The following is a 51,677-nucleotide window of genomic DNA, read 5'->3' as shown; positions in this document are numbered from 1 at the left end:
GCCGCACCGAATCCGACAGACCTTTCCGGTCGTTCCGTCGACACAGCTGCCCGCCAGCTCCAGGCAGCTAACCGCCCATGAAGGTCCACAAGGATGAAGTCACTGGCGAAGGTGGTGCCCATCAAATCCGTACCGTGGCTGGGCACCCGACGTGTGGGGCTATTCCGCGCACGGAACCTTCCCTCCAATAGGTGCAGGGAAATGCAGAGCCGCGCTGTCGAGTTTTGTAACGCGCTGTCGAGTCGGCCGCTGCCATCGATTGGCTTCCTATCAGAACGATAGTTCGCCACTCACTGCTTTAGAATCAGCCCAAGCAAAAGGAGGAGTCGTGGGCAACGTAGTGATGTACGCCTCGGCGTCGGTGGATGGCTTCATTGCGGACGAAAACGACCAGCCCGGGCCGCTGTTCGACTGGCTCGTGAGCGGTGATGTGCCATTAGATGAGAGTGGCCTCTTGAAAGTCTCTCAGGCGTCATATGATTACGTCCGGTCATATTGGGATCAGATCGGGGTAACCGTTGTCGGGCGCCAGGTCTTCGACCAGACGGACGGCTGGGACGGGATCCCTCCAAGCGGGATCGACCATGTTGTCGTGGTGACCCACAGGCCGGCACCTGTGGGCTGGGACTCCGCGGCGCCATTCCACTTCGTTAATGGCATCGAGGCCGCTGTGGTCAAGGCGCAGGAACTCGCAGGCAATCGACTTGTCGAGGTCTCCGCCGGTGACGTGGGTGGCCAGATGCTCGCCGCTGGTCTCATCGATGAGGTGCGCATGGACATTGCGCCGGTGGTGTTCGGTTCTGGCAAGCGCTTTTTCGGTGCGGTCGCCGCGCAGCACCTGCTGAAAGATCCAGACGTGGTGATTCAGGGAAACCGCGTGCTTCACCTGCGTTTTCAGGTGCGCTGAGTGAGCCAGTTGGTGTTAGGGACTCCTGCGTTCACCTTGTACATCTTGTACACAGAAGTACACTAGGGGCACAGCTAGTCATAGGAGCGGCCGTGATCAATCAGCGAACAACGCAGAACCCCTTTCGTCCCACCGCAGGGGCCGAGCCGCCACAGCTCATTGGCCGAGCTGGACTGTTGGACGAGTTCTCCTACGGTCTACACATCCGATCCGGCGCCCCGGGCCTGCTCACCATTTTCACCGGAGCCCGCGGCATAGGCAAGACCGTCATGCTCGGGGAGGCCGAAGATATCGCGCGCACCCAGGGTTGGTTTGTGGTCTCGGAGACGGCCACGACTGGTTTCTTGGGTCGAATTGGTGAAGCCATGCGCTCGGCCTCTGAAGAGCTCGGGGTGGGGCCCGCAAGCCGGCGGATTACGGGCATCGGAGCTGCGGGATTCTCAATCACTTCTCAGTTGCCTCCGGCGCAGCAGTTGGGGTGGCGGCAACTCGGAGAACAACTGCTGCACCTGCTGGAGGAGAAACGCACCGGGTTGGTCATCACCCTGGATGAGATTCATGGTGCCAACCGAGACGAGCTTGCGCAGTTGGCCGCCTTCGTGCAGCACTTCATCCGTGATGGGCTCCCCATCGCCCTGCTGTTTGCGGGTCTGCCGGCCGCAGTCTCTGATCTGCTCAATGAGGGAGTCGCAACATTCCTGCGCCGAGCCGATCGAATTGATTTGCACGCCGCCGCTGTCCGCGAGGTTGCAGATTCCTACCTGGAAACGTTCGCAAGTCTTGAGCATCCAATTCCTCGGGAGTTTCTACGGAAAGCAGCCAAATCCACAGGGGGGTACCCCTTCCTGATCCAGCTGGTGGGATACCACTTGTGGCAGATGGCCGAGGCGAAAGGTCGCCCCCTGGAAGAGGTAGACGTAGATCTCGCATTGGCCGCCGCGCACCGGAGGAACACTCGTGTGGTGCTTGCTGCGGCATTGGCTACGGCGTCACCCAAGGATCTCGACTTCCTGCGCGCGATGTCCGAAGATGAGGGCCCGTCGAACACTGCGGACATCGGGCGACGCCTCGGGGATGCCAGGAACACGGTCGGTAACTATCGGGCCCGACTTATCGATGCGGGGCTCGTGCAGCCGGCGGGACGAGGACTCCTCGAGTTTGCCGTCCCCGGCCTCCGGGAGTTTGTCTCCGGAATGTGACGGAGAATGGTGACAGGCGCTGACCCCGATGGCCGCGTCATCTCGACCTTTCCACCTCTGAAGAATTACGGTGGCACATGAGTACTTCAACGTTTCGGCAAACCGTCATTCTCCTTGCCATCTTGCTGTCGCTCGCGTCATGTGCCACCGCCCCTGACGCGAAGCTGCCTCCCGAAGAACACAGTAGCCCACGGGACTCTCAGGCGGCCATCGTGGCCGAAGACCTGAATGTCCCTTGGTCGATCACGTTCTACGGCCAGACGCCGCTCGTGAGTGAGCGCGATTCGGCCCGCATCATTGAGCTCGACAATCAGGGAGCTGCGCGTGTGGTGGCCGTAATTGGTGACGTCAAACCGTCGGGTGAGGGCGGGTTGCTGGGTCTTGCAGTGCACGATGATTACCTTTACGCCTATTTCACCACCAGGGGCGACAACCGGATCGAGCGGTACCCACTGTCGGGAGCGGCAGGCGCGGTGGGTCTCGGGGTGCCCGAGACCGTGCTGGCCGGGATCCCCGTGGCGAGCAATCACAATGGTGGCCGAATCGGGTTCGGTCCAGACGGGATGCTGTACGCGACCGTTGGTGACGCGGGCAACCCACGGTCGGCCCAGAGCTTCGCATCGCTCTCAGGGAAGATCTTGCGCATGACGCCGGACGGTGACATTCCAACAGACAACCCCTTCGAAGGCTCATATGTATTCAGTCTCGGCCACCGCAACCCTCAAGGTCTCGTGTGGGACGACGAGGGCACGATGTACGCCTCAGAGTTTGGGCAAAACGACTGGGACGAGCTCAACATCATTGAAGCGGGGGCAAACTACGGTTGGCCCACGGTCGAGGGAATGGCGGGCGAGGCCGGGTTTGTCGATCCGGTTCAGCAGTGGCGGCCCGCCGACGCCAGCCCGAGCGGCATGGTGATTTCGGCGGGCAGTATCTGGATCGCGAACCTACGGGGCGAGCGGCTCCGAGAGATCCCGCTCGACGACCTCACCGCTTCGACCGAACACTGGGTGGCCGAGTACGGCCGGCTACGCGACGCAGCCCTAGCCCCGGACGGTGCGCTGTGGGTGCTCACCAACAACACCGATGGGCGCGGTAGCCCCGGCACGAACGACGACCGCATCCTCAGTTTTGTGCCGAGCCGATGAATCGCGACGCCAGTAACTTGCGACCGCATTGGCCGTTTTGTTCAAGACCCAGACGCCGGCGCCTCGTACAGTGAAGACATGACACTCAAACTCGGATTCATCGGCATCGTCACCAAAGACATGGCCGCCTCGCTCGCCTTCTACCGCACCCTCGGAGTGCCGATCGCGGAGGGCCTCGACGATGCGCCGCACGTCGACGTGCAGCTCGGCGACGGCACGACGCTCGCCTGGGACACGGTCGAAACGATTCGCGGGTTCGACGCCGGCTACGTTTCGCCGACCGGCGGTCACCACATTGCGTTGGCGTTCGACAAGGGAAGTGCGGCGGCCGTCGACGCGGCGTTCGCCGAGCTCACGGCCGCGGGCTATACGGCCCACGTCGAGCCCTGGGACGCGCTCTGGGGTCAGCGCTACGCCACGCTGCTCGACCCCGACGGCAACTCGATCGATCTCTTCGCCGAGCTCGACCAGAACTGACCGGGCGTTGCGCCGACCAGTCGCCGAAACTCACGTGAGAGATGCGCCTGGTCGGCGTAACCGGCAGCACCCGCCGCTTCGATCGGACTCACCCCTGTCGCCAGCAGCTGTTGCGCTCGGGATGCGCGATTGATGCGCACCAGCGTGAGGTAGGGGTACCCGAAATGCGCCAGCAGTCGGCGCCGAAACGTGCGCTCAGACCAGCCCAACTGTGTGGCCACCTCGCCAGGGGGAGTGGCGCGGATCGCGTGTCGCCGCACGAGGGGAATCCACCGTGAATCCAGGCTCAGATCCGGAGCAAGCGCCGTGGCGAGATCTGGCCCCGACGGCCCAGAATCTCGAGCCCGCATTAGCGCCGCGCGCGTGTGCCGGGTCGCATCGCGGCCCACGACTTCGGCCAGTGCCACGACCTGATCGCTGATCTCGTGCAGGTCGAGGCCGAGCACACCGTGCGCGGTGCCGGGCAGCAGCCTCAGCCCGAGTGACCCGCCCGCGTCGTCGGCCAGGGTCTCAATGTGTGTGGTAGAGGGGCCCGACACGAAGACCTCATCGCCTCGCAGGATGACGTCCACGCAGCCGTCGGCTGGAATCGTCGCACCCAGGGATCCGCTCGATCGCCACAGGATCAGCCCTCCTGCAAGGGCTGATTCCGTGTACACCTTGCCATTATCCCAACTGCCGCGCCGCGACACGTCGCGCGGCGCGCATCTCACCGACCTTCACGGTGACGACGCCCGCCAGGATCAGCCCGGCCCCGAGCCACTGCGTACCCGTGGGCACGATTGCGAGCAGCACGATCGTCCACACGATGCCAAACAACGGCTCGGAGTACCCGGTAAAGCTCGCGACGGTGGCGCCGAGCTTGCGCGAGGCCGAGACCCCGAGCACGTACGCGAGCACGGTCGAGATCAACGCCATGCCGGCGACCACGAGCGCGGGGGAGAGTTCGTGCCCCGCAATCACCGGGTGCACGCTCGTCACAGTGAAGGGCAGGATACCGAGCGCGCTCACGATGCCCAGGCTGACCGCGGCGACCGCGAGCCCGAGCCCCACAAACGGGAGCGGCGGGATACCGTGATCGGAAGCCGCCCCGGCCGCGTAGTATGCGGCGTTGCCGACCGCGGCGATCAGGGCAAATGCGATGCCCAGGGGGTGCAGGGCGCCACCCGCGGCGAGGCCCGAGATCGTGACGAGCCCGAGCACGGCGACTGCGGCCCCCACGAGGGTGAGCGGAGGCGGCGAGACTCGGCTCCGGGCCCAGAGCCAGAGCATGAGCAGCACCGGGCCCATAAATTCGATGAGCAGGGCGAGGCTGGGGGCGATGAACTGCACCGCGAAAAAGAACGCGAGCTGACAGGCGACGACCGCGAGCAGCCCAAACATCAGAATCGGCTGCCAGGCGCGCAGCACCTGGCGCCACTGACCGCGCAGCGCGAGCACCGTGGGTGCCGCGAGCACAAGGGCCGCGACGCAGATGCGGGCCGTGGCCGCCGCACCCGCCGACCAGCCGGCCGAGATGAGAGAGCTCGCGAAGATCCCCGAGAGCGCAAAGGTAGCCGCCGATCCCACCGCAAGAAGAAACCCCGAAATGGTCGCCTGCCGCACCGCGCTCGTCATCGCTGTCGCTCCTTCACCCGGGCGGCTGCCGTAAACGCCCGCAGCTGCGAGCGTAGCGCGTTTGCTCACCGCCCCGAGGGGCTTGCCCGATACGCTGGGAGCATGAGTGAAGACACGAGCGCGCTGGAGCTCTCTGAGACCGCCCGTATCGCGCGCGATTTGATCCGGATCGACACCTCAAACCGTGGCGGGGGTGATGCGAACCCCGAGCGGCCGGCCGCCGATTACGTGGCGGCCTATCTACAGGAGCTGGGGCTCGAACCGCAGATCTTCGAGTCTGCCCCCGGACGCGCGAGCGTCGTGGCGCGAGTCGTGGGCGAAGACCGCGAGCTGCCCGCGCTCGTGCTGCACGGCCACCTCGATGTCGTGCCCGCAGACCCCGCGGGCTGGAGCGTTGATCCGTTCGCCGGCGTCATTAAGGACGGCATGCTGTGGGGCCGCGGCGCCGTCGACATGAAGGACATGGACGCCATGATCCTGACCGCGATGGCTGAGATTCTGCGCGCGGGCGGCACACCACGCCGCGACGTTATTCTGGCGTTCTTTGCTGATGAGGAGAACGGCGGCGAGTACGGCGCAAGCTACCTCGTCGATAACCACCCCGAGCTGTTTGCGGGCGCAGGTACCGCGATTAGTGAGGTCGGCGGGTACTCCATCGACGTTGAGGGCCAGCGCGCCTACCTCATTCAGACGGGGGAGAAGGCCCTCGACTGGATCAGGCTGCGAGCCCGCGGCACAGCCGCGCACGGCTCTCGAGTGTGGCACGACAACGCGGTGACGCGCCTCGCCGAGGCCATTGCAGCGCTCGGACGCCACGAATGGCCGCTCGCGCTATGCGACACGACCCGAGATCTGATCGACGAGCTTGCGCGCATTCTGGGCGAGGACCCGCGCACCGTTGACCCCGAGACGCTCGTGCTGCGACTCGGCAAGGGCGGCGGGTTCATCCAGGCGAGCCTGCGCAACACGAGCAACCCGACGGTGCTCGACGCGGGATACAAGCACAACGTGATTCCCGACACGGCGGAGGCCCTCGTCGATGTGCGGTCGCTGCCGGGCGAGCAGAGCGGAATCCTCGAGCGGGTGCAGCGCATCGTCGGCGACGACATCGAGATCGAGATCGTCCACTCCGATGTGGGCCTCGAAGTGCCATTCTCGGGCGAGCTCATCGAAGCGATGACGGCGAGCCTCACGCGCCACGATCCCGAGGCCCGCGTGCTGCCGTACCTGCTCTCGGGAGGCACCGACAACAAGTCGCTGTCGCGGCTTGGCATCACGGGCTACGGCTTCGCCCCGCTGCGTCTCCCCGCCGATCTCGACTTTCCCGGGATGTTCCACGGGGTCGACGAGCGCGTGCCACTCGACGCGCTCGACTTCGGTCACCGCGTGCTCGTAGATCTGCTGCGCAGCTACTAACGATCGGCCCACCCACGCCGCAGCTGTCACTCGGCACACTGCGCGGGTGGGCTATTCTGGTGCGCGGCCGCAATGCCCGCGGAAGGCGCACACCGCGTCCTGAAAGGAAACCATGGGAATATTCGAGGCGATCCTGCTCGGAATTATTCAGGGACTCACCGAGTTCCTGCCCGTCTCCTCGAGCGCACACCTGCGCATATCGAGTGAGCTGATGGGCATCGGCGACGCCGGGGCCGCGTTTACCGCGATCACCCAGCTCGGCACCGAGGCCGCGGTGGTGGTCTTCTTCTGGCGCGATATCACCCGAATTATTGGGCGTTGGTACCAGTCGCTCATGGGCAAACTTCCGCGCAAGGATCCCGATGCCCTCATGGGCTGGTGGATCATCATCGGCACGGTGCCGATCGTTGTGCTCGGACTCGTGTTCCAGGACCAGATCGAGACGACGCTGCGCTCACTTTGGTTTACAGCGATCACCCTCATCGTGTTTGGCCTGCTGCTTGGGCTTGCCGACCGTGTCGGCCGCAAGCAGCGTGACATCAAGGACATGACGTGGAAGCGCGGCCTTGCATACGGCTTCGCGCAGGCCCTCGCACTGATCCCCGGTGTCTCGCGTTCGGGCGGCACCATCACCGCCGGCCTGCTGATGGGATACACCCGCGAGGCTGCGGCACGCTACTCATTCCTGCTGGCAATCCCGGCCGTGTTTGGCTCGGGTTTCTACCAGCTGGTGAAGGCGATCAAGGCGCCTGTGAGCCCCACCCCCATGGGCCTCACCGCCCTCGCAACGGTCGTCGCGTTCCTCATCGCGCTCGTCGTCATTGGCCTCTTCATGAAGTACATCTCGAAGCGCAGCTTCATGCCGTTCGTGGTGTACCGCGTGCTACTTGGAATTGTCATTATCGTGTTGCTCGTCACCGGTGTGCTCACCGCTGATGGCGGCACGGCCATCGCTCAGACCGCAGGAGGAGCACAGTGAGAACCTGGACCCCGCCCGTAATCCCCGCACTGCCCGGCGAGGGCACCGTGCCCAAGCTGTTTAACACCGCGACGGGGCGGCTGGAACACCCCGCCATGTCTGACGATAAGGCGCTGCTGTACGTGTGCGGCATCACCCCGTACGACGCGACCCACCTGGGCCACGCCTTCACCTACTTGGCGTTCGACATCATGCAGCGGGCCTGGCGCGACGCCGGTATTGAGACCGTGTATGCCCAGAACATCACCGACATCGATGATCCGCTGCTCGAGCGAGCTAACGCGACGGGCGTCGACTGGCGCCACCTCGCTGACGATCAGATCGGCCTGTTCCGGTCTGACATGCACCGCATGGGCATGATTCCGCCCGAGCACTACATCGCAGTCACCGAGCATATTGACGAGATCGCCCAGGCGGTCTTGGAGCTCCGCGAACGCGGCCTCGCCTACACGGTGCCCACCGAGGATGCGCTGCACGCCGGCAGCGAGGACTTGTACTTCGACTCGGCCGCTGCCGAGCGCGACTCGCAGTGGCGTCTCGGCGACGTGGCACCCTACGACCGCGCCCTGATGCTCGAGCTCAGCGCGGAGCGCGGCGGCGACCCCGAGCGCGCGGGCAAGCGTGGCCCGCTCGATCCGCTGCTGTGGCGGGTTGCCCGCGCGGGCGAGCCCAGCTGGGAGAGCCCCGTGGGCATCGGCCGCCCCGGCTGGCACATCGAATGCTCGGTCATCGCGACCGCTGCGCTCGGGGGCGTATTCACGGTGCAGGGCGGCGGCAGCGACCTCATCTTCCCGCACCACGAGTTCACGGCCGCCCACGCGACCGCGCTCACGGGCACCCCGCTCGCGCACGCCTATTGCCACGCCGGACTCGTGGGCTACCACGGCCACAAGATGTCGAAATCGCGCGGCAACCTGGTGTTCGTGTCGAAGCTGCTCGACGGGGGCGCATGCCCCTCGGCGATTCGGCTCGGCCTGCTCGCGCACCACTACCGCTCGGAGTGGGAGTGGCACGACGGCGACCTCGAGACCGCTACGCGGCGCCTCGAAGCCTGGCGCGCCGGGCTTGAGCGCACGGGCAGCGATCCTGCCAGTGCCGAGACGGTACTGCAGCAGCTGCGAGCCGCCCTCGCAAACGACCTCGACACGACCGTGATGCTCGCGACCCTCGACGCAGCTCTCGACCGCGGCGTCGACGACCCCGCCCTCATCAAGGACGCGGTGCTCGCCCTGCTGGGCGTCGAGCTCTAGGGAGCCTCGGACGCCGCCGGGCCCTGATCTTGATCCGGATCCTGGCCCACATCCTGGCCCAGATTGAGATCGCGCGGATGCGGCGGCCCGGGGAGTGTCTCCCCGGGCGCAGCACCCAGCAGCTTCTCGAACTCGAGGGCGATCGCGTCACCCGTGGTGCCCGCCGCGAGCGCCTCATCGCGGGCGCGCTCGAGCGTACGAATGTACTGCGACATCTCGTCGTCGCCCTCGGCGATGCGGTTGATGTTCGACTCCCACTCGTTTGACTGCTCGAGCAGAGCGCCGCGGGGGATCACCACGTCGAGCAGCTCCTCGAGCTTGTCGAGGAGCGCGAGCGTCGCCTTGGGCGAGGGCGCGGAATGCACGTAGTGCGGCACCTGCGCCCACAGTGACAGCGTGGGCACGTCGGCCGCCGCGAGCGCGAGCTCGATGACCGTGGAAATGCCGATGGGGCCCTCGTAGTCGCTCTCCTCGGCGCCCGCGGTCTCCCGCAGCGCGGCGTTTTCGGAGGTGATCGTCGTCGCGATCTGGCGCGAGTGCGGGGCCTCGGCATACAGCGAGCCGATGAGAATGACGGTATCGATGGCCCAGGTGTCGACGAGGTCGACGATTTCGTCGGCGAAATCCTGCCAGTGATGAGCTGGCTCGTACCCCGCGAGTAGGTAAAGCTCGGTTACGGGGGAGCCGTCGATGCGGCTCACGCGCTCGGGCTGCACCGGCTGGTGCCCCTGCTCGGCGGGGTCGGCCTGTTCGGCCTGTTCGGTGCTCGGCGGTTCGGGCGTTGGCTGCTCGTTCGCTGGCCGGGCCACGGGCCCAAACAGGCGAGTATCGGGCCAGTCGAGCGAGCGAACGCCGTTCGCATCGCGGGTGAGCTTGGGGCGATGGGCCTGGAAATCGATGAATCCCGACGCGCCGATGGTGTGCAGCGGCTCAGCACCCAGGAGCAGCGACAGGTGCTGCAGCGTGTCAGTGGCGGCCTCACCTGCATCTCCCCAGCCCTGAAAAGCGGCCAGCAGCACGCGCGGGGTGGGGCGGGGGGAATCAGGCACTCGAGGCTCCTTGACAGTTAAACGGGTCGACCCTCACAGCAGCGAGCGGGCCCTAACCAGGATATCGGCTTGAGATCGGTAGACTGGTGCGGATGAGCCAGACACGTATTGACAACGCACCCGCCGCGGTGCTGTGGGACATGGACGGCACCCTGATTGACTCCGAGCCGCTCTGGCTTGACGTCGAGGTCGCGATGCTGAGCCGCTTCAACATCGAACTCACCGACGAAGTGCGCGATCAGCTGATCGGGTCGGGGCTGCGTGCCGCCGCCCAGCTCTTCCAAGGCTTGGGCGTCGAGATGAGCGTCGACGAGATTCTTGACGAGTGGACGCGCGGCGTGATTGCAGGCCTGCAGGAGCTCGGCCCCGAGTGGCGCCCCGGCGCCCTCGAGCTCCTCGCGGATCTGCGTGAGCAAGGTGTGCCCAGCGCGCTCGTCACGATGTCGGTGCGCCCTATCGCCGATGCAGTGCTCGCGTTGCTCCCCGAGGAGACGTTCGTTGCCGTTGTTGCGGGCGACGAGGTGACCCATGAGAAGCCCCATCCCGAGCCCTACCTGCGGGGCGCCGCCGCCGTGGGCGTTCCGATTGAGGCCTGCGTAGCGCTCGAGGACTCGCGCCCCGGCGTCACCTCGGCGCGCGCCTCGGGCGCCGTCGCAATCGGCATCCCGAATCTGCTCGGCCTCGAGGATTCCCCGGCGCACGAGATCTGGCCGACGCTCTCTGGCCACACCACCCATACACTTGCGGAGCGCTTTCGCGCGATCCGCGCCACCCACCCGTACGATGCCGGCGACCTCGCCGGGACTGGAGTAACCGCGTGAGCGATTCGACCCTCAACGCCCCTGACACCGCGACCACCGATGCGGAGACCACCGACGCCGCCCCCGCGCTGCGCGGCCCCCTCGGCTTCGGTGACCGCGTGCAGCTGACCGGCCCCAAGGGGCGGCTCAACACCATTACGCTCGTGCCCAGTGGGGAGTTCCACAGTCACAAGGGCATGATCAAGCACGAGGAGATCGTCGGCCTGCCCGATGCCTCGGTGGTCGTGAACAACACGGGCGAAGAGTACCTCGCCATGCGCCCCCTGCTGTCGGACTTCGTCATGTCGATGCCGCGCGGCGCGGCCATCGTCTACCCGAAGGATGCGGCGCAGATTCTGTCGCTGGCAGACATCTTCCCCGGCGCTCGCGTCGTTGAGGCCGGCGTCGGCTCGGGGGCGCTCTCGCTGCACCTGCTCCGCGGCATCGGCGCAACGGGCCGACTCTTCTCCTTTGAGCGCCGCGAGGAATTTGCGGATGTCGCACGCGCGAATGCCGCGGCTTTCACCGGCGCCGCTCCAGAGAACTGGACCGTGACGGTGGGCGACCTCCAAGAGACGCTGCCCAGCTCGTGCGAGGCAGGCAGCATCGACCGCGTTGTGCTCGACATGCTCGCCCCCTGGGAGTGCGTGGATGTTGCCGCCGATGCGCTTGCCCCCGGCGGCGTGCTGATCTGTTACGTCGCAACCGTGACCCAGCTGTCGCGCACCGCCGAGGAGATCCGCCGCAGCGGCCTCTTCACCCATCCGCAATCCTCCGAGACCATGGTGCGTGGATGGCACGTCGAGGGCCTCGCCGTGCGCCCCGATCACCGGATGGTCGCCCACACCGGCTTCCTCATTACTGCGCGCAGGCTCGCGCCGGACACGAAGCTCCCGTCGCTCAAGCGTCGTGCCTCAAAGTCCGAGTTCTCGGACGCCGATATGGGCACCTGGCTGCCCGATCTGGCGGGCGACGAGGCGGCCGCAGAGCACACTTGGACTCCCGAGGCCGTCGGCCAGTGGTCCAAGAGCGACAAGATTCTGCGCAAGAAGGCGCGTGAGGCTACCAAACTTGCCGAGCAGCGGGGTGCCCTACCCAGCGAGCCCGACGCGCAAGCCTAAACAGCGCGCGCGTCAAATTCATCAGGCTCGGTTCGATAGGATGGCCGAGTTCCCACAGGTTTCCCCGAGAGGTGCCCATGCTTCGTCGAGTTCTTCCCGCCACTGCAGTCTCAGCGCTGCTCATCGCCGGGATCACCGGCTGCAGCGCGCAGCAGGCCGCTGCCGACTGCACGCCCCTGATGCAGCCGGGCGCGCTGAGTGACAGTGTGGAGGTCGGGGGCGGTTTTCAGGCCGACCCCGCCATTTCGGTGCCCGACGACGTGGTGATCAACACCTCGCAGCGCACTGTGGTCGACGAGGCCGCCGACCGCCAGGTCGTTGCCGTCGAGCAGTCGCTGGTGGGCGTCAACATGGCATTCTTCGATGCAGCGACGGGCGATCAGGTCTACCAGAGCCCCGCGTTCGGCACGTCCGATTCGCCCGAGTTTCTGCTCATCGATGAGGAGCAGCCGAACCCGCTGAGCGAGTCGGTGCGCTGCCTCGCGGCGGGCGATCGCGCCGTGCTCGCGCTCGGCCCCGCCGAAAGTGCCCAGCTCGCGACGCAGCTCGGCGGCAAGGGTGAGACCGGTGTCATCGGTGTCATTGATGTTGAGTCGGTCAGCCCGCTCGCGGTGCAGGGCAAGGTTAAGGGCCTGCCCAACGGCTACCCCGCAGTGGTCACGAACGACGAGGGTCGCCCGGGCGTCGTGCTGCCCCCGCGTGATGCACCGGCGGGCACCACTGCCGCCGTGCGCATCCAGGGCGAGGGCGCCACGGTGACCGAGGCGAACAACATCATCGCGCAGGTGCTCGAGGTGGGCTGGGACGGCACCGAGCGCACGAACTCCTGGAACACCGGCCTGATGGGTCTCGGCAACGAGGACCAGATCGAACAGTCGGGCTTCACCTACCGCACCGCGTTGACCGGGCAGCAGGTGGGCTCGCAGGTTGTCGTTGTCGAGAACGTAAAGGGCGGTACGCCCCGCGTGCTCGTCATTGACATTCTCGGCGTGAACTAGGCCCGAAACGTGTCGGCTCGTTCGCGGGTTCCGAGCGAGCAGCGGCTGTTCAGCCTCGTACTCGCTCTCGTCGTGAGCCCCAAGGGGGCGACCAAGCGAGACCTGCTGCGCTCGGTCTACGGCTACTCGGACCGCTACGAGGTCGGGGGCGAGAACACCGCGCTCGATCGGCAGTTCGAGCGCGACAAGGAGCAGCTGCGCGCTCTCGGCATCCAGGTGGAGACGCGAGATTCGCCGCTCGAGCCGGGTAATAATCAACTCACGCGGTACCGGATCTCCAAGGATCGGCTCCAGTTTCCCGCCGATCTGCGCTTCGATGCCGACGAGCTGACGCTGCTGCGGCTCGCTGCCATCGCTTGGAGCGACGGCAGCATGAGCGAGGGATCGCGTCACGCAGTGCTCAAGCTTGAGGCGCTCGGCTCGGGCCTCGACGTGCAGCACCTGGGCGTCGCCCCAAAGCTCGGGCCCATTGAGCCCGGGGCGGGCGACCTGCAGCGCGCGATCGATGACGGCCGGGTGGTCACGTTCGCGTACACGAACCCGGATCGGGACACTCCGCACCCGCGACGCGTCGCCCCGCTCGCGCTGCACCGAGCCCAGGGCCGCTGGCATTTGATGGGCTGGGATCTGGACCGCGACGCGGGCCGCGTGTTTCTACTCGCTCGCATCTCGGGCGCGGTGCGCACCGAACGCGCGACCATCCCGGCTGAGCTGCGCGAGCGCGCTCCGGATCTCGCTGGCGCACTCGTCACCCAGCTGGGCGAGCTCGCCGCACAGCAGAAAGCGGTGTTGCGCGTGCGATCCGGATCGGTCGCCGAGGCCCGGTTCACGCCGTACTCCGATGCCCCCGGTAGCGAGGCAGCGCCCGCGGGCGACGTGAGCGTCGAACTGCCGTACCTGGACGCCCACGTATTGGCGGCTCAGCTCGTCGAGTTTGGCCCTGACGTTGCTGTCGTGTCGCCCCCTGAGCTACGCGAGCTCGTCATGTCGGCGCTACGCGCGATCGCGGCGGGGCACGCCCCCGACGCGCACGATCCGATTGACGATGATGGGGGAGACGCATGAGCGCACACGCACGCCCAGCCGCACGCCCGAAGGCGAGCTCGGCCGACCGAGTCGTCATGCTGCTCTCACTCGTGGGGTACCTGCGCGAACGCGATGCGGTGCCCGTTGCCGAGCTGGCGGAACGCTTCGCGACCACCCCCGAGGAGGTGCGCGAGCTGATCGGGTTTCTCGGTACGGCGGGCGTGCCGGGTGACACGCAGCGCTACCAGCACGAGGATCTCTTCGACATCGACTGGGATGCGCTCGAGCTGCGCGATGAGGCGCGCCTCACCCAGATGATCGCCGTCGATGCGGCGCCGCGGTTTGCCCCGGCGGAAACCGCGGCGCTGCTCGCTGGGCTGCACGCATTCACTCCGCTGCTTCCCGCCGCGGATGCGGTGCGCGCCGAGGCCCTGGCCAACAAGCTCGCGAACGCGCTCGGCGGCCCGACGCCCGCGCTGTCGCTCGAACAGGATGCCGCCGACTCGCGCGTCGCGGTGCTCGTCGATGCACTCCGCGACGGGCGCGAAGCACGGTTCGGCTATCGCGACGCCGCGGGGGTGGCAACCGAGCGCCGGGTGCGGCCGTTGGGGCTCACCCAGGACGGCGACGCCTGGTATCTGCGTGCCCACTGCTTCGACCGCCAGGCCGAGCGCAGCTTTCGCGTGGCACAGATCACCGAATTGAGGCTCGGCGCAATGAACGCTGCCGAGTCAACCGCCGAAGCAACTGCGGAGGCACCCACCGACGTGCGGGCCCCGCAGCCGGGTGGGTACTCCGAACTGATTGCCACGGTGCCCGCGACGAGCCTTCCCGCACTGGCGGGGTTTGCGCCGCGCGTGCTGGAGGAATCCAGCCCGGGATATCTGCGCGTCGCCATCGACGCGTGGCACGGCGCATTGGCGCTGCAGCTCATGCGCGTTGCCCCCGGACGCATCGTCATTGAATCGCCTCCGCAAGCTCGCGCCGACGTGTACGACTGGGCGAGCCGCGCGCTCGCAGCGTACGACGCGTGAGTGACTCGACCCGCGTGCGCGCCTGGCACGTCCACAGCGGACGCTGAGATACACTGAGCCAATGGCAAAACAGGCGCGCCAGGGGCGCAATTCCGAGGGGCGCATGAGCCTCGGGCAGCACCTTGTTGAACTTCGCAAACGCCTGATGTATGCGGCGATCGCCATCGCGGTCGGGCTCGTGGCGGGCTGGTTCCTGTCGCCCATGGTTTGGGAGATCCTGCGCAAGCCCATCGAGTCGCTCGGTGAGCAGGGCCGAGAAGCAATGATCACCTATGGTGACATCACCGGCGCGTTCGATACCAAGGTACAGATCTCGCTCTTCATCGCGGTGCTGCTCGCGTCGCCGGTGTGGCTATACCAAATCTGGGCGTTCCTTGCGCCCGGTCTGACCCGACGCGAGAAGCTCTACGGTGTCGGATTTCTGGGTGCAGCCGTGCCCCTTTTCCTTGGGGGTGCCTACGCGGGCTGGATGGTGCTGCCCAACATCGTGCGTCTGATGGCGAGCTTCCAGCCAGATCAGGACGCATTCTTCCTCAACGCGCGCAGCTACCTCGATTTCGCGATCAAGCTGCTCCTCGCGGTCGGCATCGGGTTCGTCATGCCGGTGCTACTGGTGCTGCTGAACTTCATTGGAGTCGTGCGCGGGCAGTCCATTCTGAAGAGCTGGCGCGTGGCCATTCTGCTCATCATCTTGTTCGCGGGCATCGCCACGCCCGCGGCCGACCTGATGAGCATGTTCCTGCTCGCCGCGCCCATGGTGGTGCTGTACTTCCTTGCGGCGGGAGTGGCCGTTCTACACGACCGGAGGGTCGACAAGCGAACAGCGAAGGAATTCGCCGAGTACGGCCTCGACGAATTCAATGACAACTCACGCACCGAGGGCGCAGCGTGAGCGAGGTCGCGCCCGTGACGCGCGAGCTGCCGCCGGCCGAATCGGCACTCGAACAGTTTGAACGACGACTGCCCTACGGACTTGACCCGTTTCAACGGGAGGCATGCGCCAGGCTCGAAGAGGGCCGCAGCGTCCTCGTCGCCGCCCCCACGGGATCCGGCAAGACGACGATCGCGGAGTTCGCAGTGTTTCTCGCGCGCCGTGAGCGCGATGCCCGCATTATCTACACCGCCCCCATCAAGGCACTGTCGAACCAGAAGTTTCACGAGCTGTGCGCTCAGTACGGCGAGGACGAGGTGGGGCTACTTACGGGCGACGTGAATGTGCGCGGCGACGCCCCGATCGTCGTGATGACGACCGAGGTGCTGCGCAACATGATTTATGCCGAGGGCGTCGAGACGCCCCCGGCCGGTGAGCAGTCGCACGCGCGCGCCGGTAGGCTCGCTGATCTCGATTTCGTGGTACTCGACGAGGTTCACTTCCTTGGCGACAAGTTTCGCGGCGCAGTGTGGGAGGAGATCATTCTCCACCTGCCCCGCCACGTGCGGCTCGTCGGGCTGTCTGCCACCGTGTCCAACGCCGAGGAGTTTGGTGACTGGATGCACGCGGTGCGCGGCGGCACCGATGTGATCCTGTCGGAGCACCGCCCGGTGCCGCTCTACCAGCACGTGCTCACGAGCAAGCAGCTCGCGCCGCTGTTCGTCGGCCGCGACGGGGAGATCGCCGCACGCGGCCGCATCAACCCGGAGCTGCGCGAACTCGAGGGCTCGGGCGGTCGCGGGCGTGGGCGCGGCGGCCGGGGCGACCGTTCGCGCGGCCGGGCTCCAGTGCGGCGCACGCGCCGAATCTCGCGCGCCGACATTGCTCGTGCGCTCGACGAGACGAGCCTGCTGCCCGCCATCGTGTTTATTTTCAGCCGCAATGGGTGTGACCAGGCCGTGCGCCAGTGCCTGTTTGAGGGCATCTCGCTCACGACCCGAGAAGAGCGTGCCGAGATCCGGGCCCGCGCGAGCGAGGCCGTGCGCGACATGAGCGAGGAAGAGCGGCGCGTGCTCGGCGTGCGCGAGTGGCTCGCGGGGCTGGAGCGAGGCGTCGCGGCCCACCACGCGGGGCTGCTCCCTACCTTCAAATCCGTCGTCGAAGAGCTGTTTCAGCGACGCCTCGTCAAGCTCGTGTTTGCGACCGAGACGCTCGCCCTCGGCATCAACATGCCGGCGCGCGCCGTGGTGATCGAACGGCTCGATAAGTTCAACGGCGTCGACCGGGTGCCGCTCACCTCGGGGGAGTACACGCAGCTCACCGGCCGGGCAGGCCGCCGGGGCATCGACGTCGAGGGCCACTCCGTGGTCGTGTGGAGCGACGGGATCGAGCTGGAGGAGCTCGCTCAGCTTGCCGGCGCTCGCTCGTTCCCCGTGCGCTCCAGCTTCCGCCCCACCCCCAACATGGCCGTGAACCTGCTCGAACGCATGAGCGCCGATCGCGTGCGCGAAACCCTCGAGCTCTCGTTCGCACAGTTTCAAACCGACCGCGCGGTGGTCGGCGAAGCACGCGAGCTGCGGGCGATGCAGGACTCGCTCAGAGGGTACGATGAGGCAGTGGCACGCGCGACTGGTGCTGACCTGCAGCGCTGGGAGGACCGGGCCCGCAAGATGCGGCGCAAGCTCGAACGGGGCCGGCGCCAGATCGCGGCCCGCACGGGCACGATCTCGCGCACGTTCGACCGCGTGGTCTCGATGCTCACCGAACTCGGCTACCTGCAGGGCACCCTGGCTGATCCCGAGGTCACCCACTGGGGCCAATTGCTGCGCCGGATCTACGGCGACCGCGACCTGCTCGTGGCCGAGGCGCTGCGGGAGGAGGCGTTCGCCGGCCTCGACGCTCAGGGCCTCGCCGCCATGTGTTGCGTGCTGAGCTACGAGCCCCGTCGCGATGATGAGGGTGAAAACAGGCTCCCGGGCGGTGCCGTGTTCGCCCGTGCGTTCGATCGTGTCATCGACATTTGGGCGCGCCTCGACGACCTTGCCGACGGGCACCGTCTGCCGCGCACCGAGATGCCGCACGCCGGCCTCGCCGCGACCATGCACGGCTGGTCCAGCGGAGAAGCGATCGAGAACCTGCTCGAGTCGGCAGGAATCGGCGCGGGCGACTTCGTGCGCTGGGCCAAGCAAACGATCGACCTGCTCGATCAGATCGCCCAGGCGTGCGAAAACGCGGTGGGAGACGATTACGATCGGCTCACCGCGCTGGGCACGACGGCCCGGGCCGCAAAGCGGTCGATCCGGCGCGGCATCGTGGAATCCTCGAGCGGCGCGTGACTGGCAACGTACGCAGGCCACTGCCCTGGTGGCTGGCCTGGCCAGCCGCGGTCGCGGGCGGCCTGCTGCTCGACGCCGCAACCCCGAGCCTCGCCTGGTGGTGGGCCGCGTTTCCCGCCGTCGCGTTGGTGCTCGCGGCGCTGTGGCGGCAGCGAGGGTGGGCATCCGTAGGGCTTGGTGCCGCGGCAGGTGCCGGGTTCTGGTTGCCGCAGATCTCGTGGCTCACCTTGTACCTCGGCCCCGTGCCGTGGCTCGCGCTGAGCATCCTCATGATCGCCTGGTACGCCCTGTTCGGTCTGTGCGCGGCGTTCGTCACCCGCAGACTCCCGGGCATCACGTGGCTCGCGTTCGCGGTCGCAGGGCTGTGGGTCGCGCGCGAACAGCTGCAGGGACTCGTGCCCTACGGTGGGTTTGCGTGGGGCAGGCTCGCGCACACGCAGGCGGACGGCCCGCTGCTGCAGTCGGTCTCGTGGCTGGGATTCGCCGGGCTCTCGGGGCTCGTGGCGCTCGTCAGCGCAGTGTGCGTGGCGGCGTGGTTCGCGCGCCCCTCACGTCAGCGGCTCGTGACCTGCTGTGCCAGCGCGCTCGCGCTGGCGCTGGTCGCGGCGCTCGTGCCGCCGGCACCGGTGGCCCGTGAGGGCGAGCTGCGAGTCGCGGCGGTGCAGGGGAACTCGAAGTCCGCGATCTTTGATGATCGCGAGTCGGGGGCGGTGCTGGCAGGCCACATCGAGGCGACCGACGCGCTCCTCACCGACCTCGAGGAGCGTGGCGAACGCGTCGACGTGATCGTCTGGCCCGAGAACAGTGCCGAGTTTGCGCTGTCCGACAACGTACTGGGGAGCCAGCGCGTAGCGCGGCTGTCCCAGCGGGCGCAGGCGCCCATCGTAGTCGGGTCGATTCTGCGCGATCCGGGCGACATCTTCACGAATAGCACCCTGGTGTGGGGCCCCGAGGGGCCTCTTACCGAGCGCTACGACAAGCGGTACCCCGTGCCCTTTGCTGAGTACATGCCCAACCGTGAATTCTTCCGCGCGCTCGTGCCCGATCTCGTCGACCTCGTCCAACTGGACTACACGCCCGGGCAACGACCCGCGGCGTTCGACGTCGATACGGCCGCGGGCGTCACTCGCGCCGGGCTCGCCATTTGCTTCGACATTATTTTTGACCAGCAGGCCGTGGCGATGATGGGTGACGGCGCAGAGATCATCTTTGCGCAGACCAACAACGCAGATTTTGGTCGCACCGACGAAAGTGCCCAGCAGTTGGCCATCGCCCGGCTGCGGGGCGTCGAAACGGGGCGCGCGCTCGTCAACATCTCCACGGTGGGCACGAGTGCGATCGTGCTGCCCGACGGCTCGGACGCGGCGACCATCACACCGTACACCGCGGGTGCTATGGTCGCGACGGTCCCGCTCACCCAGGGAAGTACGCCCGCCACTGAGCTGGGCGCCTGGATCGCGGCGCTGTGGTGTGTGGCGGGCGCTGCCGGGCTCGTGCGGGCGATGCTTGCGGGCCGGATCACGCGGCGAAATTAGCCCAACCGGCACGCCACACGGTGCGCAAGGCTGCTCGGGATAGTGCTCGCTGTGTACGCTAGCTGAGGAGCCACGAATAGGCGCGCATGAGTGATGCGCGCAGATCACCGCGCAGGCGCGACGATCTGCGCCAGCGAACGAGGACAGCTCGGGGAGCAGACATGAGCACTGATACTGAAGCGGTTATGAAACAGTCAGAGCAAGTGATACCCGCCGCAGAGCTGAACGGCCCCGAGATGCCAGCCAGTGCCGCGCCAGTGCCGCGCAAGGTGAAGCCGTGGGTGCGTGTGCTCGTGGGGTTGGCAACGATCCTCACCGCCTGGCAGGTGTTCGCCTCATTCCTGTGGATCGCACCCTACTCGCCGCTGCGCGAGGTCGTTCCCGGCAACATGCTCACCTCGTACATGATTCCGTTCTTCGGGCAGTCATGGAGTGTGTTTGCCCCCGAGCCCATCAACGGCGACTACCACTTCAACGTGCGCGCGGTGATCGAGGAAGACGGGCAAGACATTGAAACCGGGTGGGTGAGTACCACCGACGTCGAGCTTTCCATGATCCAGTACAACCTCTTTCCGCCGCGCGCTGGTATCCAGTCGTCTGAGGTCGCGTCGAACTTTAAGGGCGCCTACGATTCGCTCGGCGAGAGCCAGCGCAACACGGTCGCACAGGCATTCACCGGCGAGACCTGGGAGGCGGACCTCTACAACGCGCTGTTGCAGGGGTCGGTGGCCGGCGATGGATCGGATCTGCTGGGCGACGAGGCCGATGAGACCGCAGTGGCTGAGCAGCTCGCGCAGGAGCGCCTGTCTACCCTGTACGCCACCCAGGTCGCACGTGCGATTTGGGGCGATGGGGTGAAGCAGGTGCAGTTTCGTGTGAGCCGGCAGAACATCGTTCCGTTTGCCGAGCGCCACAACCCCGACGCCGAGCGCCCCGCCCCCATGATGACCGAGTCTGGTTGGCGCGGTCTGCTCGTGGAGCCGGGCCAGAATGATGAGAACTTTGGGCGCACCTTCCGCGCGCAGTTCGAGAGGATCACCCAGTGAGCGACTCCAGAACTCCCGTAGCGCGCCTGGCTGCGTTTATTGGCCTGACCATCGTGTCAGTGTGGAACTCCATCCTCGATACCATCGGTGCCGTGGTCGAGTGGTGTGACAACTGGCTGTTTGGGGGCAAGAAGGTCCTCTACGGCCTCGCCGTGACCCGCATGGTCTTCGGCCTCGCCATGCTGGGGCTGATGCTCTCGAACTTCGGGACCAGGCTCTACACCTTTGGTTCCGGCTCCGCCTGGAACGGCGAACTGACAGCGCCCATCAGCGACTTCCCGAACATCTGGCTATTCAGCCTGTTCAACCGGGTCGCGGGCAACGATTTCTGGTTCACGGTCTGCTACATCGCCCTGATCGGTCTCGCGGTGTTGTTCATCCTCGGCTGGCGATTCCGGATCGTGCTGCCGCTGTTCTTTATCGGCTGGGTGAGTTTCATCGAGATGAACGACATGGTCGGCGATCAAAGCGACAACATGCAGCGCATCGCCATGATCCTCATGTTCTTCGCCGATCCGGCCGCGCGCTGGTCCCTCGACGCCCGCCGACGCGCGAAGCGCGGGGAGTGGTTCCCCGATGGCTCGGCAACCAAGCAGCTGGGCACGGCGCTGCACAACCTCGCGCTCATCGCGCTTGTCGCGCAGGTCTCCTTCGTTTACGTCTCGGGAGGCCTGTACAAGGCGCAGGGCGCGCCGTGGGCGGGCGGCTGGGCCGTCTACGATCCGCTGCAGACCATGCGCTTTGGTAACTGGCCGGTTCTTTCGGATCTACTCACCACGTGGGGGCCGATGGTCACCATCGCCGCATGGGGTTCGATCCTGATTCAAATCGGCTTCCCGCTCATGCTGCTCACGCGCCCGACCCGGCTCATCGCGCTGGCCGGAATCCTGAGCTTCCACATTGCGATTGGCGTCGTGATGGGGCTGCCGTGGTTCTCGCTCACCATGATCGCGATTGACGCGATCTTCATTCGCGACCGTTCGTGGCAGCGGATCGCCGAAGGCACCCAGCAACGCTGGCGGGACGCCAAGGGGCGCCCACCAGTCGTCCCCGCCGCAAAGGTTGCCGACGTGGAAGTGGCGAACGCCTCGTAGTTAGAGGAGGCGCGGCATTATTTCTTGGTGCCGCGCCGCGCCCGGAGCAACTGCAGCCGCTCATCGAGGAGTTCTTCGAGCTCCTCGATGCTGCGTCGCTCGACGAGCATGTCCCACGGTGTGCGCTGAGACGAGGCCTTGTCCTCGAACTCGGTGCGCGCCGTGCGGCCCGCTTCGTCGTCGAGGAAACCGAGTTCTCCGGTCTTCTGTTCGTACCATTCTGCGGGGGGCTCAGCGTCTGCATCGAACAGTACGGTAAACCTCTCCCCGCGCTCGGTGAGATACTCCACGCCTCGCCGGGGGGAGAGCTTGACGCCCTCTTCGCCCTGCAAGCTTGTCGCGCCTATACGTGTTCCTCGGAGCGTACGATCGGCCATGTTGGACCTCCTCGCCACGTGCACACATTGTGTCCACTGCCATTTGTTGCAGCGTACCGGGATCACAGGCGAAGCGGTAGGCCCATGTGTGACGGCGTACCTGCATGGACGTTCCAGTAGGGTTGTCGTGACGTGAACCAAACGAATTGAGGAGTTCTGGTGACACAGATTCTTGAAGCTGGCAGCCTCGCTGGCAAGCGCGCCCTGGTAACCGGGTCTTCCCGTGGCGTGGGCGCCGACACCGTACGCTACTTTGCTGAGGCGGGGGCCGACGTAGTCGTGAACTTCCGCAACAAGGCCCCGCGTGCTGAAAAGCTCGCGGCGCAGCTGCGTGAACTTGGCGTGCAGGCCCTTGTGCAGGGCGCTGACCTGACCGACCCCGAGTCGGTAGCTGGCATGATGGACGCGGTGCGCGAGGCCTTCGGCGGCCTGGACGTGCTCGTGCTGAACGCCTCGGGTGGCATGGAGAGCGGCATGGCTGAGGACTACGCCCTCAAGCTCAACCGCGATGCCCAGCTCTCGGTGCTTGACGCGGCGCTGCCGCTCATGGGCGAGGGATCCCGCGTGGTGTTTGTGACGAGTCACCAGGCGCACTTCATCAACACGACGCCCACAATGCCCGAGTACGAGCCCGTGGCACGCTCCAAGCGTGCGGGTGAGGACGCGCTGCGCGAGCGCATCGCTGGCCTGGCTGAGCGCGGCATCGAGTTCGTGGTGGTGTCGGGCGACATGATCGAGGGCACGGTCACCGCGACACTGCTGAACCGCATGAACCCGGGCGCGCTCGAGGATCGTCGCGAGCAGGCCGGTCGACTCTACAACGTGGCCGAGTTCGCCGCCGAGGTTGCGCTCGCTGCGGTCGAGCCCGTCCCCGCAGATCACACGCGCCTCGTGGGCGACGTGTCGAGCTTCGGCGCAGCCGAGTAGCGTCACACCTGGCTGTCACTTCTGGCGCGTTCCCGTTTCGGGGACGCGCCAGAAGTGTTTCCGGCGTGTAAAGGTTCTTGGCGCCGTTCGGTGAACTGTCGTGAGAAATGTAGATTATTCGGTGAGGAAGTATTCAGGCGCCGCAAATGAGCGACGGTGTGGGCTAGGGCGTCAACTGACCGAATTTTCTGGTGATAGTGTGGCACTCCCGCTGACGTGCCTCGCCGCGACACCGACGTCCTGAGCGCCGCGCCAGCCCCAATGGGCCGCCGTAGTCCCACCACCAGAAGGGGGACGGCGATGACTGCCAACCCAGCACAGGCCCCACGCCAACCCACCGAACCCGTTGGGCTCTACAACCCGGCAGAGGAACGCGATGCCTGCGGTCTCGCTGCCGTCGTGTCGCTCACCGGCACAGCCACCCACGACACCGTGCGGCTCGCGTTGAACGCCCTTGCACACTTGGAGCACCGCGGCGCCGTCGGCTCTGACGCGGGAACCGGCGACGGCGCCGGCATTCTTACCGACGTGCCCGACGCCCTGATCCGGAGCGAGCTCGCAACGTCACATCCCGAAGCCACCCTGCCACCCGCGGGCGGGTACCTCGCTGGCCACGTGTTTTTGCCGGCTGGAGCGGCGGAGCGCCGGGCCACCAGATACCGGATCGAGGCGATCGCGGCCGAGGAAGGCCTCAGCCTGGTGGCCTGGCGCGAGATTCCCACGGAGGCCGCGGGCCTGGGGGCCGCGGCGGCCGACGCCGCGCCACACATCTCGCAGTTGATTCTGGCGCCCGCGCGCGTGCCGCTCGACGGGGCCGCGCTCGAACGGCACGCCTTTCGCACGCGCAAGCGCATCGGACACGAGACGGGCTGCTACCTGCCCTCGCTCAGCGCTCGCACGATCGTGTACAAGGGCATGGTCACCACGCTGCAATTGCCCGCGTTCTATCCCGAGCTGGGGGACCCGCGGTTCGCCAGCAGATTCGCCATTGTGCACTCGCGCTATTCGACCAACACGTTTCCGTCGTGGCACCTCGCGCAGCCGCTGCGCATGGTCGCACACAACGGCGAGATCAACACCGTGCGGGGCAACCGCAACTGGATGCGGGCCCGCGAGGCCCAACTCGAGTCAGAAGCGCTCGGCGACGTGCGGCAGCTTCTGCCCATCTGCTCGGCGGGCGGCAGCGACTCGGCAAGCTTTGACGAGGTGCTCGAGCTCCTGGTGCGCGCGGGCCGGTCGCTGCCGCACGCGCTCGCCATGATGGTGCCGGAGGCGTGGGAGAACGAGCCGAGCCTTGATCCCGGCCTCGTCGACTTTCTGGAGTACCACTCGCTCGTGATGGAGCCCTGGGACGGACCCGCCGCGATGATCGCCACAGACGGTGAGGAGCTGGTGGCGCTCACCGACCGCAACGGGCTGCGCCCCGGCCGCACCCTCGAAACGCACGATGGACTCCTCGTCATCGCGAGCGAGACCGGGGTGCTCGACATCGCCCCCGAGCGCGTCGCGCACCGCGGACGGTTGCGCCCGGGTCGCATGCTCGCAGTGGATCTCGCAAGCGGGCGAATTAGGGATGATGCCGAGGTAAAGGCCGAACTCGCGGCAGCGGCCCCCTGGGGAGCCTGGCTGGAGCACGGCCGGATCCGGCTGGCTGACGAACCCGAGCGAGAGCCCCTCGTGCACCCGCAGGCCTCGATCCTGCGCCGACAGCGCACGTTTGGGTATACGGAGGAGGAGGTGCGGCTGCTGCTCGAGCCGATGGCGCGCACCGGAATCGAGCCGATCGCCGCCATGGGCACCGACACCCCCATTGCGGTGTTGGCCGAGCGGCCCCGGCTGCTGTTTGACTACTTTGTGCAGCAGTTCGCGCAGGTCACCAACCCGCCGCTCGACGCGCTGCGCGAGGAACTCGTGACGAGCCTGCGCGCGGGCATGGGGCCACAACTGAACCTGCTGACCCAGTCGGCCGAGCACGCGCGCCAGGTGGTGCTCGACTTCCCGGTGATCGATGGCGACCTGCTCGCCCGCATCCAGCACTTCGGGGAGGACCCACTCACCGAGCGTGCCGTCACCATTCGGGGGCTGTACCCCGTTGACTTCGGCGCCCGCGGGCTGGCGGAGCGCGTGGACGAGATGTGCCGGGAGGCGAGCGCGGCCGTCGCCGCGGGCGCCGAGTTCGTGGTGATCTCAGACCGCGACTCGAACAAGGACCTCGCTCCCATCCCGTCGCTGCTCGCGGTGTCGGCCGTGCACCACCACCTGATCCGCGCGGGCGAGCGTATGCGGGTCGCCCTCATCGCGGAGGCGGGCGACGTGCGGGAGGTGCACCACGTCGCCGCACTCATCGGCTACGGTGCGGCGGCGGTCAACCCGTACCTCGCGATGGAAACCGTGGGGCTCGCGGTGCGCGACGGCGTGATCGAAGGGCTCACCGAGTCCGAGGCCACCGCGCGCCTGATCCGGGCCCTCGGCAAGGGCATGCTCAAGATCATGAGCAAGATGGGCATCTCAACCGTCGCTTCCTACTGCGGTGCCCAGGCGTTTGAAGCGATCGGCCTTGGCCGCGAGATCGTGGATCGATACTTCTCGGGCACCGCGACGAAACTCGGCGGCGTTGGCCTCGACGTGCTTGCGGCCGAGGTCGCGGTGCGTCATCGCGCCGCCTACCCCGACGACACCGCGCCCCGCGTCCACGAGCGGCTCGAGACGGGGGGCGAGTACCGGTTTCGGCGGGGTGAGGCGCCCCACCTGTTTGACCCCGAGACGATCTTCAAGCTGCAGCATGCAACGAGCACGGGCCGCCGCGACCTGTTCGCCCAGTACTCGGCACGGGTCAACGACCAGGCGTCTAGGCTCATGACGCTGCGCGGGCTGCTCACGCTCTCGCCGCAGCGTCCCGCGGTCGATATCGCCGAGGTCGAGCCCGCGACCGAGATCGTCAAACGGTTCGCCACGGGGGCCATGAGCTTCGGCTCGATCTCGCCCGAGGCGCACGAAACCCTTGCGATCGCCATGAACCGGATCGGCGGTAAGTCCAACACGGGAGAGGGCGGGGAGACGCCCGAGCGACTCGCCGACCCAGAGCGCTGCAGCAAGATCAAGCAGGTCGCGTCTGGCCGTTTCGGGGTGACGAGTGCCTACCTCGTGAGCGCCGAGGAGATCCAGATCAAGCTCGCGCAGGGCGCGAAGCCGGGGGAGGGCGGGCAGCTCCCGCCCACGAAGATGTACCCCTGGATCGCGCGCACCCGGCACGCGACCCCGGGGGTGGGCCTCATCTCGCCGCCTCCGCACCACGATATCTACTCGATTGAGGACTTGAAGCAGCTGATCTACGACCTGAAACGCGCCAACCCGGCCGCGCGTATTTCGACGAAGCTCGTGTCGCAGTCGGGCATCGGCCCCGTCGCCGCGGGCGTCGCCAAGGCGCTCTCAGACGTGATCCTGGTATCCGGCCACGACGGCGGCACGGGCGCGAGCCCGATGAACTCGCTGAAGCACGCGGGGTCGCCGTGGGAGCTCGGCCTCGTCGAGGCGCAGCAGACGCTGATGCTCAACGGACTGCGGGAGCGGGTCGTGTTGCAGGTCGATGGGCAGCTCAAGACGGGCCGCGACGTCGTGATCGCCGCGCTCCTCGGCGCCGAGGAGTTCGGTTTTGCGACGGCCCCGCTCGTGGTTTCGGGCTGCATCATGATGCGCGCTTGCCACTTGGACACCTGCCCGGTGGGCGTCGCCACCCAGAACCCCGAGCTGCGTGCGCGCTTCACCGGCCAGGCCGATCACATCGTCAACTTCTTCATGTTCTTGGCCGAGGAGGTGCGTGAGCTGCTCGCCTCCCTCGGCTACCGCACGCTCGACGAGGCGGTCGGCGACACGGCAGCCCTCGACGTCGACGACGCCGTGCGGCACTGGAAAGCGGACGGGCTCGACCTCACCCCACTGCTATGGGGCCCTGACACGGGCGCCGTCGGCAGGCGCCACCGGTTCGCGCAGCAACACGGGGTTGGGGAGCACTTCGACGCCGCATTGCTCGCGGACTGCGCGGGCGCACTCGACCGAGGGGAACCGCGCATCTTCGACTTGCCCGTCGGCAACACCGACCGCGCGGTCGGCACGCTGCTGGGATCGGAGGTGACCCGGCGGTGGGGTGCCGATGGACTGGCCCCCGAGACGATCGACATCTCCCTCACGGGCTCGGCCGGGCAATCGCTCGGAGCCTTTCTGCCAGCCGGCATCACGCTGCGCCTCACCGGAGACGCCAACGACTACGTTGGCAAGGGGCTCTCGGGCGGCGAGATCGTGATTCGCCCCCACCCGGCCGAGGCCGCCGCTGGGCCCGTCGGCACGATCGCAGGCAACGTGATCGGGTACGGGGCCACGAGCGGCCACCTCTGGATCTCGGGCGAGGTCGGCGAGCGCTTCCTCGTGCGCGGGTCGGGCGCGATCGCGGTCGTCGAAGGCGTCGGCGACCACGCCCTCGAGTACTTCACGGGCGGCTTCGCCCTAATCCTCGGACCCACCGGCCGCAACTTCGGCGCGGGCATGTCGGGCGGCGAGGCCGTTGTGCTCGACCTGGATACCGCGCACGTGAACGCGTCCGAACTGGGATCCGGATCCCTCTGCCTCGGGAGCCTTGCGGAGCGGCCCGCTCGCGACGTCCTCGAGGCCCGAGTGGTGAGCCTCATGAGTCGGCACCTCGAGCAAACTGGGTCACCGGTCGCGCGGCACCTGCTGGCCGAGCTCGACCGAGACCGCGAGCGCACCCTCGCGCGGTTCACCCACGTTGTCCCGAGTGGATACGCTCGCGTGCTCGAGGTGCGTGAACGCGCGCACGCCGCGGGGCAGGACCCCGACGGCGCAACCGTTTGGAACGATATCTTGGAGGCGACCCGTGGCTGACCCACATGGATTCTTGACCGTGCGCGAGCGTGAGCTCGCCCCGAAACGGCCGGTCGCGCTGCGCCTGCGTGACTGGCGGGAGGTCGTCGATCCGGCCCAGCCCGAGATCGTGGCCCGCCAGGCCTCGCGCTGTATGGACTGTGGCGTCGCCTTCTGCCACCAGGGGTGCCCGCTCGGCAACCTGATTCCCGAGTGGAACGACCTGACGCACCGCGGCCGTGGGCGTGAGGCCATCGAGCGGCTGCACGAGACCAATAACTTCCCGGAGTTCACGGGTCGGGCCTGCCCCGCCCCCTGCGAATCGGCGTGCGTGCTCGGCATCAATCAGCCCGCCGTCACAATCAAACAGATTGAGAACAGCATCATCGACGAGGCGTTCGCGCACGGCTGGGTGACGCCCCACCCGCCCGAGCGGCTCACCGGCAAGCGGGTAGCCGTCGTGGGCTCGGGCCCCGCGGGGCTGGCCGCAGCGCAGCAGCTGACGCGCGCGGGTCACACGGTTGTCGTGTTCGAGCGCGACGAGGAACCCGGCGGGCTCCTCAGGTTCGGCATCCCCGATTTCAAGCTCGACAAGCAGCTGGTAGAACGGCGCATCGGCCAGCTCAAGGCCGAGGGCACCAGGTTTCGCTGCGGGGTCGCGATCGGCCGCGACATGAGCTGGCCCGAGCTGCGGCGGCGCTTTGACGCGGTGGTCGTGGCGACCGGCGCCGCCGTGCCGCGCGAATTGCCGCTGCCGGGGCGCAACCTTGCCGGCATCGTGCACGCCATGCCCTACTTGACGGCGGCGAATCACGCCGTGGCGACGCGGGGGGACGCGCCTGACCATCTGGACGCGCGCGGCAAGCGGGTGGTCGTGATTGGCGGCGGCGACACGGGCTCGGACTGCGTAGGCACCGCCCTGCGCCAGGGGGCCACGAGCGTCACCAGTTTGGCCATCGGGCGCCAGCCGACCTCCGAGCGCACTGCGGGGCAGCCCTGGCCCACGCACCCGAACCTCTTTGAGGTCTCGAGCTCGCACGAAGAGGGCGGAGATCGCAGGTACCTGGCCTCCACGGTCGAGTTCACTGGGGATGAGCGCGGGGTCACGGGTCTGCGGGTAGCCGAAACCGGGTTCACGGCGGGCGGCCGCGAACCGCTTCCTGGCACCGAACGGCTGCTTGAGGCCGAGCTCGTGCTGCTCGCGATGGGCTTCGTGGGTGCGGAGCCGGTCACCGGTCTGGACACCGATGGGCGGGGCGCGCTGGCACGGGACGACCGGTTCGCCACGGCGGAGCCCGGCGTGTTTGTCGCGGGTGATGCGGGCCGGGGTCAGTCCCTCATCGTGTGGGCGATCGCGGAGGGGCGCTCGGCGGCCGCTTCGGCTGACGCCTATTTGATGGGCGAAATCCGACTCCCATCACCGGTGCGGGCAAGCGATCGAGGGATGCACTAGCGCGGGGCCCCGAGTGCAGGAGTATGGTGAAGGAAGAGGGCACACCCGGGCCCGCTGGGAGGTCGATGATGACGAGAATCGCAGTGATTGGTGGCAGCGGATACGCGGGCCGACACATCGTGGAGGCCGCCGTGGTGGCCGGACATGACGTCGTCAGCCTCTCGCGCCACGAGCCGGCCGAACAGATCGGAGGCGTGCACTACCTGCTCGGCACGATCGAAAATGCGGCCGATCGTGGCCGCGCGCTCGCTGGCGCAGAGGTGGCGATTGTCGCGGTGTCGGCTCGGGGAGACATGCTGGGGCGTGTGCGCCCGGCGATTGCCGAGCTCGCGGCCGAGGCCGCCGAGGCTGGCGTGCGACTCGGCGTCATTGGTGGCGCAGGAAGCCTGCTCGAACGCGCGGGCGGCGACCTACTGCTGAACTCGCCTGACTTCTCACCGGAGGCGAAGCCCGAGGCGACCGAGATGCGCGACGTGCTCGCAGACCTGAGGGCCGGCGCACCAACACTCGACTGGTTCTACGTCAGCCCTGCCGCCACATTTGGGCCCTGGGCGGCAGGGGAGTACACGGGCGACTACCGGGTGGGCGGCGATGTGCTGCTCACGGATGATGAGGGTAACTCATCAATTTCGGGCGCCGACTTCGGTGTCGCGATCGTTGACGAGATCGAAAGTGGCGAGCATCGGCGGGCGCAGCTCACCATCGCCTACTAAGGGGAGCCGCCCCTGATAGCCCACAGGGACACCGTTGCGGCGGTGCGAAATTGATGCGGCCTCGTAATAGTTACAGCCACCTACTAGTTTGGCTCCCTGTCTATTCCCCGCAACTGCCCGTAGCGGGCAACCACTACGCTTGAGCGAGTGACTGACGATCTTCTTGACCTGTTCGCGGCCGACCTCGCGCGCGCCGACTTTTCGACCGCCGCCATTGAGACGTTGCTGGGAGAATCGGCGGATCGTGCCCGTCAGGCGGGCACGATGCTGCCGGCCAAGCGCGTGCTGGGGCATCGGCAAGTCTCACCGCTCGCGACGCTGACGCGGCTGTTCTTGCTCGGCGAGAGCGTGCTCCAAGCGCTGGTTGACGAGGCCCTGCCCGGGGTAGGGAGTGCGGGGCTCATAGTCCTCGAACTTGCGAAGCTCGCCGACGGCCACCTCAGCGCAACCAGGTCACTCAACGCGGTGACGGTGCACGACGCGGTCGACGCCGCGGCTGAGCTAGCCGCGCGAGACTGGTGGATCGTTTCAGACCTTGATGACCACCTGCGCGGTGGCCCCGCGCGCACCGATCACGTCATGGGAGTCGGCGGCGCGACGCGCTCGCTCATTGCACAGCTGCCCCCGGGCGGCGTGCACGGGGCCGCCCTCGATCTCGGCACGGGCTGCGGCATCGTGGCCCTGCATCTCGCGCTGCGCAGCAACCGCGTCGTCGCCACCGACATCTCCGAGCGTGCGCTCGCGATGGCCCGACTGAACGCCCGGTTGAACGGCCTCGCTGACCGCATCGAGTTTCGTGCGGGGAGCCTATTCGAGCCGGTCGCGGGCGAGGAATTTGTGCTCATCGCGTCGAACCCGCCGTTCGTGATCACGCCCCGCATTGCTGGTGAGCCCGTCTACGAATACCGGGATGGTGGCCGCGCGGGCGACGATCTGGCCGCCGACGTCGTGCGCCAGGGCGCCCAGCACCTCGCACCCGAAGGCGTGCTCGTGTGCCTTGCGAACTGGGAGAGCCCCTGGGGCGGCAACGGCCTCGAGCGCGTGCGCGGCTGGGTCGCCGCGGCGAAGCAGGCCGGGCTCGCCGCCTGGGTGATCGAGCGCGACCGCCTCGACCCGCTCGGCTACGCGCAAATGTGGGCCCGAGACGGCGGGGAACGCCCGGGCAGCGCGGGCTACGATCGCAAGCTCGCCGCCTGGCTCGACGACTTCGAGGCTCGGCGCGTGGTGAGCATCGGGCTGGGCTCGATCCGGATCAGCCGCACGTCGAGCCCCGAGCGAGAGCCGCTCGTGCACCTCGAGCAGGCTGCCGGCGCGATCACCACGGAGCAGACCGGCCGCGCGTTCGCGGCGGCGTTCGAAGCTGGCGTGCGCGCCGCGCGCATGACTGACGCCGAGGTGCTCGAGGCGCATTGGGTGCGAGAGCCCGCCGTCGCAGAGCACCGGGAGCACGAGCCCGGTGTCGAGGCGCCGCGCGCCATCTCGCTGTCGATCGAGCGACCCATCTCGCGTCGGGTAGCGGCCGACCCGCTCCTCGCGGCGGCGCTCGGAGCGTGTGACGGCGATCTGACGCTCGTCCAGATTGCGGATGCCCTCGCCACACTGCTCGAGGTGGATGAGGCGGCTGCCCGTCAGGCACTGATCTCCAGCGTGCGTGAGCTCGCGTGGCTGGGAATGGTCGCTGCAGAGGGATAGCTGCCGCGCAGGGAGAGCCCCGCCGCCCCGGTAGACTGGACGGGTGATGCGAACGATAGATCTGCGGGGCCGAGTGCTCTCGCGAGCTGATTTGCTGGGGCTGGTTCCCCGGGCCGCTCTGAGCGCTGATGATGCGGTGGCGCGCGTGCGCCCGCTTGTTGACGACGTCGCTGCGCGCGGTGAGATTGCGCTGCGCGAGCAGGCCGAATCATTTGACGGTGTGTCGGGCCACGCGCTACGTGTGCCGGTCAAGGCCATCCAGGGATCGCTTGCCGACTGCCCGCCCGAGATCGAGGCGGCACTCACCGAACTCATCGCGCGCCTACGTCGCGGGGCGGCCGCCCAGGTGCCCGCCGCGCAGATCACCCACATGAGTGACGGCGCGACAATTACGCAGCGATGGCAGCCGGTCTCCCGGGTGGGGCTCTACGCCCCCGGCGGAAAGGCCGCCTACCCGTCTTCAGTGATCATGAACGCAGTGTCGGCACAGGTCGCTGGCGTGCCCGAGCTGGCCCTCGCGTCGCCGGCTCAGCGCGACAACGACGGGCTGCCACACCCCGCGGTATTGTGGGCAGCAGCGCTCTGCGGCATCGAAGAGGTCTACGCCATTGGCGGCGCGGGCGCGATTGCTGCCTTTGCCCACGGTGTGCCCGAAATCAATCTCGACCCCGTCGACGTCGTGACGGGCCCGGGTAACGTGTTCGTGGCCGCGGCCAAGCGCGTCGTCAGCGGGCTGTGCGGCATCGACTCCGAGGCCGGCACCACGGAGATCATGGTGATCGCCGACGCGTCGGCCGACGCGCGCTTCATCGCCGCCGACCTGATTAGCCAGGCCGAGCACGACGAGGCTGCGGCATCGGTGCTCGTGACCACTTCAACGGAGCTCGCCGAGCGGGTCGCCGCCGAGATCACCGCCCGTGCCCCGCGCACGCGCCACGCCGAGCGCGTGGCGGTCGCGCTAGCTGGCCCGCAGTCGGCCGTGATCCTCGTCGACGATCTCAAGATTGCCGCGCGGGTGAGCAACGCCTACGGCCCCGAGCACCTCGAGATTCAGACCGGCGACGACGATGCAGTGCTCGCCCGCATTACCGACGCCGGCGCGATCTTTGTGGGGAGCTACACCCCGGTGAGCCTGGGGGACTACCTCGCAGGATCCAACCACGTCCTGCCGACCGGTGGCACCGCCCGCTTCGCCTCCGGGCTCGGCGCGCACACGTTCCTCCGGCCGCAGCAGATCGTGCGCTACGACCGCGACACGCTGAAGACGCTCGAGGCTCCGCTGCTGGCGCTGGCAGGAGCCGAGGGGCTGCCCGCGCACGGCGAGGCCGTCAGCGCGCGGTTTGAAGGGGAGGCATAAGATGCATTGCCCCTTCTGCCGGCATCCCGACAGCCGCGTCATCGATTCGCGCACGGCCGACGACGGTCTCTCGATTCGCCGCCGCCGCCAGTGTCCCGAGTGTGGCCGGCGGTTCACCACGACCGAGACCGCGAGCCTCACCGTGATTAAGCGCTCAGGCGTGGTCGAGTCCTTCAGCCGCGAGAAGGTGATGGCGGGAGTGCGCAAGGCATGCCAGGGCCGCCCCGTCACCGACGCCGACCTCGCGCTGCTCGCGCAGCAGGTCGAGGAGTCCATGCGCGGCACCGGCATCGCGCAGTTTGACGCCAACGAGATTGGGCTCGCCGTGCTGCCGCACCTGCGCGAGCTCGACGAGGTCGCGTTCTTGCGCTTCGCAAGCGTCTACCAGGCCTTCGAGTCGCTCGCCGACTTCGACGCAGCGATTGCAGAGCTGCGCGCACACCCGAGCCCCACCCCCAACGATCAGGAGTAACACAGAGATGCGGTTCTACCCGGCACTGTTCAACACCGTGCTGCGGCGCGTGGATCCCGAGCGCGCGCACCACCTCGCGTTCGCAGTGATTCAGGCGGCCCCCGCGGTGCGCCCGCTGCTCGCACGCTTCTGCGCGCCCGACCCGGCACTGCGCGTGCGCACGCTCGGGCTCGTGTTTCCGAGCCCGTTCGGGCTTGCGGCGGGATTCGATAAGAATGCCGCCGCAATTCTGGGCCTCGGTGCCATCGGCTTTGGGCACGTCGAAGTGGGCACGCTCACCAAGCACGCCCAAGACGGCAACCCGAAGCCGCGCATATTCCGGCTCGTGGGCGACCGCGCCCTGATTAATCGCATGGGCTTCAACAATGGCGGCTCGGCCGCAGCGGTGCCGCGCGTGGAACGGGCAAGGATGTCGCGCCACCGTCCCGTCATCGGTGTCAATATCGGCAAGAGCCGCATCACCGAGGTCGAAGACGCCACCGCGGACTACGTGTGGAGCGCCGAACGGCTCGCGCCGATCGCTGACTACCTCGCTGTCAACGTGAGCTCGCCCAACACGCCCGGGCTGCGGGGGCTGCAAGAGGTCGAATTGCTCGAACCGCTGCTCGCCGAGGTCAAGCGCGCGGCGGGGGAGACCCCGCTGCTCGTGAAAATTGCTCCCGACATGGACGACACTCAGATCGACGGAATCGTCGAACTCGCCCTGCGCCTTGGGCTCGACGGAATCATCGCGACGAACACGACGATTTCTCGCGACGGTCTCAACGAGAGCGACGCGCGCGTCGCCGAGATGGGCGCGGGTGGCCTCTCAGGGGAGCCGCTGCGAGTCAGGTCGCTCGAGGTGCTGCGCCGGATCCGCGAGGTCGCACCCGACCCCGCCTTCTGCGTGATCTCAGTCGGGGGCGTCGCCGACGCACACGACGTGTACGAGCGGGTGGCCGCCGGTGCGACGCTGGTGCAGGGGTACACCGCGTTCATCTACGAGGGGCCGCTCTGGGCCGCACACATTAACCGTGGACTGAAGCGATTGGGCTTTCGCGGCAACGCAGCCTAACAACACGGCCTAACGAATCAGCCCCTGGTCTCGGGGCTGATTCGTTGAGCGGCTGTGGCCTACTCGGGGTACTGCCGGCGGCGCACCTGCGGCTTGGGCATGCGCAGCGGGCGGAACTGGAACGCGCGCATCGCGGCGTACCAGCGGAAGCCGGGCTGCACCTGAGCCTCGCCAAACTTGGCCGCAAGCTTCTTCTTGAGCGTGAAGCCCAGAATCACAGCGTCAATAATCGCGAGGCCAACGAAGACCCAGATTGCGAACAGGCTGACTAGCTGCATAATGCCCGGAATAAACGTCATGACGAGCACGACGAGCATCATCGGAATAAGCAGTTCGCCGAGGTTCCAGCGTGCATCGACGTAATCGCGTACGTAGCGGCGCTGCGGGCCACGGTCGCGGGGACCGAGATAGCGCTCCTCGCCCTGCATCATGCCGATGCGTGCGCGTTCGCGGGATTCGTTCTGCTGCTGACGCAGCTGCTTCTGAACGGCCTTGTCCTTTGACCCCACGATCGGGCGAGCATTGGCAGCCTGCGCCTGCTTGCGCGAGGGCGTCGGGCGTCCCTTGCCGACTGTGGCCTCGGGTTCGCCCAAGTTGCTCGCGTCTTCAGCGCCCTTCTTCACCAAGGCCTGTCCTCTCCACTGGGTGCAAATATCGCACAGTATGTAACGGTCACGCGGCTCTAGCCGCACCAGCCCAAGACTACCGTGCTTGGCCGGGCCCAATTCGCACGTCCGGGGTAGAGTGGAGGTGTTACTTGCATTGAGGGTGAGGAGTGCCCATGAGCACGGAAATTTTAGACGCTGGCGGTTCGACGCCGGTGGCCGAACACGCCCACGGCGTCACGCTGAGCGAGACTGCTCGCGACAAGGTGCGCAGCTTGCTCGCGCAGGAGGGCCGCGACGATCTTCGCCTGCGCATCGCGGTGCAGCCTGGCGGTTGTTCTGGGCTGATCTACCAGCTCTTCTTCGACGAGCGTGAGCTCGAGAATGACGCGGTCGCAAACTTCGACGGCGTTGAAGTGGTGGTTGACGCGATGAGCGTGCCCTATCTCAATGGTGCCTCCATTGACTTCGAGGATTCGATCCAGAAGCAGGGCTTCACGATCGATAACCCGAACGCTGCCGGCAGCTGCGCGTGTGGCGATAGCTTCGGCTAAACCAGAAATTGCTTCGAAATCTGCGCGCGACACCCGCGCGTGGTTCGGGGAACGCTCAGCTTCGCGCTAAGCTAACAGGGAGTAATCAGCTTCGCCTGCCCATAAAGAGGGGGCGAGAAATGTTTCGAAAGGTATGCGGTGCGTTCCAATCGTCGAATGAAATGGGTCGCGGCTCCGGTCGCGCTCTCGGCAGCCCTGCTGCTCGCGGGCTGTACCCCGGAGCAGCAGCGGGGATTTTTGCCTGCAGGCTCTGAGGGTGCAACCAACCACACGGACGGGATCACCGGTCTTTGGGTGACCTCCTGGATTGTGTTGCTCGTAATCGGTGCAATCACCTGGGGTCTGATCATCTGGGCGACTATCGCCTACCGTCGCCGGAAGGGCCAGACCGGCCTGCCCGTGCAGATGCGGTACAACATGCCGATCGAGACCTTCTTTACGGTTGTGCCTGTGCTTCTGGTCCTCGGCTTCTTCGCGTTCACCGCGCAGGAGCAGGCATCCATCGAGAAGCGCTACGAGAACCCCGAGAACGTTGTCGAGGTTGTTGGTAAGCGCTGGGCGTGGGACTTCAACTACGTAAATGATGATGTCTACTTCCAGGGCGTTCAGGTGCAGACCGACGCCGAGGGCGAAGCAACGGAAGAGACCATGCCGGTCCTCTACCTGCCGGTGGGCAAGACCACCGAGCTTCGTCTTGAGACGCGTGACGTCATCCACTCCTTCTGGGTCGTTGAGTACCTGTACAAGAAGGACATGATTCCGGGTCAGACGAACTACATGAGCATTACGCCGGAGAAGACCGGCACGTTCATGGGTAAGTGTGCGGAACTGTGTGGCGAGTACCACTCGATGATGCTCTTCGAGGTAAACGTCGTTGAGCAGGACGAGTACGACGCATACGTCGCTTCGCTGCGCGATGCAGGCAACACTGGGCAGGTGAGCGTGGAGTTCAACCCGAACCAGGAGGCATTCTACGGCGATGAAGCCAAGTCCCAGAACGAGAACCAGTACTAAGGGGTAAGGCAAAGCAATGAAGAAGGGCAACGTCATTGTCTCGTGGCTAACGTCCACGGACCACAAGGTGATCGGGTATATGTACCTGATCAGCTCCTTCGTGTGGTTCCTCATCGGTGGCCTGATGGCACTGGTGATCCGCGCGCAGCTGTTCGCGCCCGGCCTCGAGGTCGTCGCGACTAAGGAACAGTACAACCAGCTGTTCACCATGCACGGCACCATCATGCTGCTGATGTTTGCAACGCCGCTTTTTGCTGGCTTCGCAAACGTCCTGATGCCACTCCAGATCGGCGCTCCGGATGTCGCGTTCCCGCGACTCAACGCGTTCGCGTTCTGGCTGTACTCGTTCGGTTCGCTCATCGCTGTCGGTGGCTTCCTGACGCCCCAGGGTGCAGCATCGTTCGGTTGGTTCGCGTATGCACCGCTATCCGATGTCACGTTCTCACCGGGTGTGGGCGGTAACCTCTGGGTTCTCGGCCTCGGTGTGAGCGGCTTCGGCACGATCCTCGGTGGCGTGAACTTCATCACGACCATCATCACGATGCGTGCTCCCGGCATGACCATGTTCCGTATGTCGATCTTCACCTGGAACACGCTGATCACCTCGATCCTCGTGCTCCTCGTATTCCCCGTGCTTGCCGCGGCGATGTTCGGCCTGGCTGCTGACCGTATCTTCGGTGCACACATTTATACGGGTGAGGGTGGAGCCATGCTGTGGCAGCACCTGTTCTGGTTCTTCGGTCACCCCGAGGTGTACATCATCGCGCTGCCGTTCTTCGGCATCGTCTCCGAGATCTTCCCCGTGTTCAGCCGTAAGCCGATCTTCGGTTACAAGACGCTCGTGTACGCAACGATCTCGATCGCTGCGCTCTCGATGACGGTTTGGGCGCACCACATGTACGTCACCGGCTCCGTGCTGCTGCCGTTCTTCTCGCTGATGACCATGCTGATCGCGGTTCCCACCGGTGTGAAGATCTTCAACTGGCTCGGCACGATGTGGCGCGGCTCGATCACCTTCGAGACGCCCATGCTGTGGTCGCTCGGATTCCTCGTGACCTTCGTCTTCGGTGGACTCACGGGCGTCATCCTGGCATCGCCCCCGCTCGACTTCCACATCTCGGACACCTACTTCGTTGTGGCTCACTTCCACTACGTCGTGTTCGGTACGGTCGTCTTCGCAATGTTCGCTGGCTTCTACTTCTGGTGGCCCAAGTGGACCGGCAAGATGCTCAACGAGCGCCTTGGCAAGATTCACTTCTGGACGCTGTTTATCGGCTTCCACACCACGTTCCTCGTGCAGCACTGGCTTGGTGTCATGGCCATGCCTCGCCGTTACTACACGTACCTGCCGTCTGACGGCATCACGTGGGGTAACCAGCTCTCGACGATCGGCGCAATGATCCTCGGTGCCTCGATGATCCCGTTCCTCCTGAACGTGTACATCACGGCCCGCCGTGCTCCCAAGGTGACGGTCAACGATCCCTGGGGCTACGGTCGTTCGCTGGAGTGGGCAACATCTTGCCCGCCGCCGCGCCACAACTTCACGTCGATCCCGCGCATTCGTACCGAATCGCCCGCGTTCGACCTGAACCACCCTGAGGTCAGCGGCGTTAAGCAGCCCGAGCCCGGGCGTGAACTCGCCCCGAGCAAGTAGAGCGGAAAGGTAACGAAGTAACATGAAGGCAAATGCTGTAATCTTCACGATTCTCACGGCCTACTTCGCGGTTGTTGCAGCCACGTACATCGGTTGGAACATCATCTCCCACGGCACCATTGAGTGGGCCGGCGGAACGGCGCTCATCCTCTGCGGTGCACTGACCGGTTTCATCGCGTTCTACCTCTTCTTGGTGATCAAGAAGCAGCCGGGTGAGACCCCTCAGGATCGCCTCGAGGCCGACATTGATGACGCGGATCCTGAGCTCGGTGAGTTCAGCCCGTGGAGCTGGTGGCCCCTCGTCCTCGCGTTCGCTTGTGCGTTCACGCTGATGGGTCTGGCTATTGGATTCAACTTCTGGTTCTCGTTCTTCATGATCCCGGTGCTCTTGATTGCCGTGGTCGGTTGGGTATACGAGTACTACCGCGGCGTTTTCGCTCGCTAGGTTATCCACACCTTGAGCATCAACATTCGTCGCGGCCAGCGCGAAGACGGTTCGTCCGTCTTCGCGCTGGCGCGCCAGTTTCAGACCGGCCGCGAAGCTATTGGGCGCGACGAGTTTCTCGTCGCCTTCGATAACATTCTGCGGCGCCGCGAGCAGGAAACAAACGTCCTGTTTGTCGCCGAGCTCGATTCCCGGATAGTCGGTTACTCACTGATGACGGTCTCTCGTTTGCTCCACGCTCCGGGCCTCACCGCCCACCTGCAGGAGATCGTCGTCGACGAAGCCTCCCGCGAGCACGGAGTGGGGGATCGCCTGATGCAGGCGAACGAGCACTACTGCATGGGCCGGGGCGTTCGTCAGCTCTCGGCTTCAACGGGTCGCATCGGCTCGTTCTACAACCACCGAGGATTCGAGCCGGTGGGCGAGCACTACCGCAAGATCCTCGATCTTGGCTAGTGGCGTGACCGAGCGTCGCGCCCGCCGCAAGCCCGGCGAAAACCGGGCACTCCTCCTACAGGCCGGACTCAACGAGTTCGGCCTGTACGGCTATCACGGCACCTCCACCGCCCGCATCGCAGCGCGCGCAGGGGTGCCCCAGCCGCATGTATACGCAAACTTCAGCGGTAAGCCTGAGCTGTTCTTCGCTTGTCTCGATGGGGCGTGTGAGCTCCTGAGCTCCGCCCCGTCGGACACTGACAGTCGTGAGGCCGCCGCGCTACTGGTTTATCAGGCGATCGCGACAGCGAATGATCCGGATCATGGCCCGAAGATTCGTGAGCAGCTCGATGCCGCGGGCTATCTCGAGGGCGAGTACCGGGACCGGGTCCTGCTCTCGGCGGCAGCGCAGCTCACACGGGGGGCGCTTGTCGCGCCCGCCCGTGTGTTGGGCTAGTGAGTACTCGTCGCCTCAGCCCAGTCAGCCAGCTTGCGCTCGACCGCTCCAGAATCGATGGCGGTCGCGGCGACCTGCATCTTCGCAGCGAGACGCTCAAGCAGCGGCTGCTCAGCGCTCTCCGGCCGGGCCGCGAGATCATAGGCCACGAGGCCAGCGGCGGCGTTCAACAGCACGATATCGCGCACGGGGCCCTGCTCGCCCGCGAAGACACGCCGGACGACGAGGGCATTCTCGTCGGGGGAGCCTCCGACGAGATCCTGCATGTTCGCGCGCGCGATTCCGAGATCTCGGGGATCGATATCGTGCTCGGTCAGGCCGCCACGGGTGACCTCCCAGAGGCGGGAGTGCCCGGTGGTCGTGAGCTCGTCGAGGCCGTCATCACCACGAAAGACGAGGGCCGAGGCACCACGCAGCCGGAACACGCCGACGAAGATCGGCACTTTCTCAATGTCTGCCACGCCGACTGCCGACGCCTCGGGGCGCACGGGATTACAGAGGGGGCCGAGAAAATTGAAGACCGTCGGAATACCGAGCTCGCCGCGGGCCGGCGCCACGTGGCGAAAGCCGGGTAGGAAGTGCGCGGCGTGGACGAAGGCGATGCCGGCGCGATCAAACGCTCGCGCGAGGGCATCGGCGTCGAGCGTGAGGTCGATGCCCAGGGCGCTCAGCACGTCCGAGGAGCCCGACAGGCTGCTCGCCGCACGGTTGCCATGCTTCACAACGGGAACGCCGGTGGCGGCCGCCGTGATCGACGCCATCGTCGAAATGTTCACGGTGCCGAAGCGATCGCCGCCGGTGCCCACGATGTCGAGGGACATAGCCGGCAAGCTGAGCGGGCGTGCCTCCTGCAGGATCGCGTCACGGAAGCCAATGACCTCGTCAACGGTGGCGCCCTTCGCCTGAAGAGCGACCAGAAATGCGCCAATCTGCGCACCGGTGGCGTCACCGGTCATGAAGCGGGACATTGCCCATTCGGCCTGAGACACGCTCAAATCCTCGCGCTGGAGGAGGGTTGTGAGGACTGTAGGCCAGGTTCGCTCGTCGATCATGCGTCAATCCTATCTACGGCCCGTCATGTTATAAGCGTGGTTTGCAACGACACCCCCGCCCCGTGTTCACGGAGGGGCCCCAGACGCGGTAGGCTTGGCAGGAAACTCGCAGAAAGTTCGGCGCGCCCGCTTCAAGTGAAAACGCACACCAAACTTTCAGCCATAATGGAGGGGTGACAACGACCACTATGAATACCAAGTCAGCCGTGCCTGCGGTGAAGCGACCGAATCTCGTCGCCGTCGGCACGATCGTGTGGCTCGGCAGCGAGGTCATGTTCTTCGCGGGCCTGTTCGCGATTTACTTCACGCTGCGCGCCATGAATCCCGATCTGTGGGCTGAACAGACCGAGAAGCACAACTTCACCTTCGCCCTGATCAACACGTTGGTTCTGGTTGCGTCCTCGTTCACGGCCCAGGCGGGCGTGTTCGCGGCTGAGCGCCACCAGCCCCGTGCGATTGGACGTGGGCCCAAGAACTGGGGAACCGTTGAGTGGTTCTTCCTGACGTTCTTCATGGGTGCCATCTTCGTCTCAGGCCAGACCTACGAGTACGCTGTGTTCGTCTCTGAGGGCGTCGCCTTCAACAGTGATCCGTACGGCTCGGCGTTCTACATGACCACCGGATTCCACGGCATCCACGTGGCCCTGGGCCTCGTAGCCTTCCTCATGGTCATCGGCCGTCTTTACGCGGTGAAGAACTTCACACGCAAGGAAGAGACCACCGCGATTGTCGTGTCGTACTACTGGCACTTCGTCGACATTGTGTGGATCATTCTGTTCATCATCATTTACGTCCTCAAGTAGGGGTCAGGAGTTATCGCCAACATGGCTCGCGCTAAGAAGAACCTTCGCAAGTCTGGTCGCAGGCACCCGCTCGCGACCGCAGCACTCGTCGGAGTGGGACTGCTGGTTACCGGTGCTGCATACACCGGCATTAGCCAGACCTCTGCGACCGCAGAGATCGATCTGAATGCCCCCGCAACGATCGACGCCGGCGAGAAGCTGTTCGGTGCCAACTGCGCAACCTGCCACGGTGCAGCTGCCCAGGGCACGCCCGACGGCCCCTCGCTTGTCGGTGCTGGTGCAGCATCGGTCAATTTCCAGGTCGGCACCGGTCGTATGCCGCTCGCTTTCCAGGGCCCCCAGGGCATGGTGAAGCCGAAGCAGTTTGACGAAGAGCAGACGCTGCAGATGGCCGCATACGTTGCATCGCTGGGCCCCGGCCCCGCGCTGCCCGATTCGCGTTACCTGCAGGCAGATAGTGATGACGCCGGTATTGCAAACGGTGGCGATCTGTTCCGGATCAACTGTGCGATGTGCCACAACGTGGCAGCCGTCGGCGGCGCACTCACCGAGGGCAAGTTCGCACCTGCTCTGACCGGTGTTGCCCCGACGCACATCTACGAAGCAATGATCACCGGCCCGCAGAACATGCCGGTATTCAGCGATGCGAACATCTCATCGCAGGAGAAGGCCGACATCATCTCGTACCTCAAGTACATCGAGAACCAGCCCGCCGTTGGTGGCCTGTCACTCGGTTCAATCGGTCCGGTCGCAGAGGGTCTGTTCATCTGGATCATCGGCCTGGGGTCGATCGTTGGTCTCACCGTTTGGGTGACCGCGAAGTCGAACTAGTCGACAACGCAGACAAGAATTCATGAGTCAGGAGTCAAGGAGCAACATGGCAGAGGAAGCGAAGAACAACGGCGGCGACGCCGTTGTCGCCGCCCAGGGCCACGGAGCGGTAGATGTTTCGGCGGGAACCGCCGTTATTTCATCCGATGCCGTGCAGAATCCGGGCCTTCCCCCGCACCGCAAGCGCGTTACGGATCTCGATCCGAAGAAGGCGAAGCAGGCAGAGCGCGTCGTCTACTCGCTTTTCTACATCTCGATCGCGGGTAGCCTCGGTGCTGTTCTCGCCTACATGTTCTTCCCGATTGAAACGGGCGAACTCATGGCGATTCGGCTCCACACGCTCTTCGTGGGCCTCGGCATGGCGCTCGCGCTCCTCGCCGTAGGTATCGGTGCAGTCCACTGGGGCAAGGCACTGATGGCGGATCACGAGTCGATCGATATGCGCCACCCGGTTGCGAGTGATGAGGAAACCCGTAAGGCCGCAGTTGAGGTCTTCGAGGTATCGAACGAGGAGTCGGGCTTCTCCCGTCGCTCGCTCGTGCGTAACAGCTTGATCGGTGCACTGATTGCGTTCCCGATCCCGGGCATCACGCTGCTGCGCGGTCTCGCGCCGCAGGACGAAGATCCGGTAGAGCTGCTCAAGAACACCATGTGGACCAAGGGCCTGCGCCTGGCGCGCGACCCATCCGGTGTCCCGATCAAGGCCAGCGAGGTCACGATCGGCTCGGCATTCCACGTGATTCCCGAGAACCTGACTCACGAGGACTTCGCAACGCTCAACGCTGAAGAGCGTGGCGGTAGCGAGAACTTCCTCGATGCGAAGGCCAAGGCCATCGTGTTGCTGATGCGTCTCGATCAGTCGGAGCTCAAGGAGCTTCCCGAGCGCGAGTCGTGGTCGTACGACGGCATCGTCGCATACTCGAAGGTGTGCACGCACGTTGGTTGCCCGGTTGCGCTCTACGAGCAGCACACCCACCACCTTCTCTGCCCCTGCCACCAGTCGCAGTTCGATGTTTCCGAGCACGCCAAGGTGGTCTTCGGTCCCGCGAAGCGGCCGCTGCCTCAGCTGCCCATCACGGTGGACGAAGAGGGCTACCTCGTCGCTCAGAGCGATTTTCATGAACCTGTTGGCCCGAGCTTCTGGGAGCGCCTCAAGTGAGCAGCACCGTAACAGAGACCCCGGCGAAGAACGGCTCCAGCCGTTTCACTGCAGCCGCGGCAAACTATATCGACGAGCGCACCAGCATCAGCGGTGCCGTCAAGGAATTCGGCCGCAAGGTCTTCCCTGACCACTGGTCGTTCCTCCTGGGTGAGGTGGCGCTGTACAGCTTTGTCGTCATCCTCCTCTCGGGCACCTTCCTGACCCTGTTCTTCCAGGCGACGATGGCTGAGGTCGTGTACAACGGCCCCTACGTCCCCATGAAGGGCGTCGAGATGTCGGCGGCCATGGCCTCCACTATGGACATCTCGTTCTCGGTGCGTGGCGGTCTGCTGATGCGTCAGGTACACCACTGGGCAGCGCTGCTGTTCGTGGCGTCGATCGGCCTGCACATGCTGCGCATCTTCTTCACGGGTGCGTTCCGCAAGCCGCGTGAGCTCAACTGGGTTATCGGTTTCGTTCTCTTCATCCTTGCGATGGCCGAGGGCTTCACCGGCTACTCGCTTCCCGACGATGTGCTTTCGGGCAACGGCCTCCGCATCATCGATGGCCTGCTCAAGTCGATGCCGGTTGTGGGCACGTTCTTCTCGTTCCTGTTCTTCGGTGGCGAGTTCCCGGGCACCGACATCGTGGGTCGCCTGTACATGCTGCACATCATGCTGCTGCCTGCACTGGTTATCCTGTTTGTCGCACTGCACCTCGCGTTCGTGGTTATCCACAAGCACACCCAGTACCCTGGGCCCGGCAAGACGCAGCAGAACGTTGTTGGCTTCCCCGTCCTCCCCGTGTACGCGGCGAAGGCTGGCGGCTTCTTCTTCATCGTCTTCGGTGTCATCGTTTTGATCGCTTCGATCTTCGGGATCAACGCGATCTGGGCGTACGGTCCCTACGACCCCTCACCGGTGTCTGCTGGTACCCAGCCTGACTGGTACATCGGCTTTGCTGACGGCATGCTGCGCCTGATTCCGCCCGGGTGGGAAACCGAGTGGTTCGGCTTCACCTGGTCATGGAACATGCTGGTGCCGATGATCATCATGGGTGGCTTCATTGTCCTCGTCATGATCTACCCCTTCATCGAGGCCTGGGTCACCGGTGACAAGCGCGAGCACCACTTGCTCGACCGCCCGCGTAACGCTCCCACGCGTACCGCGATCGGTGCAGCCGGTGTCACGTTCTACGCAGTGATGTGGGCAGGCGCAAGCTCCGACATCATGGCAACCCACTTCCAGCTCTCCATGGAAGGCGTGATTCACACCCTCCAGGCGCTGCTGATTCTCGGACCGATCGTTGCGTACTTCCTTGCGAAGCGCATCTGCCTCGGCCTGCAGAAGAAGGACCGTGCGATCGCTCTGCACGGGTACGAATCGGGCCGCATTGTGCAGCTCCCCGGCGGCGAGTTCGTCGAGGTGCACAAGCCCATGGACGAGTACGAATCGTGGGAGCTCGTCAGCTACCACGACTACGCACCGCTCATGCTGCGCCCCGATGACAATGGCCGAATCTCGTTCGGCGAGCGTCTCCGTGCCGGCTTCAGCCGCTGGTTCTTCGAGGATCGCATCGTTCCCCCGAGCAAGGGTGAGATCGAGCAGGGTGGCCACGAGGGTCACTAAGACTCACTAGTAAAAGCCCCACAGGACTTCGGTCCCGTGGGGCTTTTGCGTTCCTGCAGCAGGGTACGATCCTGGCGGCGGCTTCGCCGGGCCCCCGCTCGTCGGGATGCGACAGAAAAGCGCCCTACCCCAATCGCTCGGGGTAGGGCGCTTGATCGTTGATGCGGTGGGCTAGCGGTGCCCTGCCACGGGAGGCTGGTGGAACGTCGCACCGAAGACGCGCTCGCTCGCCCCCGCACGGTCAAGGTACGGGGTTGCCCCGCCCGCCTGGAACGGCCAGCCGGCACCCAGGATCAGGCACAGATCGATGTCCTCGGCCGCCGCGACGACGCCCTCATCGAGCATGATTTTGATCTCCCCGGCGAGTTCATTCTCGACCCGTGTAAGGATCTCGGCCTCGCTGACCTGGTGATCGCCCAGCGTGATCGCCTTCTTGGCTGCCTTCGAGAGGTCCTCGATCTTGCCGTGCTTCGACTTGACGAGCGGCGCCTCGACCTCGGCGAGCTTGTGCAGGTTCTGGGACGCATAGAACCGGTCGGGGAACGCGTGTACCATCGTGTCCTGCACGTGTGCCGCCACCTTCCAGCCGACGAGATCGATCAGCTCGAACGGTCCCATCGGGAGCCCGATGGGGGCGAGTGCACGTTCGACGACGGGCATCGGCGTGCCCTCATCGAGCGCGCGTGCAGCCTCGCCCATGACCTTTGCGAGCAGGCGGTTCACGACGAAGCCGGGCCGGTCGGCCGTGATAACGGCGCTCTTACCGAGCTTGCGTGCCACCACCATGGCGGTCGACAGGGTCGAGTCGTCCGTGTCGGGCGTCTTGACGACCTCGATGAGGGGCATGACCGCGACCGGGTTGAAGAAGTGGAACCCGACAAGTCGCTCAGGGTGAGCGAGGTTTTGGCCGATCTCGTGGACCGAGAGCGACGAGGTGTTCGTCGCCAGGACCGCGGTCTCAGAAATGATGGGCTCGATCTCCGCGAAGACCTGCTGCTTCACCGAGAGCTCTTCGAACACGGCCTCGATGACCCAGTCGCAGTCGGCGTACTCGGTCTTGTCCGTCGTGCCGTGCACGAGTGCGCGCACTTGGTTGGCATCGTCGGGGGAGAGTCGCCCTTTCTGCTCGAGCTTGTCGATCTCACCGCGGATGTAGTCGAGGCCCTTGTCGACCCGTGACTGGTCGAGATCGGTAATGAGCACGGGCACCCGCAACTTGCGCGCAAACAGCAGCGCGAACTGGCTGGCCATGAGCCCTGCTCCGATGACGCCGACCTTGCGGACGGGGTTTGCGAGCGCCTTATCCGGGGCACCTGCGGGGCGCTTGGCCCGCTTCTGCACCAGATCGAACGCGTAGATCGAGGCGGCAAACTGGTCACCCGAGATGAGCTCGGCCAGCGCCTCATCTTCGCGCTCGAATCCGCGCTCGATGTCGCCGTCCTTTGCGGCCGCGAGTAGATCGAGGGCGACATACGGTGACTTGGCCGCGGTGCCGATGCGGGCGCGAAGGGTGTCGCGGGCAACCTTGATTGCCACGGGCCACTTCGTGAGACGCTCGAGCTTGCCGGGAACGTGCGGACGCGATACCTTCTCGGCGCCCGATACGACTCGGTCAGCCCAGACAATGGATTGTTCGATGAAGCTCGCGGCGCCAAACATCTGGTCGAAGAGGCCGAGTTCAAGCGCCTGCGCGGGCTTGAGCATGCGGTTGTTCTTGAGCGGATTCGTGACGATAACCTCGAGGGCGTTCTCGATCCCAATGAGGTTGGGCACGAGGGTCGCCCCGCCCCAGCCGGGGATGATGCCGAGAAACACCTCGGGAAATGCGAGTGCCGCGGCGGACGAGTCAAGCGTGCGGTAGTCGCAGTTGAGCGCGATCTCCATTGCCCCGCCGAGGGCCAGGCCATTTACAAAGGCGAACGAGGGTACGCCGATGCTGCGGAACTTGCCGAGCACGTAGTGCCCGAACTGAGCCATCAGGCGCGCATTTTCGGGGGTGGCGAGCGTGGATACCTTCGAGAGGTCTGCTCCTGCCGCAAAGATGAACGGCTTGCCGGTGATCGCGATGGCTGCGATCTCACCCGCGGCGGCGCGGGCGCTCAGCGCGTCGAGCGTTTCGGACAGGCCCTGGAGGGTTCGGGGACCCAGGGTGCTGGGGCGGGTGTGATCCCGACCGTTATCGATGGTGATGAGCGCGAGCGTGCCCCCCGAGGGGAGCGCGACGTCGCGCACGAATGATTCAGTGACGACCTCATCAGCAGAGGCCGCGATGAGCGGGCTGAAATCGATCTTGCTGTAGTCAGTCATGTCGCCTTACTTCCTCTTCTTGCCGTCAAAGTGTGGGTTCTCCCAAATGGCGGTACCACCCTGGCCGAGCCCCACGCACATTGCCGTGACGCCGTAGCGCACATCCGGGCGCTCGGCGAACTGGCGTGCCAGCTGGATCATCAGACGCACGCCGGTTGCCGCGAGTGGGTGACCGATGGCGATCGCGCCACCCCACGGGTTGACGCGGGGATCGTCGTCGGCAATGCCGAAGTGATCGGTAAAGGAGAGCACCTGAACGGCGAATGCCTCGTTCAGTTCGAAGAGCCCAATGTCGTTGATCGTGAGCCCAGCGCGTTTCAGCGCCTTCTCTGTGGAAGGGATTGGACCGAGTCCCATCACCTCGGGCTGCACGCCAGCAAAGGCGAATCCGACCATGCGCATCTTGGCGGTGAGACCGAGTTCCTTTGCGGTGTCGGCTCCCGCGAGAAGCGACATGGTGGCACCATCAGTGAGGGGCGAAGCGTTGCCCGCCGTCACACGTCCGTGCGGGCGGAACGGCGTCTTGAGCGACGCGAGGCCCTCCATCGTGGTCTGTGGCCGGCGGCCCTCGTCCTCGGTAGCGAGTCCCCAGCCCTCGGCCGAGCGCAGCGCTACGGGCACCAGGTCGGCCTGAATGTCTCCGCGATCGTAGGCGGCTTGCACCTTGTGCTGGCTCAACATTCCGAAGGTGTCGGCACGCTCCTTGGTCAGCTCAGGGAAGCGGTCGTGTAGGCGCTCGGCGGTCACACCCATGTTGAGGGCGTCGGGGCTCACGAGCTTCTCGGCGACGAACCGCGGGTTGGGGTCGGCATCGAGCCCGATCGGGTGGTGGCCCATGTGTTCCACGCCGCCAGCGACGGCGATGTCGTACTGTCCGGAACCGATCGCCGCACCCATAAAGGATGCGACAGTGAGCGCGCCCGCGCACATGCGATCGAGCGCAAAACCGGGCACGGTGACCGGCAGGCCAGCGAGAATCGACACCGTGCGGCCGAGGGTGAGCCCCTGGTCGCCCTGCTGTGTGGTCGCAGCAATACCTACGTCATCGACGCGTGCCGGATCGAGCGCGGGATTACGCTCCATAAGTCCCTGCAGCGCTTTCACGGCCAGGTCATCTGCGCGCGTTGACGCGTACATGCCCTTCTCGCCTGCGCGACCGAACGGGGTTCGCACCCCGTCTACGAATACGACATCTCTCATTGCGGCCACTTCGCCTCCATCAGGTATGTGATCTGCGTGAATCCCATCATATGAGACTAAGTCTCACGGAGGGTAACGCTACCTGAAAAGTCGCGGAATGTGGCGACTAGTGGTGAAATTCCTTATAGGGAAGCTACAAAAGTGGCGGCAAGAATTGGTGCAGTAATGCTAATCTGCCAATCCCGCGCCCCCAGCTCTTTGAGACGCCGTTCGATGTCTTCGATGGAGCCGTCGCGCGGCGGTTCCCAGGCGAGTGCGCGCACCAGGGCCGGCTTGAGCAGGTTCTCGGTGGGAATGTTGCGCTGTTCGGCTTCTTCCTCAATCGCGACACGGGCGATCGCGAGGCGGGCCGCGGCCTCGGGGTGCCGCTCGGCCCAGCCGCGATGGTGCGGGATGGAGTCGGGGTCTCGGGGTCGCGGGCCGGGAAGATCTGGAGTGGTCTTCGCCCTGAGAATCGCCTTCCACCAGCGCATGAGCTCAGTGCGGCTCTCGCGGCCCTTGAACGTTGCGAGCCGGCTCAGGTCCTCGGGGGAACGAGGATTCGCGGCAGCCGCCGCGATAATCGAGCGATCTGGAATCAGTCGCCCCGGAGCGATGTCGCGCTCCTGCGCGAGCGCATCGCGCGTGATCCAGAGCTCGCGTGCGAGCGCGAGTGACCGCGGGGTGCGCAGCGCCTGCGTGCCCGAGAGCTTGCGCCACGGATCGACCGGGGCAGGCTTCGGCTTCTGATTGAGCACCGCGGTGAACTCCTGGCTGGCAAACTCGAGCTTGCCCTGCTGCTCCAGTTCGCTCTGTACGAGGTCGCGCAGATCCGGCAGCAATACGACATCGAGCGCCGCATACTCGAGCCACGCCTCAGGCAGGGGTCGCGTGGACCAATCGGCCGCGGAGTAGGCCTTTTCGAGGTTTACGTCGAGAAGTTTCTCGGCGATCGCGCCGAGGCCCACGCGCTCGTAGCCGAGCAGCCTCGCCGCGAGTTCGGTGTCAAACAGCTGCGGGGGGTGGAGCCCGATCGCGTCGAGGCAGGGGATGTCTTGCGTGGCCGCATGAAAAATCCACTCGGTGTCGGCCAGTGCCTTCGCGAGGGGAGCAAAGTTGTCGATGCCCACTGGATCGAACAGGAACGTGCCTGAACCCCGGCGGTACATCTGCACGAGATAGGCCTCGCCGCCGTAGCGGTAGCCCGAGGCCCGCTCGGCATCCACGCCCACGGGGCCGTTGCCCGCGGCCAGCGCCGCGGCGGCCGTCTCGACGCCCGCATCATCGGTAACGAACGTCCAGTTCGCCTGGAGTTCGGATTGCGCAACCATTCGCTTTGTCATTTCCCCCGCGTCCGCGCGCGATGCGCGGCAATCGATTCGATACCTTCGTGGTGGGGGAGTCCGCCAAGCAGGCAGAGCAGTTCAGACCAGGCCTCCGCGTGGGCCGCAAAGTCTGTACCGAGCGGCGTCCACGAGGCGCGCAGCTCAATCTGTGCGGCGTCCCCCTGTTGTGCGAGCGAGCCGAAGCCGCTCGACAGGGTCTTGGTCGCCGTCCCCGAGAGATAACGATACTCGGCTCCGTGCGTATCGAGTGCGTCGACGAGCCAGGACCATGCGACATCCGAGATGAACGGGTCGACGCCGATCTCTTGTTCGAGGGGGGCCTGCGCGAAACACACGACCCGAAAGTCAGCGCCCCATTCGTCGCGTGAGGCCGGATCGTGCAGCAGCAAGAATCTGCCGGAACCGAACGGCGATGCGAGTTCGGGGACGGTGCCCGGGTGGTGGGGTCCACGGGAGATCGCTGCCGCTATCGCCACCGAATGGGGGGCGATGTGGTCTGGCGATGCGATCTCACGGGTCGTAAGCTCGCTGCGTAACCGCGCGTCGCGCACCTGCGCTGAGGCGGCTGCGAACACGGCGGGTTCGCCCGCGATCCTTGCCATCACACTCGGAACACTAGAGTTTGCTGTGAGGAACTTATCGTCGCCACGCCGGTGAAGCACGAAGCGACGGGTGGCGGAGTGATCGATATCGAATCAAGGGAGGCCAGCAATGCGTGAGCGTGCGGCAGGGAATCTTGGCGGTAACTGGGGCATGATTGCGGCGGCCGGGCTGGTGGCCGGCGGGGCAATCGCCGCGGGCGCGGTGCTCGCGGGGAGCGCGGTGTTTGCGCGGGCGGTGGCAACTCCGGTGGAGCGCCCCGCGGTCCCCACGGAAGTTGCGCGCCTCGGCCGGGTCGGCGACACCCCTGTGGTGTGGCTGCGCGGGCCAGACGTCGCGTTGCCGGGGCGGTATGGCCTGCTCTGGGACGGCGGCCACGCACGGCTCGGCCAGGTACTGGGTCGTTCGGCAGGTCTCGTCGCGCGCGAGATCATCTCGGTCGATGCGGGGCAACTGCGCGAGGGTGAGCGGTGCCGGATCACGGGCTGGTGGTATCCCTCGGCGCAGGTGCTTGCGGAGGAGAACGCCGATATCAGCGGTGTCGAGGAGGTGTCACTGCCGCTCGATGGTGGCCCTGCCCCCGCCTGGATCCTGCGGCCCGCCCGGCGTGCGCGCCCGGGGCGCAGGGGCCGCTGGGCGATCCACGTGCACGGCCGCGGCGCGCTGCCGGCGGAGACTCTGCGCGGAGTGGCGCCGCTTGCGCGGGCGGGCATCACCAGTCTGGTGGTGAGCTACCGCAATGATCCGGGCGCGCCGGCGGGGGAGAGTGGTCGCTACGGGTTTGGTGTCACGGAGGCCCAAGA

At 66.0% G+C, this 51,677-nt stretch carries 46 protein-coding genes (1 of these 46 cut by a window edge); 36 read left to right on the top strand and 10 right to left on the bottom strand.

Annotation, left to right across the window (positions count from 1 at the left end; translation table 11 throughout):
- Positions 1-328 precede the first annotated feature (328 nt).
- The 4 genes from C795_RS0113685 (at position 329) to C795_RS0113670 (ending at position 3,731) form a co-directional block, all read left to right on the top strand.
- Positions 329-907 carry a dihydrofolate reductase family protein gene (locus tag C795_RS0113685; RefSeq protein WP_017794315.1) on the top strand — a complete coding sequence of 193 codons (579 nt, stop codon included), beginning with the start codon at positions 329-331 and terminating at the stop codon, positions 905-907.
- A 92-nt stretch (positions 908-999) separates the two neighbouring features.
- Positions 1,000-2,106 (top strand): ATP-binding protein, encoded by a 1,107-nt coding sequence (locus C795_RS0113680; RefSeq protein WP_017794314.1) that lies wholly within the window; start codon positions 1,000-1,002, stop codon positions 2,104-2,106.
- A 77-nt stretch (positions 2,107-2,183) separates the two neighbouring features.
- Positions 2,184-3,254, top strand: coding sequence for a PQQ-dependent sugar dehydrogenase (locus C795_RS0113675; protein WP_017794313.1), 1,071 nt, complete (start codon positions 2,184-2,186; stop codon positions 3,252-3,254).
- Positions 3,255-3,332: 78 nt separating this feature from the next.
- Complete coding sequence (locus C795_RS0113670) at positions 3,333-3,731, top strand: VOC family protein (protein ID WP_017794312.1); 399 nt, start codon at positions 3,333-3,335, stop codon at positions 3,729-3,731.
- Here C795_RS0113670 and C795_RS16115 read toward each other — a convergent pair.
- A complete protein-coding gene (locus C795_RS16115; protein ID WP_017794311.1) occupies positions 3,665-4,390 on the bottom strand; it encodes a helix-turn-helix transcriptional regulator in 726 nt (241 codons plus the stop codon). The two genes, C795_RS0113670 and C795_RS16115, sit on opposite strands and share 67 nt — an antisense overlap.
- Positions 4,391-4,397: 7 nt before the next feature.
- Complete coding sequence (locus C795_RS0113660) at positions 4,398-5,417, bottom strand: EamA family transporter (RefSeq protein WP_232225495.1); 1,020 nt, start codon at positions 5,415-5,417, stop codon at positions 4,398-4,400.
- A gap of 33 nt (positions 5,418-5,450) precedes the next feature.
- Here C795_RS0113660 and C795_RS0113655 point away from each other — a divergent pair, with 33 nt between their 5' ends.
- The 3 genes from C795_RS0113655 (at position 5,451) to mshC (ending at position 8,993) form a co-directional block, all read left to right on the top strand.
- Positions 5,451-6,764, top strand: coding sequence for a M20/M25/M40 family metallo-hydrolase (locus tag C795_RS0113655; protein WP_017794309.1), 1,314 nt, complete (start codon positions 5,451-5,453; stop codon positions 6,762-6,764).
- A 112-nt stretch (positions 6,765-6,876) separates the two neighbouring features.
- Positions 6,877-7,743, top strand: a complete 867-nt coding sequence (locus tag C795_RS0113650) for an undecaprenyl-diphosphate phosphatase (RefSeq protein ID WP_017794308.1) — start codon at positions 6,877-6,879, stop codon at positions 7,741-7,743.
- Positions 7,740-8,993 (top strand): cysteine--1-D-myo-inosityl 2-amino-2-deoxy-alpha-D-glucopyranoside ligase, encoded by a 1,254-nt coding sequence (mshC, locus tag C795_RS0113645; RefSeq protein ID WP_017794307.1) that lies wholly within the window; start codon positions 7,740-7,742, stop codon positions 8,991-8,993. The genes C795_RS0113650 and mshC overlap by 4 nt, the downstream gene beginning before the upstream one ends.
- Here mshC and C795_RS16110 read toward each other — a convergent pair.
- Positions 8,990-10,042 (bottom strand): PAC2 family protein, encoded by a 1,053-nt coding sequence (locus C795_RS16110; protein ID WP_017794306.1) that lies wholly within the window; start codon positions 10,040-10,042, stop codon positions 8,990-8,992. The two genes, mshC and C795_RS16110, sit on opposite strands and share 4 nt — an antisense overlap.
- Before the next feature lie 92 nt (positions 10,043-10,134).
- Between C795_RS16110 and C795_RS0113635 the strand changes: the two genes are divergently transcribed.
- From C795_RS0113635 to C795_RS0113590, 10 genes are all read left to right on the top strand, one after another.
- On the top strand, positions 10,135-10,863 hold the full coding sequence (locus C795_RS0113635) for an HAD family hydrolase (RefSeq protein ID WP_017794305.1): 729 nt from the start codon (positions 10,135-10,137) through the stop codon (positions 10,861-10,863).
- A complete protein-coding gene (locus C795_RS0113630; RefSeq protein ID WP_017794304.1) occupies positions 10,860-11,963 on the top strand; it encodes a tRNA (adenine-N1)-methyltransferase in 1,104 nt (367 codons plus the stop codon). Before C795_RS0113635 ends, C795_RS0113630 begins: the two co-directional genes overlap by 4 nt.
- A 77-nt stretch (positions 11,964-12,040) precedes the next feature.
- On the top strand, positions 12,041-12,961 hold the full coding sequence (locus C795_RS0113625) for a hypothetical protein (protein WP_026139687.1): 921 nt from the start codon (positions 12,041-12,043) through the stop codon (positions 12,959-12,961).
- 9 nt (positions 12,962-12,970) lie between these two features.
- Positions 12,971-14,026 (top strand): helix-turn-helix transcriptional regulator, encoded by a 1,056-nt coding sequence (locus tag C795_RS0113620; protein WP_017794302.1) that lies wholly within the window; start codon positions 12,971-12,973, stop codon positions 14,024-14,026.
- Positions 14,023-15,021, top strand: a complete 999-nt coding sequence (locus tag C795_RS0113615) for a helix-turn-helix transcriptional regulator (RefSeq protein ID WP_017794301.1) — start codon at positions 14,023-14,025, stop codon at positions 15,019-15,021. Before C795_RS0113620 ends, C795_RS0113615 begins: the two co-directional genes overlap by 4 nt.
- 61 nt (positions 15,022-15,082) lie before the next feature.
- A complete protein-coding gene (gene tatC, locus C795_RS0113610; RefSeq protein ID WP_017794300.1) occupies positions 15,083-15,913 on the top strand; it encodes a twin-arginine translocase subunit TatC in 831 nt (276 codons plus the stop codon).
- A complete protein-coding gene (locus tag C795_RS0113605; RefSeq protein WP_017794299.1) occupies positions 15,910-18,228 on the top strand; it encodes a DEAD/DEAH box helicase in 2,319 nt (772 codons plus the stop codon). The genes tatC and C795_RS0113605 overlap by 4 nt, the downstream gene beginning before the upstream one ends.
- Positions 18,225-19,763 (top strand): apolipoprotein N-acyltransferase, encoded by a 1,539-nt coding sequence (lnt, locus tag C795_RS16105; protein WP_017794298.1) that lies wholly within the window; start codon positions 18,225-18,227, stop codon positions 19,761-19,763. The genes C795_RS0113605 and lnt overlap by 4 nt, the downstream gene beginning before the upstream one ends.
- A gap of 161 nt (positions 19,764-19,924) precedes the next feature.
- Complete coding sequence (locus tag C795_RS0113595; protein WP_017794297.1) at positions 19,925-20,809, top strand: DUF5819 family protein; 885 nt, start codon at positions 19,925-19,927, stop codon at positions 20,807-20,809.
- Positions 20,806-21,903, top strand: coding sequence for an HTTM domain-containing protein (locus tag C795_RS0113590; protein ID WP_017794296.1), 1,098 nt, complete (start codon positions 20,806-20,808; stop codon positions 21,901-21,903). Before C795_RS0113595 ends, C795_RS0113590 begins: the two co-directional genes overlap by 4 nt.
- Before the next feature lie 17 nt (positions 21,904-21,920).
- On the opposite strand, the gene C795_RS0113585 is transcribed toward C795_RS0113590, so the two are convergent.
- Entirely contained in the window at positions 21,921-22,280 is a 360-nt protein-coding gene (locus C795_RS0113585; RefSeq protein ID WP_026139686.1) for an RNA polymerase-binding protein RbpA, read from the bottom strand.
- Between the two features lie 159 nt (positions 22,281-22,439).
- Between C795_RS0113585 and C795_RS0113580 the strand changes: the two genes are divergently transcribed.
- From C795_RS0113580 to C795_RS0113545, 8 genes are all read left to right on the top strand, one after another.
- Positions 22,440-23,207, top strand: a complete 768-nt coding sequence (locus C795_RS0113580) for an SDR family oxidoreductase (RefSeq protein ID WP_017794294.1) — start codon at positions 22,440-22,442, stop codon at positions 23,205-23,207.
- Between the two features lie 300 nt (positions 23,208-23,507).
- A complete protein-coding gene (gltB, locus tag C795_RS0113575) occupies positions 23,508-28,103 on the top strand; it encodes a glutamate synthase large subunit (RefSeq protein WP_017794293.1) in 4,596 nt (1,531 codons plus the stop codon).
- Positions 28,096-29,535 carry a glutamate synthase subunit beta gene (locus tag C795_RS0113570; protein ID WP_017794292.1) on the top strand — a complete coding sequence of 480 codons (1,440 nt, stop codon included), beginning with the start codon at positions 28,096-28,098 and terminating at the stop codon, positions 29,533-29,535. Before gltB ends, C795_RS0113570 begins: the two co-directional genes overlap by 8 nt.
- 68 nt (positions 29,536-29,603) lie before the next feature.
- The gene (locus C795_RS0113565; RefSeq protein ID WP_026139685.1) at positions 29,604-30,248 is read left to right on the top strand and encodes an NAD(P)-dependent oxidoreductase; all 645 of its coding nucleotides are present in this window, start codon (positions 29,604-29,606) and stop codon (positions 30,246-30,248) included.
- A 147-nt stretch (positions 30,249-30,395) separates the two neighbouring features.
- Positions 30,396-31,940, top strand: a complete 1,545-nt coding sequence (locus C795_RS0113560) for a methyltransferase (RefSeq protein WP_017794290.1) — start codon at positions 30,396-30,398, stop codon at positions 31,938-31,940.
- 46 nt (positions 31,941-31,986) lie between these two features.
- Entirely contained in the window at positions 31,987-33,297 is a 1,311-nt protein-coding gene (gene hisD / locus C795_RS0113555) for a histidinol dehydrogenase (RefSeq protein ID WP_026139684.1), read from the top strand.
- A 1-nt stretch (position 33,298) separates the two neighbouring features.
- The gene (nrdR, locus tag C795_RS0113550) at positions 33,299-33,769 is read left to right on the top strand and encodes a transcriptional regulator NrdR (RefSeq protein WP_017794288.1); all 471 of its coding nucleotides are present in this window, start codon (positions 33,299-33,301) and stop codon (positions 33,767-33,769) included.
- Positions 33,770-33,776: 7 nt separating this feature from the next.
- Positions 33,777-34,823 (top strand): quinone-dependent dihydroorotate dehydrogenase, encoded by a 1,047-nt coding sequence (locus C795_RS0113545; RefSeq protein ID WP_017794287.1) that lies wholly within the window; start codon positions 33,777-33,779, stop codon positions 34,821-34,823.
- Between the two features lie 59 nt (positions 34,824-34,882).
- On the opposite strand, the gene C795_RS0113540 is transcribed toward C795_RS0113545, so the two are convergent.
- Entirely contained in the window at positions 34,883-35,446 is a 564-nt protein-coding gene (locus C795_RS0113540) for a DUF3043 domain-containing protein (protein ID WP_232225497.1), read from the bottom strand.
- A gap of 158 nt (positions 35,447-35,604) precedes the next feature.
- Between C795_RS0113540 and C795_RS0113535 the strand changes: the two genes are divergently transcribed.
- From C795_RS0113535 to C795_RS16700, 6 genes are all read left to right on the top strand, one after another.
- Entirely contained in the window at positions 35,605-35,982 is a 378-nt protein-coding gene (locus C795_RS0113535) for a HesB/IscA family protein (protein WP_017794285.1), read from the top strand.
- Positions 35,983-36,138: 156 nt separating this feature from the next.
- Positions 36,139-36,996 carry an aa3-type cytochrome oxidase subunit II gene (gene ctaC, locus C795_RS0113530; RefSeq protein WP_017794284.1) on the top strand — a complete coding sequence of 286 codons (858 nt, stop codon included), beginning with the start codon at positions 36,139-36,141 and terminating at the stop codon, positions 36,994-36,996.
- 16 nt (positions 36,997-37,012) lie between these two features.
- Positions 37,013-38,650 carry an aa3-type cytochrome oxidase subunit I gene (gene ctaD, locus C795_RS0113525; RefSeq protein WP_017794283.1) on the top strand — a complete coding sequence of 546 codons (1,638 nt, stop codon included), beginning with the start codon at positions 37,013-37,015 and terminating at the stop codon, positions 38,648-38,650.
- Between the two features lie 22 nt (positions 38,651-38,672).
- Positions 38,673-39,095, top strand: coding sequence for a cytochrome c oxidase subunit 4 (locus tag C795_RS0113520; protein ID WP_017794282.1), 423 nt, complete (start codon positions 38,673-38,675; stop codon positions 39,093-39,095).
- Positions 39,096-39,107: 12 nt separating this feature from the next.
- On the top strand, positions 39,108-39,551 hold the full coding sequence (locus C795_RS0113515; protein WP_017794281.1) for a GNAT family N-acetyltransferase: 444 nt from the start codon (positions 39,108-39,110) through the stop codon (positions 39,549-39,551).
- 4 nt (positions 39,552-39,555) lie between these two features.
- Positions 39,556-39,987 carry a TetR/AcrR family transcriptional regulator gene (locus tag C795_RS16700; RefSeq protein ID WP_017794280.1) on the top strand — a complete coding sequence of 144 codons (432 nt, stop codon included), beginning with the start codon at positions 39,556-39,558 and terminating at the stop codon, positions 39,985-39,987.
- Here the strand turns inward: C795_RS16700 and trpD are convergent.
- Positions 39,984-41,039 carry an anthranilate phosphoribosyltransferase gene (gene trpD / locus C795_RS0113505; protein WP_017794279.1) on the bottom strand — a complete coding sequence of 352 codons (1,056 nt, stop codon included), beginning with the start codon at positions 41,037-41,039 and terminating at the stop codon, positions 39,984-39,986. The two genes, C795_RS16700 and trpD, sit on opposite strands and share 4 nt — an antisense overlap.
- 188 nt (positions 41,040-41,227) lie before the next feature.
- Between trpD and ctaE the strand changes: the two genes are divergently transcribed.
- The 4 genes from ctaE to qcrB are packed head-to-tail and all read left to right on the top strand — an operon-like array spanning position 41,228 to position 45,442.
- Positions 41,228-41,842, top strand: coding sequence for an aa3-type cytochrome oxidase subunit III (gene ctaE / locus C795_RS0113500; RefSeq protein ID WP_017794278.1), 615 nt, complete (start codon positions 41,228-41,230; stop codon positions 41,840-41,842).
- 21 nt (positions 41,843-41,863) lie between these two features.
- The gene (gene qcrC, locus C795_RS0113495) at positions 41,864-42,673 is read left to right on the top strand and encodes a cytochrome bc1 complex diheme cytochrome c subunit (RefSeq protein ID WP_017794277.1); all 810 of its coding nucleotides are present in this window, start codon (positions 41,864-41,866) and stop codon (positions 42,671-42,673) included.
- Between the two features lie 46 nt (positions 42,674-42,719).
- The gene (gene qcrA / locus C795_RS0113490; RefSeq protein WP_017794276.1) at positions 42,720-43,832 is read left to right on the top strand and encodes a cytochrome bc1 complex Rieske iron-sulfur subunit; all 1,113 of its coding nucleotides are present in this window, start codon (positions 42,720-42,722) and stop codon (positions 43,830-43,832) included.
- Positions 43,829-45,442, top strand: coding sequence for a cytochrome bc1 complex cytochrome b subunit (qcrB, locus tag C795_RS0113485; RefSeq protein ID WP_017794275.1), 1,614 nt, complete (start codon positions 43,829-43,831; stop codon positions 45,440-45,442). The genes qcrA and qcrB overlap by 4 nt, the downstream gene beginning before the upstream one ends.
- Before the next feature lie 171 nt (positions 45,443-45,613).
- Here the strand turns inward: qcrB and C795_RS0113480 are convergent, their stop codons facing one another.
- The 4 genes from C795_RS0113480 to C795_RS0113465 form a co-directional block, all read right to left on the bottom strand.
- Complete coding sequence (locus tag C795_RS0113480) at positions 45,614-47,749, bottom strand: 3-hydroxyacyl-CoA dehydrogenase NAD-binding domain-containing protein (RefSeq protein ID WP_017794274.1); 2,136 nt, start codon at positions 47,747-47,749, stop codon at positions 45,614-45,616.
- Positions 47,750-47,755: 6 nt separating this feature from the next.
- Positions 47,756-48,958, bottom strand: coding sequence for a thiolase family protein (locus C795_RS0113475; protein ID WP_017794273.1), 1,203 nt, complete (start codon positions 48,956-48,958; stop codon positions 47,756-47,758).
- A gap of 113 nt (positions 48,959-49,071) precedes the next feature.
- Entirely contained in the window at positions 49,072-50,259 is a 1,188-nt protein-coding gene (locus tag C795_RS0113470; RefSeq protein ID WP_017794272.1) for an HRDC domain-containing protein, read from the bottom strand.
- A gap of 8 nt (positions 50,260-50,267) precedes the next feature.
- Positions 50,268-50,876 (bottom strand): DUF3000 domain-containing protein, encoded by a 609-nt coding sequence (locus tag C795_RS0113465; protein ID WP_017794271.1) that lies wholly within the window; start codon positions 50,874-50,876, stop codon positions 50,268-50,270.
- Positions 50,877-50,985: 109 nt separating this feature from the next.
- On the opposite strand from C795_RS0113465, the gene C795_RS0113460 reads away from it, so the two are divergent.
- Positions 50,986-51,677 carry the 5' portion of an alpha/beta hydrolase family protein gene (locus C795_RS0113460; RefSeq protein WP_017794270.1) on the top strand. Its footprint extends 529 nt past the window's final position, so 692 of the gene's 1,221 nt are visible here — the first part of the coding sequence; its start codon is at positions 50,986-50,988; the stop codon falls past the right edge of the window.

The sequence above is a fragment of the Leucobacter salsicius M1-8 genome, from assembly GCF_000350525.1.
GTDB lineage: Bacteria > Actinomycetota > Actinomycetes > Actinomycetales > Microbacteriaceae > Leucobacter > Leucobacter salsicius.
Note: the sequence above shows the minus strand (reverse complement) of the source record. Positions and strands in the feature narration are given on the sequence as shown.

Excerpts from the sequence above, each read along its gene's own strand:
- C795_RS0113670 (WP_017794312.1), top strand. The coding sequence starts at position 3,333 with ATGACACTCAAACTCGGATTCATCGGCATCGTCACCAAAGACATGGCC.
- ctaD (WP_017794283.1), top strand. The coding sequence starts at position 37,013 with ATGAAGAAGGGCAACGTCATTGTCTCGTGGCTAACGTCCACGGACCAC.
- C795_RS0113650 (WP_017794308.1), top strand. The coding sequence starts at position 6,877 with ATGGGAATATTCGAGGCGATCCTGCTCGGAATTATTCAGGGACTCACC.
- C795_RS0113625 (WP_026139687.1), top strand. The coding sequence starts at position 12,041 with ATGCTTCGTCGAGTTCTTCCCGCCACTGCAGTCTCAGCGCTGCTCATC.
- trpD (WP_017794279.1), bottom strand. The coding sequence starts at position 41,039 with ATGATCGACGAGCGAACCTGGCCTACAGTCCTCACAACCCTCCTCCAG.
- ctaE (WP_017794278.1), top strand. The coding sequence starts at position 41,228 with ATGAATACCAAGTCAGCCGTGCCTGCGGTGAAGCGACCGAATCTCGTC.
- C795_RS0113545 (WP_017794287.1), top strand. The coding sequence starts at position 33,777 with ATGCGGTTCTACCCGGCACTGTTCAACACCGTGCTGCGGCGCGTGGAT.
- C795_RS0113595 (WP_017794297.1), top strand. The coding sequence starts at position 19,925 with ATGAGCACTGATACTGAAGCGGTTATGAAACAGTCAGAGCAAGTGATA.
- hisD (WP_026139684.1), top strand. The coding sequence starts at position 31,987 with ATGCGAACGATAGATCTGCGGGGCCGAGTGCTCTCGCGAGCTGATTTG.
- C795_RS0113615 (WP_017794301.1), top strand. The coding sequence starts at position 14,023 with ATGAGCGCACACGCACGCCCAGCCGCACGCCCGAAGGCGAGCTCGGCC.
- C795_RS0113675 (WP_017794313.1), top strand. The coding sequence starts at position 2,184 with ATGAGTACTTCAACGTTTCGGCAAACCGTCATTCTCCTTGCCATCTTG.
- qcrC (WP_017794277.1), top strand. The coding sequence starts at position 41,864 with ATGGCTCGCGCTAAGAAGAACCTTCGCAAGTCTGGTCGCAGGCACCCG.
- C795_RS0113520 (WP_017794282.1), top strand. The coding sequence starts at position 38,673 with ATGAAGGCAAATGCTGTAATCTTCACGATTCTCACGGCCTACTTCGCG.
- C795_RS0113635 (WP_017794305.1), top strand. The coding sequence starts at position 10,135 with ATGAGCCAGACACGTATTGACAACGCACCCGCCGCGGTGCTGTGGGAC.
- C795_RS0113465 (WP_017794271.1), bottom strand. The coding sequence starts at position 50,876 with ATGGCAAGGATCGCGGGCGAACCCGCCGTGTTCGCAGCCGCCTCAGCG.
- C795_RS0113480 (WP_017794274.1), bottom strand. The coding sequence starts at position 47,749 with ATGACTGACTACAGCAAGATCGATTTCAGCCCGCTCATCGCGGCCTCT.
- C795_RS0113470 (WP_017794272.1), bottom strand. The coding sequence starts at position 50,259 with ATGGTTGCGCAATCCGAACTCCAGGCGAACTGGACGTTCGTTACCGAT.
- ctaC (WP_017794284.1), top strand. The coding sequence starts at position 36,139 with ATGAAATGGGTCGCGGCTCCGGTCGCGCTCTCGGCAGCCCTGCTGCTC.
- C795_RS0113565 (WP_026139685.1), top strand. The coding sequence starts at position 29,604 with ATGACGAGAATCGCAGTGATTGGTGGCAGCGGATACGCGGGCCGACAC.
- tatC (WP_017794300.1), top strand. The coding sequence starts at position 15,083 with ATGGCAAAACAGGCGCGCCAGGGGCGCAATTCCGAGGGGCGCATGAGC.
- C795_RS0113655 (WP_017794309.1), top strand. The coding sequence starts at position 5,451 with ATGAGTGAAGACACGAGCGCGCTGGAGCTCTCTGAGACCGCCCGTATC.
- C795_RS0113585 (WP_026139686.1), bottom strand. The coding sequence starts at position 22,280 with ATGGCCGATCGTACGCTCCGAGGAACACGTATAGGCGCGACAAGCTTG.
- C795_RS0113535 (WP_017794285.1), top strand. The coding sequence starts at position 35,605 with ATGAGCACGGAAATTTTAGACGCTGGCGGTTCGACGCCGGTGGCCGAA.
- qcrA (WP_017794276.1), top strand. The coding sequence starts at position 42,720 with ATGGCAGAGGAAGCGAAGAACAACGGCGGCGACGCCGTTGTCGCCGCC.
- gltB (WP_017794293.1), top strand. The coding sequence starts at position 23,508 with ATGACTGCCAACCCAGCACAGGCCCCACGCCAACCCACCGAACCCGTT.
- nrdR (WP_017794288.1), top strand. The coding sequence starts at position 33,299 with ATGCATTGCCCCTTCTGCCGGCATCCCGACAGCCGCGTCATCGATTCG.